Origin of the sequence: Microbispora rosea, from assembly GCF_044460045.1 — a bacterium.
Lineage (GTDB): Bacteria > Actinomycetota > Actinomycetes > Streptosporangiales > Streptosporangiaceae > Microbispora > Microbispora rosea.
Genome location: NZ_JBITJO010000006.1, coordinates 1 through 57671, shown reverse-complemented (window position 1 = coordinate 57671; position 57671 = coordinate 1). Strand labels below are relative to the sequence as shown.

The 57671-nt window shown below is 72.7% G+C and carries 51 protein-coding genes (1 of these 51 running past the window's edge); 37 read left to right on the top strand and 14 right to left on the bottom strand.

Annotation, left to right across the window (positions count from 1 at the left end):
• From ACIBK1_RS25105 to coaE, 6 genes are all read left to right on the top strand, one after another.
• On the top strand, positions 1-726 hold the 3' portion of the coding sequence (locus tag ACIBK1_RS25105) for a polysaccharide deacetylase family protein (RefSeq protein WP_030510005.1). It extends 324 nt beyond the left edge of the window; only the last 726 of its 1050 coding nucleotides appear in the window; its start codon lies beyond the left edge, outside the window; its stop codon occupies positions 724-726.
• 204 nt (positions 727-930) lie between these two features.
• Positions 931-2397, top strand: a complete 1467-nt coding sequence (rpsA, locus tag ACIBK1_RS25100; RefSeq protein ID WP_030510006.1) for a 30S ribosomal protein S1 — start codon at positions 931-933, stop codon at positions 2395-2397.
• Positions 2398-2537: 140 nt separating this feature from the next.
• Positions 2538-3548 (top strand): RNA polymerase subunit sigma-70, encoded by a 1011-nt coding sequence (locus tag ACIBK1_RS25095; RefSeq protein ID WP_396738094.1) that lies wholly within the window; start codon positions 2538-2540, stop codon positions 3546-3548.
• Positions 3549-3614: 66 nt separating this feature from the next.
• Complete coding sequence (locus tag ACIBK1_RS25090) at positions 3615-4238, top strand: dihydrofolate reductase family protein (RefSeq protein ID WP_396738091.1); 624 nt, start codon at positions 3615-3617, stop codon at positions 4236-4238.
• A 50-nt stretch (positions 4239-4288) separates the two neighbouring features.
• Entirely contained in the window at positions 4289-4756 is a 468-nt protein-coding gene (locus ACIBK1_RS25085; protein ID WP_396738088.1) for a GNAT family N-acetyltransferase, read from the top strand.
• Between the two features lie 10 nt (positions 4757-4766).
• Positions 4767-5372 (top strand): dephospho-CoA kinase, encoded by a 606-nt coding sequence (gene coaE / locus ACIBK1_RS25080; protein ID WP_030510010.1) that lies wholly within the window; start codon positions 4767-4769, stop codon positions 5370-5372.
• A 72-nt stretch (positions 5373-5444) separates the two neighbouring features.
• Here the strand turns inward: coaE and ACIBK1_RS25075 are convergent, their stop codons facing one another.
• Positions 5445-6614: an aromatic ring-hydroxylating oxygenase subunit alpha gene (locus ACIBK1_RS25075; protein WP_396738084.1), complete on the bottom strand. Its 1170-nt coding sequence runs from the start codon at positions 6612-6614 to the stop codon at positions 5445-5447.
• A gap of 31 nt (positions 6615-6645) precedes the next feature.
• Positions 6646-7275 carry a TetR/AcrR family transcriptional regulator gene (locus tag ACIBK1_RS25070; protein WP_231514035.1) on the bottom strand — a complete coding sequence of 210 codons (630 nt, stop codon included), beginning with the start codon at positions 7273-7275 and terminating at the stop codon, positions 6646-6648.
• A gap of 139 nt (positions 7276-7414) precedes the next feature.
• Between ACIBK1_RS25070 and ACIBK1_RS25065 the strand changes: the two genes are divergently transcribed.
• Both ACIBK1_RS25065 and ACIBK1_RS25060 read left to right on the top strand, forming a co-directional pair.
• Positions 7415-8251 carry an alpha/beta fold hydrolase gene (locus ACIBK1_RS25065; protein ID WP_396738081.1) on the top strand — a complete coding sequence of 279 codons (837 nt, stop codon included), beginning with the start codon at positions 7415-7417 and terminating at the stop codon, positions 8249-8251.
• On the top strand, positions 8244-8804 hold the full coding sequence (locus tag ACIBK1_RS25060; protein ID WP_030510014.1) for a TetR/AcrR family transcriptional regulator: 561 nt from the start codon (positions 8244-8246) through the stop codon (positions 8802-8804). Before ACIBK1_RS25065 ends, ACIBK1_RS25060 begins: the two co-directional genes overlap by 8 nt.
• A gap of 103 nt (positions 8805-8907) precedes the next feature.
• Here ACIBK1_RS25060 and ACIBK1_RS25055 read toward each other — a convergent pair whose 3' ends face one another.
• Complete coding sequence (locus ACIBK1_RS25055) at positions 8908-14700, bottom strand: WD40 domain-containing protein (RefSeq protein ID WP_396738078.1); 5793 nt, start codon at positions 14698-14700, stop codon at positions 8908-8910.
• 77 nt (positions 14701-14777) lie between these two features.
• Between ACIBK1_RS25055 and ACIBK1_RS25050 the strand changes: the two genes are divergently transcribed.
• Positions 14778-15968 carry an ArsB/NhaD family transporter gene (locus ACIBK1_RS25050; protein WP_396738075.1) on the top strand — a complete coding sequence of 397 codons (1191 nt, stop codon included), beginning with the start codon at positions 14778-14780 and terminating at the stop codon, positions 15966-15968.
• A 66-nt stretch (positions 15969-16034) separates the two neighbouring features.
• Here the strand turns inward: ACIBK1_RS25050 and ACIBK1_RS25045 are convergent, their stop codons facing one another.
• Complete coding sequence (locus ACIBK1_RS25045) at positions 16035-16436, bottom strand: winged helix-turn-helix transcriptional regulator (RefSeq protein ID WP_396738072.1); 402 nt, start codon at positions 16434-16436, stop codon at positions 16035-16037.
• Between the two features lie 109 nt (positions 16437-16545).
• On the opposite strand from ACIBK1_RS25045, the gene ACIBK1_RS25040 reads away from it, so the two are divergent.
• The 6 genes from ACIBK1_RS25040 to ACIBK1_RS25015 all read left to right on the top strand — a co-directional run bounded on the left by ACIBK1_RS25040 (position 16546) and on the right by ACIBK1_RS25015 (position 21983).
• On the top strand, positions 16546-17391 hold the full coding sequence (locus ACIBK1_RS25040) for an NAD(P)H-binding protein (protein ID WP_396738069.1): 846 nt from the start codon (positions 16546-16548) through the stop codon (positions 17389-17391).
• Positions 17392-17520: 129 nt separating this feature from the next.
• Positions 17521-18132 carry a biotin transporter BioY gene (locus ACIBK1_RS25035; RefSeq protein ID WP_231514037.1) on the top strand — a complete coding sequence of 204 codons (612 nt, stop codon included), beginning with the start codon at positions 17521-17523 and terminating at the stop codon, positions 18130-18132.
• A gap of 7 nt (positions 18133-18139) precedes the next feature.
• Positions 18140-19546 (top strand): AMP-binding protein, encoded by a 1407-nt coding sequence (locus ACIBK1_RS25030; protein ID WP_396738066.1) that lies wholly within the window; start codon positions 18140-18142, stop codon positions 19544-19546.
• A gap of 14 nt (positions 19547-19560) precedes the next feature.
• Positions 19561-20706 carry a thiolase family protein gene (locus tag ACIBK1_RS25025; protein WP_396738063.1) on the top strand — a complete coding sequence of 382 codons (1146 nt, stop codon included), beginning with the start codon at positions 19561-19563 and terminating at the stop codon, positions 20704-20706.
• Positions 20707-21381 carry an energy-coupling factor ABC transporter ATP-binding protein gene (locus ACIBK1_RS25020; protein WP_030510022.1) on the top strand — a complete coding sequence of 225 codons (675 nt, stop codon included), beginning with the start codon at positions 20707-20709 and terminating at the stop codon, positions 21379-21381.
• The gene (locus ACIBK1_RS25015; RefSeq protein WP_030510023.1) at positions 21378-21983 is read left to right on the top strand and encodes an energy-coupling factor transporter transmembrane component T family protein; all 606 of its coding nucleotides are present in this window, start codon (positions 21378-21380) and stop codon (positions 21981-21983) included. Before ACIBK1_RS25020 ends, ACIBK1_RS25015 begins: the two co-directional genes overlap by 4 nt.
• Before the next feature lie 17 nt (positions 21984-22000).
• Here ACIBK1_RS25015 and ACIBK1_RS25010 read toward each other — a convergent pair whose 3' ends face one another.
• From ACIBK1_RS25010 to ACIBK1_RS25000, 3 genes are read right to left on the bottom strand one after another with little or no spacing between them, the layout of a single operon-like run.
• Positions 22001-22843: an inositol monophosphatase family protein gene (locus ACIBK1_RS25010; RefSeq protein WP_076432325.1), complete on the bottom strand. Its 843-nt coding sequence runs from the start codon at positions 22841-22843 to the stop codon at positions 22001-22003.
• Entirely contained in the window at positions 22816-23469 is a 654-nt protein-coding gene (locus ACIBK1_RS25005; RefSeq protein ID WP_076432327.1) for a hypothetical protein, read from the bottom strand. Before ACIBK1_RS25005 ends, ACIBK1_RS25010 begins: the two co-directional genes overlap by 28 nt.
• On the bottom strand, positions 23466-24503 hold the full coding sequence (locus ACIBK1_RS25000; RefSeq protein ID WP_363409668.1) for a hypothetical protein: 1038 nt from the start codon (positions 24501-24503) through the stop codon (positions 23466-23468). The genes ACIBK1_RS25005 and ACIBK1_RS25000 overlap by 4 nt, the downstream gene beginning before the upstream one ends.
• A gap of 240 nt (positions 24504-24743) precedes the next feature.
• On the opposite strand from ACIBK1_RS25000, the gene uvrB reads away from it, so the two are divergent.
• From uvrB to ACIBK1_RS24970, 6 genes are all read left to right on the top strand, one after another.
• Positions 24744-26855, top strand: a complete 2112-nt coding sequence (gene uvrB, locus ACIBK1_RS24995) for an excinuclease ABC subunit UvrB (RefSeq protein ID WP_396738057.1) — start codon at positions 24744-24746, stop codon at positions 26853-26855.
• A gap of 392 nt (positions 26856-27247) precedes the next feature.
• Complete coding sequence (locus tag ACIBK1_RS24990) at positions 27248-27787, top strand: hypothetical protein (RefSeq protein ID WP_357321529.1); 540 nt, start codon at positions 27248-27250, stop codon at positions 27785-27787.
• A gap of 287 nt (positions 27788-28074) precedes the next feature.
• Positions 28075-28551: an RrF2 family transcriptional regulator gene (locus tag ACIBK1_RS24985; RefSeq protein WP_231514039.1), complete on the top strand. Its 477-nt coding sequence runs from the start codon at positions 28075-28077 to the stop codon at positions 28549-28551.
• A 7-nt stretch (positions 28552-28558) separates the two neighbouring features.
• Positions 28559-29896 carry a sensor histidine kinase gene (locus ACIBK1_RS24980; protein WP_156081050.1) on the top strand — a complete coding sequence of 446 codons (1338 nt, stop codon included), beginning with the start codon at positions 28559-28561 and terminating at the stop codon, positions 29894-29896.
• Positions 29897-30045: 149 nt separating this feature from the next.
• The gene (locus tag ACIBK1_RS24975; protein ID WP_396738055.1) at positions 30046-30633 is read left to right on the top strand and encodes a hypothetical protein; all 588 of its coding nucleotides are present in this window, start codon (positions 30046-30048) and stop codon (positions 30631-30633) included.
• Positions 30634-30803: 170 nt separating this feature from the next.
• A complete protein-coding gene (locus ACIBK1_RS24970) occupies positions 30804-31409 on the top strand; it encodes a DUF4126 domain-containing protein (RefSeq protein ID WP_396738053.1) in 606 nt (201 codons plus the stop codon).
• Between the two features lie 47 nt (positions 31410-31456).
• On the opposite strand, the gene ACIBK1_RS24965 is transcribed toward ACIBK1_RS24970, so the two are convergent.
• Both ACIBK1_RS24965 and ACIBK1_RS24960 read right to left on the bottom strand, forming a co-directional pair.
• On the bottom strand, positions 31457-32035 hold the full coding sequence (locus tag ACIBK1_RS24965; protein WP_396738051.1) for a Uma2 family endonuclease: 579 nt from the start codon (positions 32033-32035) through the stop codon (positions 31457-31459).
• 103 nt (positions 32036-32138) lie between these two features.
• Positions 32139-32834, bottom strand: a complete 696-nt coding sequence (locus ACIBK1_RS24960) for an acyltransferase (RefSeq protein WP_081903784.1) — start codon at positions 32832-32834, stop codon at positions 32139-32141.
• 156 nt (positions 32835-32990) lie between these two features.
• On the opposite strand from ACIBK1_RS24960, the gene ACIBK1_RS24955 reads away from it, so the two are divergent.
• The 9 genes from ACIBK1_RS24955 to ACIBK1_RS24915 all read left to right on the top strand — a co-directional run bounded on the left by ACIBK1_RS24955 (position 32991) and on the right by ACIBK1_RS24915 (position 42776).
• The gene (locus ACIBK1_RS24955; RefSeq protein WP_030510035.1) at positions 32991-34661 is read left to right on the top strand and encodes a CTP synthase; all 1671 of its coding nucleotides are present in this window, start codon (positions 32991-32993) and stop codon (positions 34659-34661) included.
• Positions 34658-35323, top strand: a complete 666-nt coding sequence (locus ACIBK1_RS24950) for an NUDIX hydrolase (RefSeq protein WP_363415418.1) — start codon at positions 34658-34660, stop codon at positions 35321-35323. The genes ACIBK1_RS24955 and ACIBK1_RS24950 overlap by 4 nt, the downstream gene beginning before the upstream one ends.
• Positions 35324-35358: 35 nt before the next feature.
• A complete protein-coding gene (locus ACIBK1_RS24945) occupies positions 35359-36294 on the top strand; it encodes a site-specific tyrosine recombinase XerD (protein ID WP_231514040.1) in 936 nt (311 codons plus the stop codon).
• A 98-nt stretch (positions 36295-36392) separates the two neighbouring features.
• On the top strand, positions 36393-37280 hold the full coding sequence (locus tag ACIBK1_RS24940; RefSeq protein ID WP_030510038.1) for a ParA family protein: 888 nt from the start codon (positions 36393-36395) through the stop codon (positions 37278-37280).
• Between the two features lie 28 nt (positions 37281-37308).
• Positions 37309-38184 carry a segregation and condensation protein A gene (locus tag ACIBK1_RS24935; protein ID WP_076432345.1) on the top strand — a complete coding sequence of 292 codons (876 nt, stop codon included), beginning with the start codon at positions 37309-37311 and terminating at the stop codon, positions 38182-38184.
• 106 nt (positions 38185-38290) lie between these two features.
• A complete protein-coding gene (gene scpB / locus ACIBK1_RS24930; RefSeq protein WP_396738048.1) occupies positions 38291-38986 on the top strand; it encodes an SMC-Scp complex subunit ScpB in 696 nt (231 codons plus the stop codon).
• Complete coding sequence (locus ACIBK1_RS24925) at positions 38986-41049, top strand: pseudouridine synthase (protein WP_396738046.1); 2064 nt, start codon at positions 38986-38988, stop codon at positions 41047-41049. Before scpB ends, ACIBK1_RS24925 begins: the two co-directional genes overlap by 1 nt.
• A gap of 113 nt (positions 41050-41162) precedes the next feature.
• Positions 41163-41522 carry a chorismate mutase gene (aroH, locus tag ACIBK1_RS24920; RefSeq protein WP_030510042.1) on the top strand — a complete coding sequence of 120 codons (360 nt, stop codon included), beginning with the start codon at positions 41163-41165 and terminating at the stop codon, positions 41520-41522.
• Between the two features lie 159 nt (positions 41523-41681).
• On the top strand, positions 41682-42776 hold the full coding sequence (locus ACIBK1_RS24915) for a prephenate dehydrogenase (protein WP_030510043.1): 1095 nt from the start codon (positions 41682-41684) through the stop codon (positions 42774-42776).
• Here the strand turns inward: ACIBK1_RS24915 and ACIBK1_RS24910 are convergent.
• The 3 genes from ACIBK1_RS24910 to ACIBK1_RS24900 all read right to left on the bottom strand — a co-directional run bounded on the left by ACIBK1_RS24910 (position 42733) and on the right by ACIBK1_RS24900 (position 47881).
• Positions 42733-44391, bottom strand: a complete 1659-nt coding sequence (locus ACIBK1_RS24910) for an MFS transporter (RefSeq protein ID WP_396738044.1) — start codon at positions 44389-44391, stop codon at positions 42733-42735. The two genes, ACIBK1_RS24915 and ACIBK1_RS24910, sit on opposite strands and share 44 nt — an antisense overlap.
• Positions 44388-45545 (bottom strand): MerR family transcriptional regulator, encoded by a 1158-nt coding sequence (locus tag ACIBK1_RS24905; RefSeq protein ID WP_396738042.1) that lies wholly within the window; start codon positions 45543-45545, stop codon positions 44388-44390. The genes ACIBK1_RS24910 and ACIBK1_RS24905 overlap by 4 nt, the downstream gene beginning before the upstream one ends.
• A 143-nt stretch (positions 45546-45688) precedes the next feature.
• Positions 45689-47881 (bottom strand): MMPL family transporter, encoded by a 2193-nt coding sequence (locus ACIBK1_RS24900; protein ID WP_396738040.1) that lies wholly within the window; start codon positions 47879-47881, stop codon positions 45689-45691.
• Between the two features lie 123 nt (positions 47882-48004).
• Here ACIBK1_RS24900 and ACIBK1_RS24895 point away from each other — a divergent pair, with 123 nt between their 5' ends.
• The 3 genes from ACIBK1_RS24895 (at position 48005) to der (ending at position 51068) form a co-directional block, all read left to right on the top strand.
• Positions 48005-48685, top strand: coding sequence for a MerR family transcriptional regulator (locus ACIBK1_RS24895; RefSeq protein WP_030510047.1), 681 nt, complete (start codon positions 48005-48007; stop codon positions 48683-48685).
• A gap of 155 nt (positions 48686-48840) precedes the next feature.
• Entirely contained in the window at positions 48841-49488 is a 648-nt protein-coding gene (cmk, locus tag ACIBK1_RS24890) for a (d)CMP kinase (protein ID WP_051762085.1), read from the top strand.
• Between the two features lie 161 nt (positions 49489-49649).
• On the top strand, positions 49650-51068 hold the full coding sequence (der, locus tag ACIBK1_RS24885; RefSeq protein ID WP_197042772.1) for a ribosome biogenesis GTPase Der: 1419 nt from the start codon (positions 49650-49652) through the stop codon (positions 51066-51068).
• A gap of 52 nt (positions 51069-51120) precedes the next feature.
• Here der and ACIBK1_RS24880 read toward each other — a convergent pair whose 3' ends face one another.
• A complete protein-coding gene (locus tag ACIBK1_RS24880; protein ID WP_030510050.1) occupies positions 51121-51729 on the bottom strand; it encodes a TetR/AcrR family transcriptional regulator in 609 nt (202 codons plus the stop codon).
• A 79-nt stretch (positions 51730-51808) separates the two neighbouring features.
• Here ACIBK1_RS24880 and ACIBK1_RS24875 point away from each other — a divergent pair, with 79 nt between their 5' ends.
• The 4 genes from ACIBK1_RS24875 to ACIBK1_RS24860 all read left to right on the top strand — a co-directional run bounded on the left by ACIBK1_RS24875 (position 51809) and on the right by ACIBK1_RS24860 (position 55753).
• Positions 51809-53110, top strand: coding sequence for a YbfB/YjiJ family MFS transporter (locus ACIBK1_RS24875; protein WP_396738037.1), 1302 nt, complete (start codon positions 51809-51811; stop codon positions 53108-53110).
• Between the two features lie 8 nt (positions 53111-53118).
• Positions 53119-53796 carry an alpha/beta fold hydrolase gene (locus ACIBK1_RS24870; RefSeq protein WP_396738035.1) on the top strand — a complete coding sequence of 226 codons (678 nt, stop codon included), beginning with the start codon at positions 53119-53121 and terminating at the stop codon, positions 53794-53796.
• A gap of 71 nt (positions 53797-53867) precedes the next feature.
• Positions 53868-55115 carry a sensor histidine kinase gene (locus ACIBK1_RS24865; protein WP_030510053.1) on the top strand — a complete coding sequence of 416 codons (1248 nt, stop codon included), beginning with the start codon at positions 53868-53870 and terminating at the stop codon, positions 55113-55115.
• Positions 55106-55753: a response regulator gene (locus tag ACIBK1_RS24860; protein WP_030510054.1), complete on the top strand. Its 648-nt coding sequence runs from the start codon at positions 55106-55108 to the stop codon at positions 55751-55753. The genes ACIBK1_RS24865 and ACIBK1_RS24860 overlap by 10 nt, the downstream gene beginning before the upstream one ends.
• A 9-nt stretch (positions 55754-55762) precedes the next feature.
• Here ACIBK1_RS24860 and ACIBK1_RS24855 read toward each other — a convergent pair whose 3' ends face one another.
• Positions 55763-57070 carry an MFS transporter gene (locus tag ACIBK1_RS24855; protein ID WP_396738034.1) on the bottom strand — a complete coding sequence of 436 codons (1308 nt, stop codon included), beginning with the start codon at positions 57068-57070 and terminating at the stop codon, positions 55763-55765.
• Positions 57071-57671: the final 601 nt, after the last annotated feature.

Genomic DNA, 57671 nt, shown 5'->3' with positions numbered 1-57671 from the left:
CTGGTGGCAAGGAAGATCGACATCCCGGCCGGGACCCATCCCGTCGTCCTGACCTTCGACGACGGCCACCCCAGCCACTTCGCCGTGGACCAGAACGGCATGCCGAAGAACGACACGGCCGTGGGCATCATCTTCGAGGTCGCGGCGAAGTATCCGAACTTCCGGCCCACCGCCACCTTCTGGGTCGGCCGCGACCCCTTCGGGCTGCGTGACCGGGAGCGGCAGAAGCAGGCGGTGAAGTGGCTGCTCGACCACGGCTTCGAGGTGGCCAACCACACCTACTCCCATCCCGATCTCCGCCGGCTCTCGGACAAGAAGGTCGGCGAGCAGATCGTCCGGCAGGAGCGGCTGCTGAAGAAGATCGGCGTGCCGGCCTCCACGACCTTCGCGCTGCCGTACGGGTCGCTGCCGAGGAAGCTGAGCAGGGCGCACGACGGCACCTGGGACGGAACCCGCTACCACTTCGACGCCGTCTTCCTGGCCGGGGCGCAGCCGACCGTTTCGCCGTACGCGAAAAGCTTCCCGCGATACGCGATCCCGAGGATCCAGTCCAACGGAAAACACGGCGAATGCCGGCGCTGGTGCACGACCTACTGGCTCGACTGGCTCGACAAACACCCAGGAGAGCGTTATACGTCGGATGGGGATCCGGCCCGCGTGTCGGTGCCGCGTAAACTCCGGGCAACGCTCTCGCCTGCCCGGGCGAAGTCGGTGATCACTTACTAGGCGTCCGTCTGGTTGCCTCGGATTGACCCAGCTCGCTCCGTCTCATATGCTGATCGCTGCGCTGTGGGCTCGCGCGCGTCACGGACGGAGCGGGCTCGCGCTCGGTCATCTGGTGGCTCCTGGAAATCAGCATCCGGTGAACGAAAAACGGCCCGCCGCGCTTCTGTCACAACGACATCTGTCCGGTTCGGAGCAATTCCACACATGACGAGCAGCACTGAGGCCACCTCGAGCACCCCGCAGGTAGCGGTCAACGACATCGGTTCCGAGGAGGCCTTCCTCGCCGCGATCGACGAGACCATCAAGTACTTCAACGACGGAGACATCGTTGAAGGCACCGTTGTCAAGGTCGATCGAGACGAGGTCTTGCTCGACATTGGCTACAAGACCGAGGGCGTTATCCCGTCGCGCGAGCTCTCGATCAAGCACGATGTCGACCCGGCCGAGGTCGTCGAGGTCGGAGAGCACGTCGAGGCCCTGGTTCTCCAGAAGGAGGACAAGGAAGGCCGCCTCATCCTGTCCAAGAAGCGCGCCCAGTACGAGCGCGCGTGGGGCACGATCGAGAAGATCAAGGACGAGGACGGCATCGTCACCGGCACGGTCATCGAGGTCGTCAAGGGTGGCCTGATCCTCGACATCGGTCTGCGCGGCTTCCTCCCCGCCTCCCTGGTGGAGATGCGCCGCGTCCGCGACCTGCAGCCGTACGTCGGGCGCGAGCTCGAGGCCAAGATCATCGAGCTGGACAAGAACCGCAACAACGTGGTCCTGTCCCGCCGTGCCTGGCTGGAGCAGACGCAGTCCGAGGTTCGCCAGACGTTCCTCAACACCCTCCAGAAGGGCCAGGTCCGCAAGGGCGTCGTTTCCTCGATCGTCAACTTCGGTGCGTTCGTGGACCTCGGCGGCGTCGACGGCCTGGTGCACGTGTCCGAGCTGTCTTGGAAGCACATCGACCACCCGTCCGAGGTCGTCGAGGTGGGCCAGGAGGTCACGGTCGAGGTTCTCGACGTCGACATGGAGCGCGAGCGGGTCTCGCTGTCGCTCAAGGCGACGCAGGAGGACCCGTGGCAGCAGTTCGCCCGGACCCACCAGATCGGTCAGGTCGTTCCCGGCCGCGTCACCAAGCTGGTGCCGTTCGGTGCGTTCGTCCGGGTCGAGGAGGGCATCGAGGGCCTGGTCCACATCTCCGAGCTGGCCGAGCGCCACGTGGAGATCCCGGAGCAGGTCGTGCAGGTCGGCGACGAGATCTTCGTGAAGATCATCGACATCGACCTGGACCGCCGCCGCATCTCGCTGTCCCTCAAGCAGGCCAACGAGGGTGTCGGTGCCGAGGTCGAGTTCGACCCCACGCTGTACGGCATGGCGGCGACCTACGACGACCAGGGCAACTACATCTACCCCGAGGGCTTCGACTCCGAGACCGGCGAGTGGCTCGAGGGCTTCGACAAGCAGCGTGAGGAGTGGGAGCGGCAGTACGCCGAGGCCCAGGCCCGCTTCGAGGCGCACCGCTCGCAGATCGAGAAGGCCCGCCAGGAGGAGGCGGCGGCCAGCGAGGCCGCTCCGTCGACCTACACCGGCGAGACCAGCACGCAGTCGGCCGGCGGCGGTGGCGCCCTCGCCTCCGACGAGGCGCTCGCCGCGCTGCGCGAGAAGCTGGCGGGCGGCCAGAGCTGACACCCGGTCTCCTGACCGGAGGTCACGGCCACGTCCTCCACAGCACCACGGAAGGCCCCGCTTCGGCGGGGCCTTCCGCCGTTTCGGCCGGTCCTTCCCGTGCGGGGGACATCCCGCCCCGGTGGCGGCATGATGGGTCCGTGATCGAACGCGCCGCATCACCGCAGGAGCCGCCGGGAGACGAGGCGGAGTTCCGGCAAGTCGTGGAGCGGCATCGCAGGGAGATCTACGCCCACTGCTACCGGATGCTCGGCTCGGTCCAGGACGCCGAGGACGCGCTCCAGGAGTCGCTTCTCGCGGCGTGGCGTGGACTGGACGGCTTCGAGGTCCGCAGCTCGCTGCGGACCTGGCTCTTCCGCGTCGCCACCAACGTCTGCCTGCGGCTGTCGTCGCGGCGGCCCCGCCGGATGCTGTCGTCCGACCACGGCCCCGCCCGCTCCGGCACCCGCGACCTCGGGGAGCCGGTGACCGGGCCCGTGTGGCTCGAGCCGTGGCCCGACGACCTGACCGCGGACGACGAGCCCGACCCGGCGGCGGCGTACCTGCGGCGGGAGAGCGTCGAGCTCGCCTTCGTCGCCGCGCTGCACCACCTGCCGGGCACACAGCGGGCCGTGCTGATCCTGCGCGAGGTGCTGGGGTTCACGGCGGCGGAGACCGCCGAGATCCTCGGCACCACGTCCGCGTCGGTGAACAGCGCGTTGCAGCGCGCCCGCGTGGTCGTACGGGAGCGGCTGCCCGGGCGCTCCCAGCAGGCCGAGCTGGCCACCGTGGGCGCGGACGGACGCCGCGCGCTGGTGAACGCGTTCATGACGGCATGGGAGCGGGCCGACGTCCCCGCGCTGCTCGACCTGCTGTCCGAGGACGCCCGCTTCACCATGCCGCCGCTGCCTGCCTGGTTCGACGGCCGCGAGGACGTCGGCCGGTTCCTGACCGAGCGGGTGTTCGCCACGCCGTGGCGGCTGCTGCCCGTCGCGGCGAACGGGCAGCCCGCGTTCGCCTGTTACCAGTACGACGGGGAACGGTTCCGCCTGGGCGCGGTCAACGTGCTGAGCCTGCGGGACGGCCGGGTCTCGTGGATCGCCGGCTTCGTCGACCCCGAAGTGACCCGCCGTTTCCCCGTCCCCGCGGAAATTTCTCCGCAGGACCGATGAATCGGGCGCGGCCGGTGTCTCTGATCGGGTGACGGTTCTCACCATCCGACCCGAAGGACGCACACCATGCGCAAGCTGATCGTTTCCTCCGTCATGTCGCTCGACGGGTACGTCGAGGGGCCGGGCCGCGACGTCATGGCCCTGCCGATGGACGACTTCTTCGACGCGCACAACCTCGAACGGCAGCGGGCGGCCGACACGCTGCTGCTCGGCGCCACGACGTACACGGGCTTGAAGGCGTACTGGCCGGCGGTGGCCGCCGATCCCGCCCTGTCCCCGGCGGTGGCGAACAACGCCGGCCTGGCCGACCTGCACCGGGAGATCGGCCGGCGGAACAACGAGATGCGAAAGGTCGTGGTGTCCGACTCGCTGACGGAGGAGGACACGGCGCCGTGGACCGGCACCACGACCATCGTGCGGCGGGCCGACGCGCACAAGGCCGTCGCGGAGCTCAAGAGCCGGCCAGGCGGGGACATCCTGATCTTCGGCAGCCGGACGCTCTGGAACGACCTGCTGGCCGCCGGGCTCGTCGACGAACTGCACCTCATGGTCGGCGCCGCCGTCCTGGGCGGAGGCACCGCGGCCTTCGGCGGCGGGCCGGTGCCGCCGCTGCGGCTCCTGGAGACCCGGCGCAGGGACGACTCGGACAACGTGATCCTGCGATACGCGGTGGCCGGCCGCGGCGAGTGACGCCCGGAGGCCCGCCCGGCGGAGGCGGGTGTGCCGATAGGGTGGCCCTCGTGGTGGAGATCGCGAGGGCCCTGCCCGCGGACGCGGGGGAGATCCTCACCCTGCAGCGGGCCGCGTACGTGACCGAGGCACAGCTCTACGGCGACCCGTTCATCGCGCCGCTCGTCGAGTCGCTCGACCAGGTGCGTACGGTGATCGAGACGGCGGTCGTGCTGAAGGCGACGGACGGCGGGCGGGTGGTCGGGGCGGTCCGGGGCAAGACGTCCGGCTCGACCTGCCTGGTGGGCCGGCTTGTGGTCGCGCCCGACCGGCAGGGGCAGGGCATCGGCAGCGCGCTGCTGGCCGCGATGCACGAGGCCGTGCCGGGGGCGGCGGCGTTCGACCTGTTCACCGGGCACCTGTCGGAGGGGAACCTGCGGCTCTACCGCCGCCTCGGCTACCGGGAGACCCAGCGGGAGCGGGTGCAGGATCACCTGACCCTGGTCCACCTGCGCCGGGAGCCCCAGCCCGCCCGATAGGCTGCGGCACGTGCTGAGAGTTGGGCTCACGGGCGGCATAGGTTCGGGCAAGAGCGAGGTGTCGCGCCGGCTCGCGGCCCGCGGCGCCGTCGTCGTCGACGCGGACAAGATCGCCAGAGAGGTCGTGGAGCCGGGCACCCCCGGGCTCGCGGAGATCGTCGAGGCGTTCGGCGAGGACATACTCCGCCCCGACGGCACGCTCGACCGGGAACGGCTCGGCGCGATCGTCTTCGCCGACGCCGAGAAGCTGAAGGTCCTCAACGGGATCGTCCACCCGAAGGTGGGCGAGCGCAGCGAGCGACTCCAGCGGGAGGCCCCGGACGACGCGGTCGTGGTCTACGACGTGCCGCTGCTGGCCGAGAACAACCTGGCCCCGCTGTACGACGTGGTGATCGTGGTGGACACCCCGGACGAGGTGCGGCTGGAGCGTCTGCTGCGGTTTCGCGGCATGCCGGAGGCGGACGCCCGCGCCCGGATCGCCGCGCAGGCCTCCCGCGAGGACCGGCTGCGGATCGCCGACATCGTGATCCGCAACGAGGGTTCGCTGGACGACCTGGAGGCCCAGGTCGACAAGATCTGGCAGGACCTGAGCGAGCGGCTCGCCCCGAGCGCCTGACCGGGCCGCCATACCGGGAAGCCGCACGGACGTCCGACGCCGCGAATCTACAACGTAAAGCCGCGCGCCTGGTCAGGAAGCGGCGAGGCCGCGCTCGGGTGCGACGCCTTCCACCCACGACCGGTAGGCGTCGAGGACGAGGCCGTGGAAGTGATGCACGCCGTGCTCGGACAGCCCGGAGCCGGACGGGTCGTAGACGATGCGGCCCTGGTCGAAGGCCGGGGTGTTCATGCCCCGCTGGACGCTCTCCACGATGGAGATGTCCTGCTGCTGCAGCACCTCGTCGATGTACCGCACCGCCTCCACCTCGGCGTCCGTCAGGTCGGCCGTCTCGAAGTAGAAGTCCCAGGTCTCCAGGGTGCGGTCGGGACCGGCCGGAATGACCTGCAAGACCATGAAGTTGCCGCGGCCGGGGTAGCGCAGCAGGCAGGTGTTGGGCCACAGCCACCACACCGCGTGCTGCGTGACCGACGCGCCCGCGACGTCGTACGCGGCGTTCTCCTGCGTGCCGGCCTCGGCGAAGTGGCTCGACCAGATGCCGTGGGTCTTCACCTCGTAGGTGTCCATGTCGACGAGGTCGACGAACTCCTTGTGGGCGATGTGGCAGTGGTAGCACTCCAGGAAGTTGTCGATGACGTTCTTCCAGTTGGACGCGATGTCGTAGGTCAGCCGCTTCGCGTGGGTCAGCCCGGCCACGTCGGGGGCCCACGTGGCGATGTCGGCCGCCAGATCTCCGGCCTGCTCGGCCAGGGGCGCGGCGCCCGGGTCCAGGTTCACGTAGACGAAGCCGCCGAACTCCTCCACCCGCACCTGGTCGAGGCAGATCTCGTTCTTGTCGAAGGTCTCCATCTTGTCGGCGCGGCGGGCCGCCTTCAGCTGCCCGTCCAGGCCGTAGGTCCACGCGTGGTAGGGGCAGACGATGTTGCGCGTGGTGCCGGACCCCGTGAGCAGCTCATGGGCGCGGTGCTTGCAGACGTTGTAGAACGCGCGCAGCGATCCGTCGCGATCGCGCACGATCGCGATCGGCATGCCGGCCACGGTGGCCGACACGTAGCTGCCGGGGGACGCGAGCTTCTCCACATGGCAGATCCACTGCCAGGTGCGGGCGAAGATCGCCCGGATGTCGACGCCGAGCCACCGCGGGTCGGTGTACGTCTCGGCCCGCAGCGACATCGATCGTGCGGGGTCCTCGTGGAATCCGGTGCCGACGCGGCGTACGTCGTTCATCGTGACTGAAGCCATGGCGGGAGCATACGAGCGTCTGAACGATCGTTCAATATATTCCTGGACGTTCGTTCAAAGCGGCCGGTCGGCCGGCGAGTGCGATCTCCTCGCAGCGGGCGACGTTCCTGCTGATCGAGGCGTGGTCGAGCCCCAGCAGGGCCGTGAGCCACAGGCCGTTCTGGATGACGTCGATGTCGGCGGCCCGCCTGCCGCACTCGTCGTCCGGCAACTCGGGGCGGGCCGCATGGATGAGGGCGGCGAGCCCGGCGCGGTAGCGTTTCTGGGCCTCCGTGTTGATGCGCTCGTAGTCCTCGTGAGCCTGGGCGAGCGCCCAGAGCTGAAGCCGCAGGGACAGGTACTCCGTCGTCAGGAACTCGGGGTCGGCCACCCGCTTCAGCGCGGCGCGCAGCCGCTCCTCCGGTTCCAGCGCGAGGTCCGGCTCGACCAGTGCGATGTCCTGCTCCTCGATGCGGCGCAGGGCCGCTCGGATCAGGCTCGTCTTGTCCTCGTAGTGGTAGTTCACCAGTCCCAGCGAGACCCCGGCCTCGCGTGCGACGGCGCGCATGCTGACCCCGGAGATGCCCTGCAGGGACAGCAGCCGGAGCGCCGCCTCGAGGATCCGCGCCTGCCGGTCGACTTTCTCGTCGGCGTCCATCGCGCGCACGGGCCTCGGGCTCACCTCCACAACCTTAGCGGCGGCAGGAAGGCCGCGTGAGTGGCCGTTCCTCGCGGTTGAGACGCCGGGGCCCGCCCCGGCCTTGACGGATTCGGCTAATAGCATTAGCCTTTGAGCTATGAACATAAGCCTGGAGGATGGCGTGACCGAGTTTCTGACGATCGGCGACGGCGAGATCGCGTACGACGTGACGGGGGAGGGGCCGCTGGTCGTGATGGTCCCCGGCATGGGCGACAGCCGCCGCGCCTACCGTTTCCTCGTCCCGGCGCTGACGGCCGCCGGATATCGCGTGGCGACCATGGACCTGCGCGGGCACGGAGAGTCGAGCCTCGGCTGGGACTCCTACACCCGCACCGACACCGCGAACGACATCGTCGCCCTGATCGAGCACCTGGGCGGCCCGGCCGTCGTCGTCGGGCACTCGTTCGCCGGGGGAGCGGCCACCATCGCGGCGGCGCGGCGGCCCGAGCTGGTCGGCGCCCTCGTGGAGGTCGGCCCCTTCACGCGGGCGCAGAAGCCCGACCTGGGCGCGCTGCTGAGCAACGGCCGCTACCGCAAGGGCATGACGCGGCTCATGGGCGTGGCGCTGCTGCGCAGCATCGGGCTGTGGAAGAGCTATCTCGACCACGCCTACCCCGGCGTCAAGCCCGCCGACTGGGCGGACTACCTGGCCGCTCTGGAGAGCGACCTGCGCAGGCCGGGCCGGATGGCCGTGGTGAGCGCGATGGGCGCGTCCGCGCCCACGGACGCCGGCGCCCACCTCGGCGGCATCCGCTGCTCCGCCCTGGTCGTCATGGGCACCCATGACCCCGACTGGGCCCACCCCCGGGCCGAGGCGGACGGCATCGTCGCCGGCATGCCGCAGGGGCTCGGCGACGTGGTGATGATCGACGGCGCCGGGCACTACCCGCACGCGCAGCACCCCGACGAGGTCGCCGCCGCGGTGCTCGCGTTCCTCAAGGAGCGCGTCCGTGGCTAGGGCCGCGCTGTCCCCGGACGCCGTCGTCGACCTCGGGTTGCGAATCGTGGACGAGGAGGGCCCCGAGGCGCTCACCCTGTCCGCGGTCGCCGGGCGGGCGGGCGTCGCCACGCCCTCCCTCTACAAGCACGTACGCAACCTCGCCGAGCTGCGCGTCCTGGTGTCAGGGCGGGTGATGGGCGAGCTGGCGGAGGTCGCGAGCGAGGCGGTGCTCGGCCGGTCCGGCGACGAGGCGCTGCGGGCGCTGATGGACGGCTGGCGCTCCTACGCCGCCCGGCATCCACACCGCTACTCCGCGATGATCCAGTCGCCGCGGCCCGAGACGGCCGAGACGGGAGACCGGCTGGTCGGCATCATTCTCGCCGCGCTGCGGGCGTACGGGCTGGAGGGCCAGGCCGCGATCCACGCCGTCCGCTGCCTGCGCGCCGCGATGCACGGCTTCGCCCTTCTGGAGGCGGCGGGCGCGTTCCAGCTCGCCGAGGACCTCGACGAGAGCTACTCCCTGCTGGCCCGCATGGTCGTGTCCGGGCTGCGCGCCGCGGGCGAGCGCTGAACCTCCCATGGTCGTGTCCGGGCTGCGCGCCGCGGGCGAGCACTGAATCCTCCATGGTCGTGTCCGGGCTGCGCGCCGCCCGCGAGCGCCGGGCCCTCCGCCGTCAGAACGGCTCGTCGAGGGCCAGCCGCCTGACCTCGGGCAGGTATTCGTCCAGCTCACCGGGCTCGAACCGGCACATGCCGATCACGTACCAGAACTGGCCCGTCACGTCGCCCTCCAGCTTGTACAGCCCGCCGGGCGAGAACGCGGCCCATCCCTCGGGCAGACTGAGCAGGGTGGCGCGGCGTTCGCGCCGGGGAACGTCCCACAGGATCACCACGCCGTCGTCGCCGGCGCTGGCGAGCAGGTCCCCGGAGGGGTGGAACGCGACCGACCAGATCCGGCGGCCGTGACCGGCGAGGGTGCCGACGCGCGCGCCGGAGGCCGGGTCCCACAGGTGGACGGCGAGGTCGTCCCCGGCGGTGGCCAGCAGGTCGCCCGACGGGCTGAAGGCGGCCGTCCACAACCGCCCGCCTCCGGCGAGCACGTGCAGGCACTCGCCGGAGGCGACCTCCCACAGGCGGGCCGTGCCGTCGTTGCTCGCGCTCGCGAGCAGCTCTCCAGACGGGGAGAAGGCCACCGCGTACACCCGGTCGTCGTGGCCGCTCAGCGTCGCCGCCCACTGGCCGGTCGACGCGTCCCACAGCCGCACGTTGCGGTCGTCGCAGCCCGTGGCCACGACCCTGCCGTCGGGGCTGAAGCCGATCGACCTGACCCGGCCCCGGTGCCCGGCGAGGTTGGCGACCTGCCGCCCTGAGGGGCGATACCACAGCCGCACGCTGTCGTCGTCGTTCGCGGTGGCCAGCAGCTGCCCGTCGGGGCTGAACGCCTCGGCCCACACATGGTCGGTCTCGACGTTGAGCTCCCGCTCGTACGTGCCCGCCACCGGGTTCCACAGGTAGACGCCGCCGTCGTTGCTCGCGGTCGCCAGCAGCGGACCGGCCGGGCTGAAGACGGCGGAGACCAGCCGGTCGGCCGCCCCGGTGAGCGAACGCAGGCGGCGGCCCGTGGCCGGATCCCACAGCCGTACGTAACCGTCGTTGCCGCAGGCCGCGAGCATGCCGCCGTCGGCGGAGAAGCGGACCGAGGTGATGCGGCGGCCGTGGCCGCGCAGCGTCTGGACGCACTGCCCCGTGTGCGGGTCCCACAGGCGGGCGGTGCCGTCGTTGCTGCAGGTCGCGAGCTGCCGGCCGTCGGGGCGGAACGCGAACGGCCACACCGAGCCCCGGTGCCCGGTCAGCTCGGCCCGCGCCTGCCCGGTGCGGTGGTCCCAGATCCGGATGACCCCGTCGCTGTCGCCGGTCGCCAGCAGCTCGCCGGTGGGGTCGAACAGGACCTGGTAGACCGCGCCGCGGTGCCCGGGCAGGCTGCCCGCGGCCTCGCCCGTGACCGGGTCCCACAGCCGCACGGCTCCCTCCGTGTCGCCGGAGGCGAGCAGCCGGCCCTCCGGATGGAAGGCGAGGGAGTAGAGCCGGCCGGGATGGCCGGTCATCTCGTGCAACGCGGCGCCGGTGCGGGGGTCCCAGAGGCGCAGCACGCCTTGGCCGTCCCCGGCTGCCAGGCGGGTGCCGTCGGGGCTGAGGACCAGGCGGTAGACCGCTCCGCTGTGGCCGTGCAGGTGGTGGCGCACCCGCCCGGTGGCGAGGTCCCACACGCGGATCGCCCCGGCGCTGTCGCCGGTCACCAGCAGCCCCGGCAGGAACACGGCCGTGTAGATCGGGGCGGTGTGGCCCGGTAGCTCCCACACGAGCTCACCGGACGCCCAGACCCGCATGATCCCGTCCGCGCCGCCGGCCGCGATCAGGTCGCCGGAGGTCACCACGGGCCACACGCCCTCGGGATGGCCGCGCAGGACCTGCGACGGCTCTCCGGTGGCCGGGTCCCACACCCGGACGGTCCCGTCGCTCGCGCCGGTCACGAGCCCGGTCTCGCCGTAGGCGACGTTGTAGACGCGGCCCCGGTGGCCCTGCAGGGTGCGCAGGGCGGACCCGGTGACGCTGTCGCAGACCAGGACGCCGCCGTCCTCCCCGCCGAGGGCGAGCACGCCCCCACCGGGCTCGTAGGCGACCGGTTCGGGCAGGCGGCTGCTGTCGAAGCGATAGCCGTACGGCACGCCGACGACGGCGGGGGCCAGCTCGGCGCCGACCCGGCCGTCGTCCGTCCCGGGGACGCCGGGCGCCACGGCCGCGCCGCGCAGCTCCGGAGCTCCCCGGGGGACGCCGGTGACGTCGATGAGCGCGGCCCGGTCCCAGCGGCTGCCCTCGACGGCGACGTCCCGCAGGTCGGCGCGGGCGAACCGGGCCCGGGTGAGGTCGGCGCCGCGCAGGTCGGCGCCCACCAGCACGGCCTCGTCCAGGCGCGCCCCCGCGAGCCGGGCGTCCCTGAGCACGGCGTGGGACAGGTCGGCCCCGACGAGCCGCGTGTCGGTCAGGTCGGCGCCGGTGAGGTCCACCCCCTGCAACTCGCGGTAGGACAGGTCCTCGCCGCTGAGCCGGGCTCCGCGCAGGTCGGTCCTGGCCGAGGTGCGCAGCCGGGTGGTCACCTTGATGGCGTTGGCCCGCGCGACGTCGCCCGCGACGGGGGAGGCGAGCGTGCGGGCCGCCCAGGCCTGCAGCCGCGAGGCGTCGGCCAGGTCGCACAGGAAGTCGACGGCGAGCGCCGACAACGGCCGCAGGCCGAGCCCCGGCGCGTGGCCGGCGTCGAGCGATCCCGCGAGGTGCCGGGCCACCAGCCACTCCACGACCGAGGCGTGGATGAAGCCGAACAACCCCTCGTCCGTGCGGACCAGCAGGCTGCCGGCTCCGACGGCGTGCGCGGCCTGCTCGGGCGTCAGCCGCGAGGCGCCCTGCCCTGCCGCGGCGCCCTGCCCTCCCGCGACTCCGGCGCCGTCCGCGTCGGCCGCGCCCGCGGGCTCCGCCTGTCCGGAAGCGACACGCGGCCCCTCCGGCACGCGGCTCTGCGCGTCGGCGGCCAGACCGGTGAGCGTGTCGGCGACCTCGGCCAGCTCCGCCGGCCGCAGGTAGGTCTCGCCGGTCTCCCACAGCCGCAGCGCGAGCGTGGTCGCGGCCCGCCGCAGCTCCTCGCGGGTCAGCCCGCCGGGGGCCCCGGCCACGCCGCGCACGCGCTCCTCCTCGAAGGCCAGCCACGTGTCGAGGATCTCCTGGTAGAGACCGGCGGCGCTGATCGCCTCCCCGGCCTGGGCGACGGCGCGCAGCCGTTCGGCGGGCAGGTCGGCGATGAAGCTGAGCATGCGGGGGTTGTGCGCCAGGCCGAGCAGGTCGCCGATGCCCGTGAGCAGGGCCATGCGCTCGTCGGCCGCCTGCCGCGAGCCGTACCGGTTGACCAGGTAGGCGCGGATCTGCTCCTCGGTGAACTCCTCGATGCTGAGCACCCGCCGGTTCGGCAGCAGGCCGACCTTCTCCCCGAGGGCGGTCATCACCTGGCTGCGCGACTTGAAGTGCTGGGTGCGCCCGGCCACGAGGATCTTCGCCTTGTCCTCCGCCGCGCGCAGCAGGGTGTCGAGGTGGTCGGCCGCCCGCTCGTACGTCACGCGGGTGACCAGTTCGTCGAAGCCGTCGAACAGCAGCACGATGCGGCCCTGGCGCAGCATGTAGTTGAACGCCTTGAGGTCGATCAGCTCCTCGCCGTGGTTGGCGAGGTGCGCCGCGACCAGCCCGGCGACCGAGTGCGCCTTGTCGAGGGCGCGCAGCTCGATCAGGATCGGCGTGAGGTGCGGCAGCTCGGCGGGGATGCGCCTCGCCACCTCGCGCAGCGAGAACGTCTTGCCGCGGCCGAAGTCGCCGAGCACGAGCACGAACCGCCCGTGGTCGGCCGCGAGCAGCCGCATCAGCTCGTCGGTCAGGTCGTCGCGCACCTCGCCGCCGGTCCGGTCGAGCTCCCTGAACCGCTGCGGCACGTACAGCTCGGGCGGGTAGCGGCGGTCGCCGCGCAGCCTGACCGTCTGCCCGGCCACGTAGGACGACAGGTCGAGCAGGCCCTGGAACTCGGTGAAGCTGCGCAGCCGCAGGCCGCGCCGCAGCGCGTCGTCGCGTAACGCCCGCGACGGCTGCGGCCCCTGGTAGACCAGCTCGGCGGCGTGCTCCAGCCCCGCCGCGTGAACGTGACCGAGGAACGTCTCGACCCGGTCCTGGTCCAGCTCCCCGGCGTGCGCGCCGATCAGGACCTGGCGGACGAACCCGTCCTCGGGGTGGGTGACGAGCAGGCGCGGCGGGTCGCCCGCGACGCGGCGGATCTTGGCCCGCTCGAAGCGGGTCTCGCAGACCTCGGCGATCCGGTCCAGCAGCAGGTCGGCCGGGCCCGCGGGCTCCTCCGGCTCCTGCGCCGACGGCGCGGGAGCCGCCGGGGCGGGGGTCTGCGGCCGCCAGCCGCGCCAGCCGTACGGCAGGACCTCGGGGTCGCCCAGCTCCGGCCGGTCCCTGGTCCACCGGCGCAGCCCCTGCGGGGTGAGCTGGAGGATCTGGTGACGGCCCGGGGCGAGCGCGGGCACGCACGGCAGCCCCTCCAGCTCCCAGACCTCCTCAGGGCCGCCGCGCCGGGCGTCCCGCCCGTGGACGAGCAGGTCGAGCCGGGAGCCGAGCAGCCGTTCCAGGGTGGCGGCGTCGCGCAGGCCGGGGCGCGGGGGATGGGCGACGACGCCGATCCGCAGCCATCCCTCGAACGGCCGCAGCCGCTCGGCGAACCACGCCGCCTGGGCCTCGCCGACGAAGCCGTAGTCGTCCTCCTCACGGTGGCTCATCGCGATCGTGGAGTTGATCCCGGCGACGACCGTGCGCAGCTCGGGCAGTTCGAACAGCGTCCACGGCTGGGCGCTGTCGAAGGCCGGGCCGTCGAGGCCCTGGTAGAGCTCGCCGAAGAGCGTGGAGAAGTGCCGCCACTTGGGCCAGTAGGGCGGCTGCGGGCGCACGTCGTCGGCCTCGCAGGTCGCGAAGTAGGCCCGGCAGGCCGCCTTGGTGACGTCGCGCGGCCCGGGGACGACCACCAGCCGTCCGGGTTCCAGCCCCAGCAGCACGCGCAGCCCGGTGAGGAACGCGAGGGCCTGCTCGCATTCGCGGATGCTGCCCGACTCGGTGAGGTCGCCGGTCACCATCAGGAGGTCGGGCCTGGGCACCCCGGCGTCGGCGAGACGGGTCAGGTCGGCCCACACGCTCGCCTGCAGCTCGCCCGCGTCGAGCGGCTCGTCCGCCTCGGCCAGGCCGCGCCCGAACCGGGGCCCGGCGACGTGCAGCACGGTCACCGCGGAGGCGCCGCCCGCGCGCTCGGCCGTGGGGAACGCCGGCTCGGCCGCCGGGGCGCGCCGGGCCCGGGGCACCCGTACGGCGGGCGGCGCGGGGTCGGCCGGCGGATGGAGGGCACGCGCGCCGGGCCCCGCGGGGAACCGGGGCGGCTCGTCCGGCTTGGCCCGGCCGGCCAGCGCCTGCCTGATCCGCGTCAGCAGCAGCCGCCGCGCCTCGTCGGGGTCGGCCACGCCGAGGAGGTCCACCCAGGTGATCGTGGACAGCAGGCCGTCGAGCGGGCAGTCCTCCAGCCGGACCGTCACGAGCTTGTTGGACGGGTTGTCGGGATCGGCGCGCAGCGCCGCCTGCCATTCGAGCCTGCCGTACCGCGAACCCAGGTAGTTGCGGGTGAGCACGGCGACGACCAGGTCGGCCTCGCTGACCCCGCGGTCCATGAAGTCGATGAAGTTGGTGCCCGGCACGAAGTCCCACGCCTGCAGCATCGTGCGATAGCCGGCCGCTTCGAGCTGCCAGGCGATCCACGTCGCCCACCGCTCGTCGGCGGGGGAGTAGCTGACGAAGATCTCGGTCCGCGCGTCCCCCCGCCCCGTGTGCGTCATGGAGCCCAGTATTCACGCTGCCGCCGACGCTTTGGAGGGGTTCGATCATCCTCGGGCCGCCGATATAGGGTGTGCGCGTGGCGACCGGGCTGCGGCGACTGAGCGTTCTCGACTGGATCAGATTCGGGCTGCTCGCGGTGGGCCTGGTCTTCGTGGCCACCGGCCTGCTGCCGGCCGAGGAGGCCAGGGACAGCATCGAACGCATCGCCCCGCTGCTGCTGTTCCTCGGCGCGGTGATCGTGCTGGCGGAGCTGACCAAGGAGGCGCAGGTCTTCGACGTCATCGCGACCCGCATCGCGATCGTCGGCAGGGGGAGCTACGCCGTTCTCTTCCTGTTCTGCACGGCCTTCGCCTCGCTGGTCACGATCGTCTTGAACCTGGACACCACGGCCGTCCTGCTGACGCCGGTCATGCTGGCCCTGGCGCCGCGCGCGAAGATCGCGCCGCTGCCGCTCGTCATGACCACGGTCTGGCTGGCCAACACCGCGAGCCTGCTGCTGCCGGTCTCCAACCTCACCAACCTGCTCGCCATGAACCGGGTCGCGCTGACCACGCAGGAGTTCGCCGCGCGGATGTGGGCGCCCCAGGCCGCGTCGATCGCGGTGACGATGGCGTTCCTGTGGGCGTTCTACTGGCGGCGCGGCGAGCGGGGCGAGGACCGCTACGTGCCGCCGCCTCCGGTGCCGGTGGCCGACCGGGTGCTGTTCGGCGTCGCGGGGGTGGCGTGCCTGCTGTTCATCGCCGCGATCCTGGCGGGCGTGGAGATCGGCGTCGCGGCTCTCGTCGCGGCGGTCGCGGTGGTCGCCGCCTTCGCCTGGCGCGACCGGGCGAAGCTCGTGTGGAGCCTGATCCCCTGGCGGCTGCTGGTCTTCGTCACCGGGCTGTTCCTCGTGGTCCCGACGCTCAGCCGCCTCGGTCTGGCCGACGTGATGCGCGCGCTCGTCGGCGTCGGCGGCGACGGAGACGGCGCCTATCGTGCGGCGGCCGCCGGAGCCGCGCTGTCCAACGTGCTCAACAACCTCCCGGCGTACGTCGCGGGCGAGCAGGTGATCCCCGCGGCCAACCACACGCAGCTGCTGTCGCTGCTCGTGGGCACCAACCTGGGCCCGGTGATCACGCCCTGGGGCTCGCTCGCGACGCTGCTGTGGTTCGAGTGGTGCCGGCGGGGGGACGTGCGGGTGCCGCTGGCCAAGTTCGTCGCCACCGGCGCGGGCCTCGCCGTGACCGGCCTCGCCGCGACGGTGACCGTCCTGATCCTCACCGCCTGATTCTCACCGCCTGGTCCGCACGCCCGAGCCGCCGCCCCGAGGGCCGCCCCGGCGCTCGCGGACGGTTCAGCCGCGGGGCGCCCCCGCGTCGTCGTAGCGTCGCCGCGCCCGTTCGACGTGGTCGAGGTTGGTGGCGGCCCACTCGGCGATCTGGGCGAAGACCGGGGAGAGGGTGCGGCCGAGCTCGCTGATCTCGTATTCGACGCGCGGCGGCACCTCCGGATGGTAGGTGCGGACCACCAGGCCGTCGCGCTCCAGCTGGCGCAGGCGCTGGGTGAGCACCTTGGGGGTGATGTTCTCGATGCGCCGCTCCAGCTCGACGAACCGCTGGCGGCCGAAGGCGTGGAGCGACCAGAGGATGGGCGAGGTCCACCGGCTGAACACGATGTCGACGACCGGGGAGATCGGGCAGGCCAGTTCGGGGTCGGCCGTGCGGTCGGCCGCCGGCGGGGTCGTCTCGGTCGCCACGGGTTGCACCCCTCTGAGGTAGTCACTTTCCTCTAGGTACCTACTATACGGAGGCTGTTAGCGTCGCCGTCATCGCGAGAGACCACTGGGAAAGACGCGGGAGTCGATCATGTTTGTGGTGACGGGTGCGACCGGGAACGTCGGTCGGTCGCTGGTGCGGGCCATGGCGGAGGCCGGGGAGCGGGTGACGGCGGTGTCGAGGGGCACAGCCCCGGTCAACCTGCCGAGGGGGACCGGACACGTACGGGCCGACCTGGCCGCGCCGGAGACCCTGCGGCCCGCTTTCGACGGCGCCGAGGCCCTGTTCCTGCACGACGGCGGCACGGGCGGCGTCGGGCTCGACCCGAGAGCCATCCTGGACGTGGCCAGGGCCGCCGGGATCCGGCGGGTGGTGCTGCTCTCCTCGCAGGGCGTGGTGACCAGGCCGGAGTCGGAGTCCCACGGAGGCGTCATGCGGGCGGTCGAGGAGGCGGTGCGCGAGTCGGGCCTGGCCTGGACGATCCTGCGGCCCGGCGTCTTCGCGTCCAACGCCTACGCCTGGGCGGAGTCGGTACGCGCCGAGCGGACGGTCGCCGCGCCGTTCGGCGACGTCGGGATCCCGGTGATCGATCCTGCGGACATCGCGGAGGTCGCGGCCGTGGCTCTGCGCAAGGACGAACACGCGGGCCGTGCCTACGTGTTGAACGGACCGGCGGCTGTCACGCCCCGGCAGCAGGCCGAGGCGATCGGGGCGGCCCTCGGTGAGCCGGTGCGGTTCGTGGAGCTGACCCGGGCCGAGGCGCGGGCGCGGATGGCGCCGTTCATGCCGGAGGCGTCCGTGGAGACCTCGCTGGCCGTCCTCGGTGAGCCAAGCGCCGCGGAACTGCGGCTCAGCCCGGACGTCGAGCACGTGCTGGGCCGCGCGCCCCGCCACTTCGCCGAGTGGGCCCGCCGCAACGCCGAAGCCTTCCGGTAACTGCGACGTCGCCTCCGGCGTTCTGGTCACCGGGCGGCCGGCGGCTATGGGCGCCGGTGAGAACGACACGGCGGAATGTTGTGGGAATCCTCATTCGCCGTACGGAGGGTCTTGGTATGGGATCGATCCGTGACAGATGAACAGAGTCCGCATCGGCGGCGCTTCCCCGCGGCGGACATCGCCAGAGTGAGCGTCTTCGCCGCGCTGATCGCCGTGCTCGGCATGCCGGGCGCGCTGAACATCTTCGGCGACGCGGTGCCGATCACGTTGCAGACGCTCGGCGTCATGCTCGCCGGGGCGATCCTCGGCACGTGGCGGTCCGCCCTCGCCGTCGTGGTCCTGCTCGTGCTGGTCGCCGCCGGGCTCCCCCTGCTCGCCGGTGGACGCGGCGGGCTCGGCGTCTTCACCGGGCCCTCGGCCGGCTTCCTGATCGGCTGGCTTCCCGGTGCGGCCGTGACCGGATGGATCGTCGAACGCGGCGGGCGCACGCCGTCCACGGTGCGGCTGGTGATCGCCTGCCTGACCGGCGGCGTCGGCGTGGTCTACCTGTGCGGCATCCCCGTGCAGGCCTTGGTCACCGGGCTGTCCCTGGGCAAGACGGCGCTGCTCAGCGCCGCCTTCCTGCCCGGCGACCTGGCCAAGGCGGTGCTGGCGTCGATCGTGGCGCGGGGCACCCAGCGGGCCTACCCCGACGCGGTCCCCGCGGTGCACAGCGAGCGGCTGCGCGCAGGCGGGCGGTGACGCGCCCGTGCCGGTAGCCGCCCAGGTCATGCGGCACGCCTCTGTCCGCCCCGGCCGGATCGCGGTGTCCGGTCCGGAAGGCGACCTCACCTACGCCGAACTCGCGGACCGGGCCGGCCGCGCCGCCCGCGCCCTCGCCGACGAGGGCATCGGGCGCGGCGCGCTCGTCGCGGTCGCCCAGGCCGACCCGGTGGCCCTGCTCGTCGCCGTGCTCGCCGCCGACCTCGTGGGAGCCACGCCGCTGCTGTGCGACCACGCCTGGAGCGAGGAACGGCGGGCGCAGGTCATGGCCGCGGTGCCGGTCGCCGCCCGTTTCGACGACCCGCTGCCGGAGGCGGACGGCCCGGCCGTGGAGCACCGTCCCGCGCCGGACGACCTCACCTGGGCCTGCTTCAGCTCCGGCAGCACCGGCAGGCCCCGCGCCGTGGTGCGCGGCCGGGCCTCGTGGACCGCGTCGTTCGCCCACCTGGACGCGCTGACCGGGATCGGCCCTGACGACGTCGTGCTGATCCCCGGCCCGCTGGTCTCCTCCCTGTACGGCTTCGCCGCCGTGCACACGCTGGCGGCGGGCGCGACGGCCGTGGTCCCCGGCCGATGGTCGCCCGGCGGGCTGGCCGAGCCGCTGCGGCGGGCCACCGCGGTCCACGTGGTGCCCCACCGCCTGCCGGCCGTGCTTGACGCCCTGGGCACGGCCGGAGGCCCGCTGCGTACGGCAGTGGTCGGCGGGGCCGCCCTCGACGTCGCCGCCAGGACCCGGGCGGCGGCGGCCGGAGTGCGTGTGGTGTCCTATTACGGCGCCACCGAGCTGTCGTTCGTCGCCGTGGACGCCGACGGCGCCGGGCTGCGGCCGTTCCCCGGGGTGGAGATCGACGTCAGGGTGCCGCCCGGACAGGTTCTGGGCGAGGTGTGGGTGCGCTCCCCGTGGCTCTGCGACGGTTACCTGGCCGGTGCGACCGGCCCCCTGCGGCAGGACAACGGCTGGATGACCGTCGGCGACCTGGCGGAGCCGCACCGGCCCGGTGAGGTCCTGCGGCTGCGCGGCCGGGGCGACGGCGCGATCCAGACCGGCGGCGCCACGGTGGTGCCGGAGGACGTCGAGGAGGTGCTGAGGAAGGTGCCGGGAGTGGACGACGTGGTCGTGGTCGGCACGCCGCACCCCTACCTGGGCGCCGTGGTCACCGCGGTCGTCGAGGGGGCCGTCGAGGGGGCCGTCGAGGGGGGCGCCGCGGGCGGCGGCGCGTCGAGGGCCGCGCTGGAGGCGGCGGCGCGGGCCGAACTCGACCCGGCGCAGCGGCCCCGGCGCTGGTACGCCGCCGCGTCCCTGCCCCGGACCCCTGCGGGCAAGCCGGCCCGCGGGCTCCTCGCCACCAGGCTGGCCGCGGGTGACGACCCCGGCCTGAGGCGGCTCACCTGACATGGACGAGTGACATGGACGAGCACACCGTCGTCGTGGCGGCCCGCCGCACGCCCATCGGCACCGCCGGGCACGCGTTCCGGAGCCTGACGGCCGAGCGGCTCGCCGCGCCCGTCATCGAGGCGGTCGCCCGCGACGTGGCGCATCTCGGCGTTCCGGTCGACGACGTGGTGATGGGCAACTGCACGGGACCCGGGGGCAACCTCGCCCGGGTCTGCGCGCTGGCCGCGGGGATGGGTCACGAGGTGCCCGGCGTCACCGTCGACCGGCAGTGCGGCAGCGGGCTCGCCGCGATCCTGCTGGCCGCCCAGGCGGTGCGCTGTGGCGATGCGGATCTGGTCGTCGCCGGGGGCGTCGAGAGCGCCTCCACCGCGCCGCTGCGGGTTCGCCGGCGGGAGGGCGAGCCGGACGTGCCGTACGAGCGGGCGCCGTTCGCCCCCGAGGGGCACCCCGACCCGGACATGGGCCCGGCCGCCGAGGCGCTCGCCGCCGCGCGCGGCGTCACCAGGGAACGCCAGGACGCCTACGCCTGCCGGAGCCACGCCCTGGCGCTGGCCGCCCGGGAGGCCGGGCGCTTCGCCCGTGAGATCGTCCCCGTCGGCGGCCGTACGGACGACCAGCGCCCGCGCGTGCTGCGGCCGCGGTCGCTGGCCCGGCTGCCCGCCGCGTTCGTGCCGGGGGGTACCGTGACGGCCGGCAACTCCTCTCCGGTGAGCGACGGCGCCGCGGCCGTCGCGGTCGTGCCCGAGCGGCTGCGTGCCGCGGCCGGCCTGCCCGGCCTGCGGCTGCTGGCGGGCGCCGTCGCCGGCTGCGACCCCGCGCTGCCCGGGTGGGGGCCGGTGCCCGCCGTACGGCGGGTGCTGCGGCGGACCGGCACGGACCTGGAGAGGGTGGCGGCGGTGGAGATCGTGGAGGCGTTCGCGGCGCAGGTGCTCGCGGTCACCGACGCGCTCGGCCTCGATCCCCTCGATGCGGACTCCGAGCGCGTGTGCGCCGACGGCGGCGCGCTCGCCCTCGGCCACCCCTGGGGCGCGAGCGGCGCCGTGGTGGTGACCCGGCTGTTCAGCCGGCTCCTAGGGGCGCCGCAGGGGACGCTGGGCCTGGCGGCGGTGGCGGTCGGCGGCGGTCTCGGGATCGCCGCCCTGTTCGAGGTGGTGTGAGTGATCCGGCTGGAGGACGTCCATGTGCGACTCGGGCAGCGCGAGGTGCTGCGCGGCGTCACGGCCTCGCTGACCGAGCGCCGCGTGGGTGTGGTCGGGGCCAACGGCTCGGGCAAGAGCACGCTCGCCCGTCTCGTCAACGGCCTGGTCCTGCCGTCGTCGGGCACCGTGACGGTGTCCGGGCTCGACACCCGCCGCCACGCGGCCCGCATCAGGCGCGGCGTGGGGTTCGTGTTCACCGACCCGGACGCGCAGATCGTGATGCCCACGGTGGCCGAGGACGTGGCCTTCTCGCTGCGCCGCAAAAGGCTGACCCGCGAGGAGGTCGAGCGCCGGGTGCGGGAGATCCTGGAGAGGTACGGTCTGGGCGAGCACGCCGACCACCCCGCGCATCACCTGTCAGGCGGACAGAAGCAGCTGCTCGCCCTCTGCTCGGTCCTGGTGCTCGAACCGGAGATCCTGGTCATGGACGAGCCGACCACGCTGCTCGACCTGCGCCACTCCCGGCAGGTCGCCGCGCTACTGCGGACGCTTCCGCAACAGGTGGTCGTGGTGACCCACGACCTCCCGCTGCTGGAGGACTTCGACCGCGTGCTCGTGATCGACGAGGGGCGGATCGTCGCCGACGCCGAGCCCGCCGCCGCGATCGGCCACTACAGGAAGACGATGGCGTGAGCGGGCTCACCGGCGCCTACGTGCCCGGCGACTCGCTCCTGCACCGGCTGCCCGCCGGGGCCAAGCTCGCCGGGCTCGCCGTGTCCTGCACGGCGCTCCTGCTGCTGCGCGCGCCCGCGGCGCTGGCGGGCGCGGCGGCCGCCGTCGTGCTGCTGTACGCCGTCTCCGGGGTCGGGCCCGCCGCGGCCTGGGCGCAGGTGCGGCCCGTCCGCTGGTTCGCCGTGGCCCTGTTCGGCGTGCAGCTGGTGTTCGCGGACCTGTCCACGGCGGCGTCCTCGACGCTCCGGGTCGTGCTCGCCGTCGCCCTGGCCGGTCTGGTCACCCTCACGACGCGCACCGGCGCCCTCATGGCCACTCTGGAGCGCTGGCTCGCCCCCGCCAGGTTCGCCGGGCTCGATCCGTTCCGTCTGTCGCTGCTGCTGTCCCTCACGCTGCGGAGCGTGCCGGTGATCGCGGATCTGGTCACCCGGGTGCGGGAGGCCCAGCGCGCCAGAGGGGTCGAACGGAGCCCGCGCGCCTTCGCCGTCCCGCTGGTGGTGGGCGCCCTGCGGCACGCCGACGCGCTGGGCGAGGCGCTCGCCGCGCGCGGTCTCGACGACTGACCCGGGTCTGCGGAGAGTCAGAGCGGCGGCAGGGCGGGCGCCAGGCGGCGGGCCTCGGCGACCAGGTCGAGCAGGTCCCCGACCAGGGCGGGCGGCCCGGCCACGAAGCTGCGATCCTCGGGCGGGCCCTCGGCGGACGCCTCGAAAGGCCCGCCGTCGAGCCCCAGGATCTCCACGCCGGCCTCCTGCGCGATCAGGGCCCCGGCGGGCAGGTCGAGTCCCTCGGCGCGGTAGCCGATCATGCCGTCGATGTCGCCCCGCGCGAGCATGGCCCAGCACAGCAGCGGCGCCCAGAGTTGGAGCACCCGCCGGGCGCGGGCGTCCATCGTCATCTTCAGCGCCCGCGCCGCCGGGTCCAGGCGGGAGACCCCGTGGCCCTGTGTCCAGGCCAGCACCGGCCCGTGCCGGAGGTCGCGCCGCGGCGGCCCGGTCAGCGGCCCCGCCGGCCCGCGGGCCCCGGCGCCGCTGACCGCCGACCAGGTGCGGCCGGAGAGCGGCTCGTGGACCACCCCGAGCACCGGGCGGCCGTCCGCGCACAGCGCCAGGCCCACGACGTAGGCGGGGAGGCCGATGGCCACGTTGTTCGTGCCGTCGAGCGGATCGACCAGCCAGGTCCATCCGCCGTCCGGGCGGTCACCGCGGTGGACGCCCGACTCCTCGGCCACGATCCGGTGGGAGGGGAACTCGGCCCTGATGCGGTCGAGGATCAGCTTCTCGCAGGCCAGGTCGAGGTCGGTCACGACGTCGCCCGACCCGCCCTTGTCGTGGACGGCGACCGCTCCCGGCGCGCTCTCGCGCAGCACGGACCCGGCGGCCAGGGCGGCCTCGACGGCTACCCGCCTGGCGTGTTCGAGGTCCACAGGCTCCTCCTGGCCAGCTCGGCGGCACGTGCGGTCTCGGCGTCGTCGAGGCGTTCCCGCCTGACGTGATGGAGGGGGGTGGCGATCGGCCCGAGCGACAGGTCGTTCAGCCCCGGACGGCCACGGCCGAGCGCCACGGTGGCGGCCTCGCCGTCCTCGGGAATGACGCTGCTGTGGAAGGCCCCCGCGGCGAGCGTGTAGGTGTCCCCGGCGGCGAACAGCTCGGCGCGTCCCGGGGCGTACGCCACGGTCCTCGGGGTGGGGCGGATCACGTCGCCCGACGGGGTGCTGACGACCTCGAAGACGCGGTGGGTGGGTGACCCGGTGGTGTCGGTCACCACGGCGTGGACGTTGCGCACCTGGCCGTACAGGACGTGGCTGACCAGGTCCCAGCTGTGGCAGTGGACCTGGGAGGTGGTGCTGCGGGCGCGCCGGGCGGCGGCGGTCCACAGGTGCACGCACGCCCCGAGGTCTCCCTCGCGGACCAGCGGCAGGCAGAGGAATCCCAGCGGATGCCGCACCCCCCGCACGCCTGAGCCGCCCGCCGAGATCTCGCCGAGCACGCGCAGGGCCCACTCGCGGGCGCCTCCGCCGTCGAGCACGTCGAGAACGTCCCCGTATCTCATGGCGCGTACGGATCCTTGGCGCGCAGCGCCTTGCGGGTGACCTCGACCACGTCGCGGTCGGTGAACGACTTGGGCAGGGGGAGGTCGACGCGGTCGAACAGCCTGCGGACCTCCTCGACGGTCGGCTCGTCGCTCAGCGGCACCGACCGGTAGCGGTCGATCGCCACGCGGCGGGCCTGCTCGAAGCTCGTGCGCAGCTCGGTGCCGCAGCTCTCATAGAAGAACGAGCCGCTGAAGGCGATGATGGCCCGGTTGGGGTCCTCGGACGTCATGATCAGGGCGCGGCCCGACATGTCCCAGCGGAAGGTCGTCATGACCGGCGAGAGCCCCACCGCGATGTCGAGCAGGCCGTACCGCTGGCGATACCAGAACGCGGCCAGGACGCTCGCGTACGACTCCTTCCTGGCCCGGTCGGTCGTCCACAGCTCACCGGTGCCGTCCGGGCGGTCCGACAGCGACCTGCGGTAGTGCGCGTAGCTCTCGCACACCGCCGCGTCCGTCGGGTCGATGATCTCCAGGCGGACCGTGAGGTGCCGCTTCTCGCGCCGGGCGGCGGCCACGCACTCGGGCAGCGTGACGGCGCGCATGTAGGTGCCGGTGCCGCCCTTGAACGTCCAGCGGTCGGTGCCCCTGCGGGCGTCCGCGTGCGCCTGCGCGATCTCGTGCTGGCTGCCCAGGATGCGGATGACCGTCATGTCCTCCAGGGCCCGGCGGGTGCCCGCGACCAGGTCCTCCAGCTCGTCGAGGCGGTCCAGGCGTTCGGGCAGCCGCGCGAGGACGCCGGAGGTCGCGTGCATGGCCTCCTCGACGGGCTCCTGCCGGACCCGGTCGCGCAGCAGCGCGGTCGCGACGAGGGCCAGGACGACCAGAGTGGTGCCGCTGACGAGCTGCGTCTTCACCTCGTCGGGGATCACTCGATCGGGCAGCACGCCGAGGACACCCACCGCCACGGCCAGCACGAGGGCGATGGCCCCGTCGACGTTCTTGGCCGCCCACGCGAGCGACTGGCCGACGGCACTCCGCAACCCCGCCATAGGTCAGCCCCGCCATCCCGTCAGTGTCGGCCCCGACTCGAATCGTAACGACAGGGTCATGGTCCGGCAAAGGGTTCGCCCGACGGGGTGCGGCGGTCCGCGGGCGGGGGCCGGGGCGGGCATCGGGGCCGGAATTGTCGGTCGCCGCGCGTAGGTTATGGAGGTGAACCGGAGCGGGCGTGAGTGCCTCTGTGCGGCCGCCCGCGCCGGTGGACGGGGCGATTGAGGAGCTGAGCGGCGATGACATCCATGATGGACCTGAACCGGAAGGTCGCGCCCTTCCAGGTCGTCACCGACATGACGCCGTCCGGCGACCAGCCGGCGGCGATCGAGGCGCTGGAGCGCCGGGTCAGGGCGGGTGAGAAGGACACGGTCCTGCTCGGCGCGACCGGCACCGGCAAGACCGCGACGGTGGCGTGGCTCATCGAGCGGGTGCAACGCCCGACGCTGGTCATGCAGCCGAACAAGACGCTCGCCGCCCAGTTCGCCAACGAGCTGCGCGAGATGCTGCCGAACAACGCCGTCGAATACTTCGTGTCGTACTACGACTACTACCAGCCCGAGGCGTACGTCCCGCAGAGCGACACCTACATCGAGAAGGACTCCTCGATCAACGAGGAGGTCGAGCGGCTGCGCCACTCGGCGACCTGGTCGCTGGTGTCGCGCCGCGACGTGGTGGTGGTCGCCTCCGTCTCCTGCATCTACGGCCTGGGCACGCCGCAGGAGTACGTCGACCGGATGGTCGGGCTCAAGGTCGGCCAGCAGATCGAGCGCGACCAGCTGCTGCGGCGGCTCGTCGACATGCAGTACACGCGCAACGACCTGGCCTTCACCCGGGGCACCTTCCGGGTGCGCGGCGACACGGTCGAGGTCATCCCGGTCTACCAGGAGCTGGCCGTCCGCATCGAGATGTTCGGCGACGAGATCGAGAAGCTGGCGACGCTGCACCCGCTGACCGGCGAGGTCGTCGGCGAGGACGACGAGCTGCACATCTTCCCCGCCTCCCACTACGTGGCCGGTCCCGAGCGGATGGAGCGGGCCATCGCCGGCATCGAGGCGGAGCTCGTCGAGCGGCTCGCCGACCTGGAGCGGCAGGGCAAGCTGCTGGAGGCCCAGCGGCTGCGCATGCGCACCACCTACGACATCGAGATGATGCGCCAGGTCGGCACCTGCGCCGGGATCGAGAACTACTCGCGGCACATCGACGGCCGTGAGGCGGGCACCGCGCCGCACACGCTGCTCGACTTCTTCCCCGACGACTTCCTGCTCGTGCTGGACGAGTCGCACCAGACCGTCCCCCAGATCGGCGCGATGTACGAGGGCGACGCCTCGCGCAAGCGGACGCTGGTCGACCACGGGTTCCGCCTGCCGTCGGCGATGGACAACCGCCCGCTCAAGTGGGAGGAGTTCCTGGGGCGCATCGGCCAGACCGTCTACCTGTCCGCCACGCCGGGGTCGTACGAACTGGGCCGGAGCAAGGGCGAGGTCGTGGAGCAGGTCATCCGCCCCACCGGCCTGATCGATCCCGAGGTGATCATCAAGCCCACCAAGGGCCAGATCGACGACCTCATGGAGGAGATCCGGGCAAGGGCGGAGCGGGACGAGCGGGTCCTGGTCACCACGCTGACCAAGAAGATGGCCGAGGACCTCACCGACTACCTGCTCGACAACGGCATCCGGGTCCGCTACCTGCACAGCGAGGTCGACACGCTGCGCCGCATCGAGCTGCTGCGCGAGCTGCGCATGGGCGAGTTCGACGTGCTGGTCGGCATCAACCTGCTGCGTGAGGGCCTCGACCTGCCCGAGGTGTCGCTGGTGTCGATCCTCGACGCCGACAAGGAGGGCTTCCTGCGCTCGGAGACCTCGCTCATCCAGACGATCGGCCGCGCGGCCCGCAACGTGTCCGGCCAGGTCCACATGTACGCCGACAAGATCACGCCGAGCATGGAGCGGGCGATCGAGGAGACCAACCGGCGCCGGGGCAAGCAGATCGCCTACAACGAGGCGCACGGCATCGACCCGCAGCCGCTGCGCAAGAAGATCGCCGACATCCTGGACAGCCTCGTGCGCGAGGACGCCGACACCGCACAGCTTCTCGGCGGCGCCGGGCGCCAGCAGTCTCGCGGCAAGGCGCCGGTGCCGGGCCTCGCGTCCCGTGGCGCGGGCCAGCACGCGAAGGCGATCGCGGGGGAGATGCCGCGCGCCCAGCTGGAGTCGCTGATCGAGTCGCTGACCGAGCAGATGCACAACGCCGCCGCCGACCTGCAGTTCGAGGTCGCGGCCCGGCTGCGCGACGAGATCAAGGAGCTCAAGCGGGAGGTCCGCGACATGCGCGAGGCCGGTGTGAAGTAACGGCGCGGCGACCCCGCGATCACCGGCCCGGTGACCCCATCTCAGTCGGGCCGCACGACCACGCCGTAGTCGCCCGGGCCCCTCGGCTCGGGCGGCATCGCCTCATGCCCGCCCTTGCGGCCGAATTTCTGCTTCGGCGAATTCTGGTGAATTATGCTCTAGAGCCACTGGTAGGCGAAGTGTGAAAACCCGGCCGAATTCTCGGTGTTCTCACCGCGTCGAAAACGGAGCCGGTCGCGTGGAAATGAGCGGGTGCGGCTCCGAACGCGATTGACCTGGTGTGTTGCAGGGAAGGCATTCGTCGGCGTGTGGATGAACGTCCGCACATCATGGGGGCCGCTTGTTCGAGCGGATCCCACCGGGCGAATCCGTCTGTGGCAATCGGGGAAATGATGCGTTCGACGACAATCGCGTCCAGCTATTACGTCCGCCTCGTGCTCAGTGCCGGGTCGGTGACCGCGCTCCTCGCCGGTTGCGGCGAGATTCCGGCGCGGTCGTTCGCCGCGGTGCCGATGAGCCGGCCGGTCGCGTTCGCTCCGCTCTCGCCGAGCCCGTCCGCGACGCCCGTACCGTCGCCCTCGCTCAGCCCGTCGGCGACGCCGGGCGACTTCGCCGGGTGCCGGGACGGCGATTGCGAGGTGCGGGTGCGCGAGGGGGACCGCATCTCGATCGACCCGAGTCTGGGCGTCGACCAGATCACTGTCGTGGGCCTGCGGGGAGACGCCGTCAGGCTCTCCTTCACCGGTACCTCGACGGTCGTCGACGGCGAGAACATCACCATCAGCCGGACCTGCGACAACGACCGCTGCCGGGTCAGGGGAGCGGTGACGATCAGCACGAGCAGGCCGGGCCGCATCGGCGACGTCGCCCTGCGGCTCGCGCAGGTCGCGGGTGACACCGCCGTGCTGGTGCTCGAGCCTGCCACTCGGTAAGGCGACCGGCCCCCCGCTCCGGCCCGCTCTCCGGCCCGCTCTCCGGCAACGAGGGCCGGCCGGAGCCGACGTGCTGCTCGACGCCCGGGGTGCCGAGATGGATCTCCGCGTGGCGGTGGGGCCGGCCCGGTCGCTCGTGATCACAGTTTCGCCCGGCGGCCCAGAAGCCCTTGCCCGGTCCACTCCACCCGGCCCGATCGGTCCCGTGCGCGGCGGACGCACCACTTCTGACCAGGCACAACGGCTCCCGATCATAATCCTGGATGTGTAGTATCCAGATTATGCGGATGAGTGAAGGCGTCGAGTGGGCGATGCACTGTTGCCTGACGCTGGCATGGCTCGGCAACGAGGTGCCGGTTTCGACGGCGAAGCTCGCCGCCGGGTTCGAGTTGCCGCCCGCGTACCTCAACAAGCAACTCCAGGCACTGGCCAAGGCGGGGATCATGACGTCCACTCCGGGGGCGAGGGGCGGGTTCCGGCTGGCGCGGCCCCTCGAGGAGATCACGGTCATGGAGGTCGTGACGGCGATCGACGGACCTGCCGAGGCGTTCCAGTGCACGGAGATCCGACGGCGCGGGGCCGGGGCGGCGAGGCCGGAGTGGCAGTTCCGCGCCCCGTGCGCAGTTACGACCGCGATGCGCAAGGCCGAGATGGCGTGGCGGCGAGTGCTGGCCGCGCAGACTCTGGCCGATGTGCAGGCCGCGGCGAACCGTCGCGCGCCCCAGGCGGGCGAGGTGATCCGGCGTTGGTACGAGCAGAACTGATCGTCCCGTGACGGAAACCATCGCCGGAACCAGGGAGGGAAAACCGGATGTGAACCCGCACTCCATAAAAGCCCGCTCCACGATCGCCGCGGCAGCGCTCCTGCTGCTGGCTCTGGTCGTGGGGGGCGTCGGCCTCGATCTGGCGATCCGCTACAGGATCCAGAACGACGTCTTCTTCTCCGCCGAGCAGATCGCCGCACGATGGAGCGCGGCGGCGCGCAACGGCGCCGTGCCGAATCCGATCCCCGCCCCCACCGACATCACCCTCGTCCAGCTCGTGGACGCCCGCGGCAGGGTCGTCGACTCCAGCCCTCAGGCCGCGGGCATGCCGCCGCTCAGCACGCTGCGGCCTCCAGCAGACGATCGCCTGCAAAAGCGCATGGAGTGCTCCGCGGGGGACCGGTGCGTCATGCTCATGGCCAATCGGGTCACCCCCGCGCCCGACTCGCCGGTCGTCTACGCGGGCACGGCCGAGCCGCCCCTCCTGGCCACGCACAATCTGGAGTACGCCATCGCGGCGGGCGGCGTCCTGATCCTGATTTCGGTGGCCTGGATGACGTGGGCGGCGATGAGCCGGACCCTGCGCTCGGTCGAGCGGGAGCGCCAGTTCGCCTCCACCACCTCACATGAGCTCAGGACGCCGATCGCGGGCCTGCGGGCGCGATTGGAGGAGGCTCTCCTCTATCCCGACGACGTCGACCCACGTGACACCATCCAGGGAGCCTTGCGGGCCACCGGCCGCCTCGAGGCGATCGTCGACGACCTGTTGGTGCTGACCCGGCTGCGCGGCGCCGACACGGCGGCACCGGAGCTGATAGAGCTCGGCGCGCTGGTGACGGAGGAGGTGTCGGCCCTGGCCCCCGGGGTGCCGGTGCGCGTCGAGGCGGCCGGCGACGTGCAAGTCCGCGGCTCGCGGATCCGGCTGGCCCGAGTGGTCGGCAACCTCCTGAGCAACGCGCAGCGGCACGCGGTCAGCGCCGTCACGGTGACGGTCGACTCCGTCGGCGGCCAGGCTGTCGTGACGGTCACCGACGACGGGGCGGGCATTCCTCCGGCGGACCGCGAGCGGGTCTTCGAACTTTTCGTTCGCCTGGACGAGGGGCGTCGCCTGGATTCCGGCGGCAGCGGCCTCGGCCTCGCCATCTCTCGCGACATCGCCCGCGCCCACAACGGCTCCCTGCGAATCGAGGACTCGCCGGTAGGCGCCCGTTTCGTGCTGATGCTGCCGCTGGCGGGGACGGCGGGAGCTCTGGCGGAGTGGCCCACCACGCCCGGGAAGACCGCCGCCAAGCCCAGGAAAAACGTCTGGTTCGCGCGCCGGCCCTCCGCCAGAATCGGCCCATGAGCAAGGCGACCGCGTCGGGTGACGGCCGGGAGCGGAGGTCTGCCCTTCTCCGCGGGTGACGTCGCCATGCGGGTCAGCGCTCACAAGGTCCCCGGCGACGACCGGCCGGTGTGCCGGACGCGCGGGGGCGTCCCCCCCGGGAGGTGATCATGCGATCCACGGTGGGCGGGCCGCCGCGGCGGTGCCCGTCCTGTGGCGGCTGGGAGTACGGCGGCGCCCCCGTTTGCCGGCGATGCGCGGAGCTGGTCGACGCCATCGTGGAAGAGGGCTGGCGGGACTTCCTTCTGCGCGAGTTCGGCGACCGTGTCACGCCCACCGACGAGCGGACGATCGCCGAGATGGTGGCCGACGAGCCGGACCGGCATGACTGGCGCGTGGTCGATGCCGCGCTCGACCGCCTGACCTGCGACCAGTGCGGCGGCCCGCTGGGACGCAGGGCGGGGTGCCCGCGCTGCGACGTGGCACACGGAATGCGTTGCGTCGCCAGGGAGACCGACCGTCCCGGAGTGCCACCGGGCAACGAGCACGCGATCCGGGTGAACGTCTCGGTGGTGCGGCGTCCCGAGGGCATCTCCGCCTCCGAGATGCTCGCCAGGCGCCTGCTCCTGCCCGCCATGCTGGCCGGTTTCCTCCCTACGACAGAGCAGGCGCAGCGCCTGGGCGCGCTGGTGAAGCGCGGCGCCCGCGCGGAGGACGTCGCCGCGGCGATCGACGAACTCGCCGCCGCGCCGGGCTGACGCGCCTCGGGACCGCGCCGCCTCGCCCGCAGCGCGAGCAGCGTGGCAGGACCGGCGGCCACTCTCATGCTCGCGGGTGTCGCGAGCCCGATTCGCGGTAGTAGCCGGGGACACGACGCCGGGGCCGTCCGTTGATGGAAAGGCGGGATCGTCCCGCGGAGGAGGTGCTGATGTTCGCGGCGCTCACCGGGCTCGGACTGTCGACCGCGGCCGGGCTCAACGCGTACATCCCGTTGCTGCTCGTCGGCGTGCTCGCGCGGCTCACCGACACCGTGCGCCTGCCGGCCGAGTACGCCTGGCTGTCCGACACCTGGGTTCTCGCGATCGTCGCCGTGCTGCTGGTCGCCGAGTTCGTCCTCGACAAGGTGCCGGTGGTCGACCACGTCAACGACATGATCCAGACGGCGGTGCGGCCCGCGTCGGGCGGGGTGGTCTTCAGCGCCACGGCGGCCGCGGCGCAGGTCGACAATTCGGCCTGGATGGCCGAGCATCCGGCCGTCGGCTGGCTGCTGGGGATCGCGGTCGCCCTCGCCGTGCACGTGATCAAGGCCTCGGCGCGGCCGGTGGTGAACGCCACCACGGCGGGCGTGGGCGCGCCGGTCGTCAGCACGGTCGAGGACGTGGGTTCGCTCGGCATGAGCCTGATCGCGATCTTCCTGCCCGTCCTGGTGGTGGCGGCGCTGGCCGTGCTGGCGTTCGTGGCCTGGCGGCTCATCCGCAGGGTGCGGCGTTACCGGGCGGCCCGTCGCGCCCGCGCGGCCGCCCCGCCAGGCTGACCCGCCGGTCGCCGCCCTCTCCCGCGGCCGGCGCTCTTCAGCCCGGATCAGTCGAGGAAGCGGCTCAGGTCCAGGTCGATGTCCACCTCGAAGCCGACGTAGGTCGTGAGGCGCTTGCGGTGGATGCCCGTCGGCACGTACGCCTTGACGCTCGGCTCCAGCTCGAACGTGTACGCGACCGCCTGCTCGTCCTCAGGCTCGATCCGCCAGAGGTATTTGATGCCGGCATTGGAATACTTGATCGGCTTCGTCACCCTGTCCCTGTCCGCCGATTCGGGCGACACCACCTCGACGACGAGATGGACGTTCTCCGGCTTGAAGGACGTCGTCTTGAGGTCGGGCAGCGCGCTGCGATCGACGATCATGAGGTCGGGTTCCGGCCGCTGCCGCAGACCCAGGGTGACACTCATCTCGCGCACGACGCAGAGGCCCGGGGGAGGCGAGAGCTCTCTCTCCAAGAGCCTCAGCACGAACATGTGGAACGCGGTCTGGGGGGACATCATGATGAGGGACCCATCGATCAGCTCGACGTGTGCGGGGGCGTCGGGGGGAAGATGGTCGAGCATGTCGGCGGTCCATCCGCCCGGCGGACCGGGATAGAACCACTCGGGGAAAGCCGCGGTCATCCGCTCCCTCCTCTCCCTAGGGTGATTACTCGACATGACAATCCTGCCACGAACGGTAGTCGTGGACGACTCGTTCGAAGCTCGGGCGGGCGCCGGCGTCCGGCTAGGCCGTACGTGACTCGTGCTCGGGCCGGGCGCGGGGGTCGGTGGGCAGGGGAGAGGTGAGGCGGGCGGCCGAGGGGCTGTGCCAGCCGAGGTCGGGGGAGTGCCGCCGGACGACCTTGGCGGGGACCCCGGCGATGACCGAGTGGTCGGGGAACTCTCCGCGTACGACGGCGCCGCCGGCGACCACCGACTGGCGGCCGACGCGCGTCCCCGGCAGGATGATCGCCCCGGTGCCGATCCACGAGCCCGAGCCGATGGAGACGGGCTTGTTGCGCGGCCACTGCCGCCCGATGGGCGTCTCGGGATCGTCGTACACGTGGTTCTGATCGGTGATGTAGACGTAGGGGCCGGTGAAGACGTCGTCGCCGATGTCGATGGACTGGTGGCCGACGATGTGGCTGCCCCTGCCGATCGAGCAGCCCCGGCCGATCCGTACGACCGTGCCGGGCCCGAGGTCCACGCCGGGGCCCATGCCCGCCGAGATCGACACCCGCTCCCCGACGAGCGTGTGCGGGCCGATCTCGATCCACTGTTCGCCGAAGATGGCGCCCTGGGGGAAGGACAGGCACACTCCCTCGCCCATGCTGCGGAACCGGTAGCCGCCCGGGGCGGCCGGGCTGATCGCCGCGGCCTCCCGCACGTAGGTCCACCCCCGGTGGACCAGACGGCCGACGGCGCGCTTCACGAACGACATAACGCGACAAGTTACCGTTAGGTCGGCTTGTCCGCTATGGCGGGTTAGTGCACGTGGCAAGCCCAATGTTGCCGGACGTTTGATATTCTGAGAGCCCGTGGGCATCGCGGCGTCCAATCCGGACGGCCGGATCGACATCGACCACGGGAGCTCTTCTTGCGCAGCGCCGCACAAACCAAGCATCTGTTCGTCACCGGCGGCGTCGCCTCCAGTCTCGGCAAGGGACTCACGGCCTCCAGCCTCGGCCGCCTCCTCAAGCTTCGCGGCCTCCGCGTCACCATGCAGAAGCTCGACCCCTACCTGAACGTCGACCCCGGCACGATGAACCCCTTCCAGCACGGCGAGGTGTTCGTCACCGACGACGGGGCCGAGACGGACCTCGACATCGGCCACTACGAGCGCTTCCTCGACACGGAGCTGCACGGCTCCGCCAACGTCACCACCGGCCAGGTCTACTCGAACGTGATCGCCAAGGAGCGGCGCGGCGAGTACCTGGGCGACACCGTCCAGGTCATCCCGCACATCACCAACGAGATCAAGGACCGCATCCGCGGTATGGCGGGCCCGGACGTCGACGTGGTCATCACCGAGGTCGGCGGCACGGTCGGCGACATCGAGTCGCTGCCGTTCCTGGAGGCCGTCCGGCAGGTACGCCACGAGGTCGGCCGCGACAACGTCTTCTTCCTGCACGTCTCCCTGCTGCCGTACATCGGCCCGAGCGGGGAGCTGAAGACCAAGCCCACGCAGCACTCGGTCGCCGCGCTGCGCAGCATCGGCATCCAGCCCGACGCGATCGTCTGCCGCTCGGACCGGCCGATCACGACCTCGCTCAAGCGCAAGATCAGCCTGATGTGCGACGTGGACGAGGACGCCGTGGTCTCCGCCGTCGACGCCGCCTCGATCTACGACATCCCGAAGGTCCTGCACGCCGAGGGACTCGACGCGTACGTGGTGCGCCGGCTCGGCCTGCCGTTCCGCGACGTGGAGTGGACCGAGTGGGACCAGCTCCTGCGGCGGGTCCACCGGCCCGCCAAGGAGGTCACGATCGCGCTGGTCGGCAAGTACATCGACCTGCCGGACGCGTACCTGTCGGTCACCGAGGCGCTGCGCGCGGGTGGCTTCGCCAACGACGCGCGCGTCAACATCCGCTGGGTCAAGAGCGACGACTGCGAGACCCCCGAGGGCGCGGCCCGCGAGCTGGACGGCGTCGACGGCGTGCTGATCCCCGGCGGCTTCGGCGTGCGCGGCATCGAGGGCAAGGTCGGCGCCGTACGGCACGCGCGTGAGCAGCGCGTCCCGCTGCTCGGCATCTGCCTCGGCATGCAGTGCATCGTCATCGACGCGGCCCGCAACCTGGCCGGGATCGAGGACGCCGACAGCACCGAGTTCGACTCCGAGACCGTCAACCCGGTCATCTCCACGATGGCCGACCAGAAGGACGTCGTCGCCGGTGAGCGTGACATGGGCGGCACCATGCGGCTCGGCCTCTACCCGGCCAAGCTCGTGGACGGCTCGCTGGCCCGCCGCCTGTACGGCAAGGCCAAGGTGGAGGAGCGCCACCGGCACCGCTACGAGGTGAACAACTCCTACCGGGAGCGGCTGGAGAAGGTCGGCATGGTGTTCTCCGGCCTGTCGCCCGACGGCCGCCTCGTCGAGTACGCCGAGCTCGCCACCGACCAGCACCCGTTCTTCATCGGCACCCAGGCCCACCCGGAGTTCCGTTCCCGCCCGACCCGGTCGCACCCCCTGTTCAAGGGGCTGGTCGGGGCCGCCCTGGAGTACGCGGGCCGGCGCGAGAACGTGGCGAAGGCGGGGCGGGCCAAGTGACGGCGGAGAACACGGCGGAGAGCGCCGCGGAGAACACGGCGGAGAGCACCGTGAACGTCGAGGACATCGAAGAGCACTGGAACGTCGTCGCCTCCGCCGAGCGCTTCGCGGGGCGGATCATCAGCGTGCGCACCGACACGGTGGAGATGCCGGGCGGGGTGACCGCCGACCGCGACTACGTCGTCCACCCCGGCTCGGTCGCGGTGCTCGCCCTCGACGACGAGGACCGGGTGCTGCTGATCCGCCAGTATCGGCATCCGGCGCGGCGCCTGCTGTGGGAGCTGCCGGCCGGCATCCGCGACGTGCCGGGCGAGCCGCTGGTCGAGTGCGCGGCGCGCGAGCTCGCCGAGGAGGCCGCCTACCGGGCGCGTACGTGGCACACGCTGGTCGACCTGCGTACCTCCCCGGGCATGTCGGACGAGCGAATCCGGGTCTTCCTGGCCCGCGATGTGGAGCCGATCCCCGACGAGGAGAACACGTACGTGCGCCACCACGAGGAGACCGACATGCCGGCGGTCTGGATTCCGCTGGGCGCGGCGGTCGACAAGGCCCTGAGCGGAATGATCCACAATTCTCCTGCGGTCGCCGGTATCCTCGCCGCATACGCTGCTTCCGCCGACGGGTTCAAGGGCCTTCGTCCCGCCGACGCGCCGGAGGCATGATCCCGTAGGGAGACGTCCTGAGCGAGCCCGAGGCGGTGCTGTCCAGCTACCTCGCCCACCTGGCGGTGGAGCGGGGGCTGTCTGCCAACACGCTCGCCTCCTACCGGCGTGACCTGCGCCGATACGTCGAGCATCTCCGGGCGCGTGGGCTCGAGACGTTCGCGCAGGTCGCCGAGTCGGATGTCGTCGCCTTCCTCGCCGCGCTGCGGGAGGGCGACGAGGACCACCCGGCGCTGGTGGCCAGCTCGGCCGCCCGCGCCGTGTCGGCCGTACGCGGGCTGCACCGCTTCGCCCTGCGTGAGGGCGTGGCCGGCCACGACCCCGCGCACGAGGTGCGCCCGCCGCGCCAGCTCCGGCGGCTCCCGAAGGCGATCACCGTCGCGGAGGTCGAGCGGCTGATCGCGGCCTGCGGCCCGGAGGACTCGCCCCTGGCCCTGCGCAACCGCGCGCTGCTGGAGGTCCTGTACGGCACGGGCGCCCGGATCTCGGAGGCCGTCGGACTGGCGGTGGACGACGTGCCCACGGGATCGGCTCACGAGGACTATGACCACGACGGGGACCAGGACCAGGTGCGGCTGCGCGGCAAGGGCGGGCGGGCCAGGATCGTGCCGCTCGGCCGCTTCGCCCGCCAGGCGCTCGACGCGTACCTGGTCAGGGCCAGGCCCCGGCTGGCGGCGCACGGCCGGGGGACGCCCGCGCTGTTCCTCAACGCGCGGGGCGGGCGGCTCACGCGGCAGGGCGCCTGGGAGGTGCTGCAGGCGGCGGCGGAACGAGCCGGACTTTCCGGTGTATCACCGCACATGTTGCGCCATTCGTTCGCAACCCACCTCCTGGACGGGGGCGCCGACGTTAGGGTTGTGCAGGAGTTGCTCGGCCACGCCTCGGTGACCACCACGCAGGTGTACACCCTTGTGACGGTCGACAAGCTCCGGGAGGTCTACGCGGCGGCGCATCCCCGTGCGTTGCATTAGAAGGCCCATCTCGGCGGCCTTTGGCGCGCCGCCTTGCCGACCACGTGCCTACCCTTTAGATTCGATCAGGTTCTAAGGCCGTCAGGGAGGACCAACAGGTGACTGCGACCACAGAGGGGACGTGGGTGGGGGCTCCCGGTGCGATCGGGCCTACCGGCCGTCCCCGTCCGGTGTTCCCCGAGCCGACCCCGCCGGAGTCGCACGGACCCGCGCGCATCGTCGCGATGGTCAACCAGAAGGGCGGCGTCGGCAAGACGACGACCACGATCAACCTGGGCGCCGCGCTCGCCGAGGTCGGCCAGCGGGTGCTGCTCGTCGACTTCGATCCGCAGGGCGCGCTGTCGGTCGGTCTCGGCATCGACCCCCGGCCGCTCGAGGCGACGGTCTACGACCTCATCATGGAGGAGCCCGACGTCACGGTCGAGGACGTGCTGATCGACACCACCGTCGAGGGCATGCAGCTCCTGCCGAGCAACATCTTCCTGTCGGGCGCGGAGATCCGGCTCGTCAACGAGGTCGCGCGGGAATACGCCCTGCAGCGGGCGCTGGAGCCCCTGCTGCCGCACTACGACATCTGCCTGATCGACTGCCAGCCGTCCCTCGGCCTGCTGACGGTCAACGCGCTGACCTGTGCGCACAGCGTGATGATCCCGCTGGAGTGCGAGTTCTTCGCGCTGCGCGGCGTGGCGCTGCTGATGGAGTCGATCGGCAAGGTCCAGGAGCGGCTCAACAAGAACCTGGAGATCGACGGCCTGCTCGCCACCATGTACGACCCCCGTACGCTGCACGCCCGCGAGGTGCTGCAGACGATCATGCAGGGCTTCGGCGACAAGGTGTTCCACACCGTCATCAACCGGACGGTGCGTTTCCCAGACGCCACCCTGGCGGGGGAGCCGATCACGCAGTTCGACCCCGGCTCGATGGGCGCCACCGCCTACCGCGAGCTGGCCCGCGAGCTGCTGGCCAGGTGGCCCGCCCGCATCTGAGCCCGCCGGGCCGCGACGGTAGGGGACAATGGCAGGTGTGACGACCGGCCAGGAGACCGACCAGGGAAGCGAGGAGAGCGCCCCGAGCGGCTTCCAGGTGCACCTGGACGTCTTCGAGGGGCCGTTCGACCTGCTGCTCGGTTTGATCTCCAAGCACAAGCTGGACATCACCGAGGTGTCCCTGCACAAGGTCACCGACGAGTTCATCGCGTACATCCGGTCGCGGGGCCCGGAGTGGGACCTCGATCAGACGAGCCACTTCCTGCTCGTCGCGGCGACCCTCCTCGACCTCAAGGCGGCCCGGCTGCTGCCCACCGGAGAGGTGGAGGACGAGGAGGACCTCGCGCTGCTGGAGGCCCGCGACCTGCTGTTCGCGCGGCTGCTGCAGTATCGGGCGTACAAGGAGGTCGCGAAGATCTTCGCCGGCCGGATGGCGGAGGAGGCGCTGCGCTTCCCGCGCGCCGTCCCGATGGAGAAGCGCTTCGCCGACCTGCTGCCGGAACTCGTGCTCGGCATCGGGCCCGAGCAGCTCGCGAAGATCGCAGCGCGGGCCTTCACTCCCAAGGCCCCGCCGTCGGTGTCGGTCTCGCACATCTACCAACCGCTGGCCAGCGTCAGGGAGCAAGCCGCTATTCTTGTCGAGCGGCTGAGGCGGCTGCGCACGGCGACCTTCCGGGCGCTGACCGCCGACTGCGCGGGGACGTTCGAGATCGTCGCCCGCTTCCTGGCCGTCCTTGAGCTGTTCAGGGAGGCCGCGGTCTCCTTCGAACAGGTCGAACCGCTCGGTGACCTGTACGTCACCTGGACGGGAACCGCCGACGGCGACGTCACGGTCGGTGACGACTACGACGAGGGCCGGCGCGAGGAACGGCCCGCCGAGGCGGCGGCCGCAGGGGACGAGTGAGGCCGGCCATCCGGCCACGTCGACCGAGGACGCCAAACCGGGGACGCCGAACCGAGCACGCCGGACGGCTTGGCGGATGTATGACCCGCACGACGAGCGAGGAGCGATGGAAGCGAGCGACACCCCCCGTGCCGGCGACGACCTCTCCGGCTCCGCCGGCGTTGTGACGGGGCAGGACGGCGGCGTGCTCGCGTCATCCGGCCTCGGTTCGCCGGAGCCGGCCTCCGCTGCCCGGGAGCCCGAGGCGGAGCCACCCGTGCTGGGGCTCACGCTCACCACCGCCCTCGAAGCGATCCTGATGGTGGTGGACGAACCGGTCGCCGAGGTGACCCTCGCGCAGGTGCTCGAACGTCCGACGGTGGAGATCGCCGCCGCCCTCCGCGCGCTGTCGGAGGAATACACGGCCGCCGGACGGGGTTTCGACCTTCGAGAGGTGGCCGGAGGCTGGCGCTTCTACACCAGGGCGGAATGCGCCGCGCTGGTGGAGAGGTTCGTCAGGGACGGCCAGCAGGCGCGGCTGACGCAGGCCGCGCTGGAGACCCTCGCCGTGGTCGCCTACCGGCAGCCGGTCAGCCGGGCCCGGGTGGCGGCGGTGCGCGGCGTGAGCAGCGACGGCGTCATGCGGACGCTGGTCGCACGTGGCCTCGTGGAAGAGGCCGGAACCGACCCGGAGAGCCAGGCAGTGCTCTACCGGACGACGAGTTACTTCCTGGAGAGACTGGGGCTGCGGAGCCTCGACGAGCTTCCCGAACTCGCCCCGTTCCTCCCGGACGACGTGGAAATTCTTGAGGAGCAGAAGTAGTGGACAACAGGCGTGGCACCCCGTCCGGTGAGGGACGCGGTCGGAGCCGGAGCACCGGTCAGCAGGGCGCGAGCCCGCGTGGATCCCGTGGCGGATCCGGCGGCGGCTTCCGCCCCCAGGGCGACCGGCGCGGCGGTTCCCGCGTCCCTGGTTCCGGGTCCGGGTACGGTTTCGACTCCAGGTCCGGATCGAGGTCGGACTCCCGGTCCGACAGGCCGGACTCCAGGCGGTATCGCGACGAGGACGCCCCGCGCGGCGACCGGTACGGCGACCGCCGCACAGGCGACGCCCGTGACGACCGGTTCCGCGGCCGTTCCGGTGACACCGGCCGTTACGGTGACACAGGTCGCCGCGACGCGCGCTCCGGCGGCGAGCGGTATCGCGACGACGCGCGGGCTCCGTTCCGCGCCGAGCGGGGCGGCTCTCGCGGCGGGTACGGCAAGCCCGAGGGCGGCCGTGACGGTGGCCGCGGGTTCGACCGTGAGGGCGGCCGCGGGTTCAACCGTGACGGCGGTCGCGGCTTCGATCGCGACGGCGGCCGTGGCGGCGCACGTGACTTCGACCGTGATCGCGGCGCGGGCCGGGAGCGCGGTGGCAGGGACACCTTCTCCGCCGACCGTCCCCCGTTCCGCACGGAGGGGGCCGGTTCGCGCGGCCGGTACGGCAGGCCGGAGGGCGGCCGGGACCGGTCGCGTGACCGCGACGGCGGTTACGAGTCGACTCGTGAGCCGAGGCGTACGTCCTTCCGTGACGAGGACCGTGGCGACCGCCGGACGTGGAGCGGACGCGGCGACCGTGAGGCATGGAGCGGACGCGGCGGCACGGATGCGCGGAGCGAGCGCGGCGACAGGGATGCGCGCGGCGGACATGGCGACCGTGACGCGCGGAGCGGACGTGGTGAGCGTCAGCCCTGGAGCGGACGCGGCGGCACGGATGCGCGGAGCGGACGCGGCGGCACGGATGCGCGGAGCGGACGCGGCGGCACGGATGCGCGGAGCGGACGCGGCGACAGCGATGGGCGCGGCGGACGTGGCGAGCGGGATGCTCGGAGCGGGCGGCCCGAACGCGGCGGTGACTTCCGCGCGGCGCGCGGCGGCGGCAGGGGCCGTACGGGCCGTGACGAGGTGCAGACGATCGGCCGCCTGGGCGGCGGGCGCGGCCGGCCCGGCGGCGGAGCCGGCGCGGGCTCGCGCGGCGCGGGGCGGCCCTCGGGAGGCTTCAAGAGCCCCGGTGCGAGCGGCCCGGTGAGCAACCCGTTCAAGACGTCCCGCCAGCCGCTGCGCGACCCGGACTTCTACGACGAGGACTACACCGACGAGCGCGACACCACGGAGGTGCCGGACGGGGAGCGGCTGCAGAAGGTCCTCGCCCAGGCGGGGGTGGCCAGCCGGCGCGCCTGCGAGGAGATGATCGGCGACGGCCGGGTGACGGTGGACGGGCAGACGGTGCGCCGTTTCGGCGCCCGCGTCGATCCCGCCAAGCAGGTCATCCACGTCGACGGCAAGCGCATCCCGACGTCCTCGGAGACCGTCTACTACGCGCTCAACAAGCCGATCGGCGTGGTGAGCACGATGGACGACCCCGATGGCAGGCCGTGCCTGAACGATTACGTGCAGGACCTCGCGCCCCGGCTGTTCCACGTGGGGCGTCTCGACACCGAGACCGAGGGACTGCTGCTGCTGACGAACGACGGCGAGCTCGCCCACCGGCTGACCCACCCGAGCTACGGGGTGCAGAAGAAGTACTGGGCCAAGGTGCCCGGCCCGATCCCGCGCGACCTGCACAAGGTGCTGCGCAAGGGCGTGGAGCTGGAGGACGGCCTGGCCAAGGTGGACGAGTTCCGGGTGGTGCAGGAGCACGGCCAGCAGGCGCTGGTCGAGGTCGTCCTGCACGAGGGCCGCAAGCACATCGTCCGGCGCATGCTGGAGGTGGTCGGGCACCGGGTGATCGACCTGGCCCGCATCGAGTTCGGCCCGGTCAAGCTCGGCCGGCTCAAGCCGGGGACCATCCGGACGCTCACCGTGCAGGAGATCGGTGAGCTGTACGCGGCGGTCGGCCTGTAGCCTTTCCGCGCGGCGGGCGAAAGCCGCAAGCCGGGCAGAATTGGCTTAAGCACGTAAATGGGCCGGGCTCGTCTCCGCAGGAGACCGGTCCGGCCCAGCGAGAGGGGAACGACATGGTGCGGGCGATTCGCGGAGCCATCCAGGTCGACGGCAACGATCGTGACGCGATCCTCGCCGGGACGACCGAGCTGGTGACCGAGGTGATGGGGCGCAACCACCTCACGACCGACGACGTCATCAGCGTGATCTTCACGTGCACGCCCGACCTCACCGCCGAGTTCCCCGCGCTGGCCGCGCGCAAGCTCGGGTTCCACGACGTGCCCCTCATCTGCGCGACGGAGATCAACGTGCCGGGCGCGCTTCCGCACGTGGTGCGGCTGATGGCCCACGTGCAGACCGATCGCCCCCGGCAGGAGATCCAGCACGTGTACCTGCGCGGCGCCGTGGCGCTGCGCGTGGACATCGCCCAGTGAGCATTGCCCATAGGCGTCGCCCGTCGGGCATCTCCCGGTAGACGTCACCCGGCAGGACCACGCCGGCATGGCGGGAGCCGGCGGACCAACCCACAATCCACCCACGAGACATCCGTCGCGGGACAGCGCACCTGAGCCGGCGATGGCAGGAAGAACACGATGACTCCCATCGAGGACGCCGAGATCGGCAGTGTGGTCGTTGTCGGGACGGGCCTCATCGGCACGTCGATCGCACTGGCGCTGCGGCAGCGGGACGTGCGGGTCTTCCTGGCCGACCGGGACGCGGGAGCCGTACGGCTCGCGCGGGAGCTGGGTGCGGGGGAGGACTGGACCGGCGAGCAGCGGGTGGATCTCGCGGTCGTCGCCGTGCCGCCCCAGTTCGTCGCGCAGCAACTGCTCGACCTGCAAAAGCGCGACAGCGCCCGCTTCTACACCGACGTGGCGAGCGTGAAGGCGCTCCCGCTGGCTCAGGCCGCCCAGCTTGGCTGCGATCTGACGACCTACGTCGCGGGGCATCCGCTGGCGGGCCGCGAGCGGTCCGGCCCGGCGGCGGCCCGCGCCGACCTGTTCCTCGGCCGTCCCTGGGCGTACTGCCCGACGGACGAGGCGTCCCCGCGGGCGGTTGACGCGGTGGAGCGGCTGATCTCGCTGTGCGGCGGCAACGCCGTGCGGCTGGACGCGACCGAGCACGATCGCGCCGTCGCGGTCGTCTCGCACGCCCCGCACGTGACGGCCGCCGCGGTGGCGGCCCGGCTGGCGGAGGCGTCGGAGACGGCCCTCGGGCTGTCGGGGCAGGGCGTGCGCGACGTGACCCGCATCGCCGCCAGCGACCCCGCGCTGTGGACCGGCATCCTCGAGGGCAACGCGCTGCCCGTCGCCGAGGTGCTGGAGGCGCTCGTGGCCGACCTGAGCGCCGCCGCCGGCTCGCTGCGCGCGCTGGCGGGCGACGGCGCGGCCATGGGGCAGGTCACCGACCTCCTGTCGCGCGGTGTGCGGGGGACCGGCAGGATCCCCGGCAAGCACGGCGGCCCGGCGCGCACGTACGCGGTGGTCCAGGTGCTCATCGGCGACCGTCCGGGCGAGCTGGCCCGCCTGGTCCAGGCCGCGGGCGAGACGGGCGTCAACATCGAGGACATCCGCCTGGAGCACGCCACCGGGTTGGAGCTCGGCGCGGCCGAGCTGTACGTCCGGCCGGAGGCGGCGGAGACGCTCACCGAAGGCCTGCGCGAGCGCGGCTGGCAGGTGCCGAGCTGACCCGGTCTCCCGAGGGGGCCGGTGACGTCCGGGCGACCACCGGCTCCGACTCCGGCTCCGGTCCTGGTTCTGGTTCTGGTTCTGGTTCTGGAGCGGGAGCGGGGGCCGGGGCGGGAGCGATGTAGCGGCGCAGGTCGGGGATCGCCCAGGTGATCGCCCCCACGGTGACCACGGTGAGCAGCCCGCCCGCGCAGATGACGAGGCGTGGGCCGTACAGCACGCCGCCGGCGGCGGCGTCGTGCAGGTGCGCGCTGGTGAGGTCGTGTAAGTGCGCGCCGGTGAGGTCGTGTAAGTGCGCGCTGGCGGAAGCGTGCAGCAGGTTCGCGATCTGCGGCCCTCCGACGAGCACGACGGTGAGCGCGCCCTGTACGCGCCCGCGTACGGCGTCGTCGGTGCGCGCCTGCGTGATCGTGGTGCGGAAGGCGCTCAGCACGCAGTTGACCGCGCCGCCGAGCGCGAGCGCCGCCAGCGCGATCCACAGCTCGGAGGCCAGGCCGACGAGCACGACGGCGATTCCCCAGGCGACGGCGGCGCCCGCCACCAGGGCGCCATGGCGTCGAGCACGGGTGAACGTGCCCGACAGCAGCCCGGCCACGACGACCCCGGCGGGGTAGGCCGCGTAGAGCAGTCCCGTCTCCGGGCCGCCCCCGGCCGTGCCGCCGAAGACGTCACGGGCCAGCTCGGGGAACAGCGCCGACGGCATGCCGAAGACCATGGCCGCGAGGTCCACGGCCAGCACCGCCACGAGCAGCCTGTCGGCCGCCAGGTAGCGGAACCCGGCAAGCATCCGGCCGGCCGCCGAGGAGCCCCAACCGGCCGCCGAGGAGCCCCGACCGCCGCCCCTCGCGCCCGCTGTTCCCCCCGCGCCCGCTGTTCCCCCCGCGCCCGCCGTTCCCCCCGCGCCCGCGGTGCCCGCCGCGTTCGCCGCGTCCTGCGTGCCCGCCGCAGGAGGCGGCGGCAGCGGCGGCAGCGGCGGCAACATGGCGACGGCCCACACCACGGCGAGCAGAGTGACGGCGTCGAACAGGTACAGCGTGCCGAGCCCCACGACCGGGACCAGCACACCGGCGAGCATCGGCCCCAGGACCGACCCGCCGTAGCGGACCAGCGAGCTGAGGCTGTTGGCCGCGGGCAGCAGCTCGGCCGGGACGAGCCGGGGCACGGTGGTCCCCGTCGTCGTCAGCACCGTCCCGTACGTCAGCCCCTGGAAGGCCACCGCCACCAGCAGGACGGGAACGGAGCGGCCGCCCAGGACCGCCTGGAGCCACAGGGCCGCGTACGTCAGCGCCAGGCCGAGATCGGCGGCCAGCAGCATCGTCCGGCGGTCCATCACGTCGGCGCGGGCGCCGCTCCACACCGCCGCCGCGATCAGCGCGGCGAACGACACCCCCGCGGCGGCTCCCACGGCCCCCGACGAGCCGGTGACCGTGAACAACTGCGTCGGCACCGCGACCACGCTGAAGGACCCGCCCACGGCACAGATCACCGAGGCGGCCCACATCCGGCGGAACGCCGGGATGGCCAGCGGCCGCCAGTCGACGGTGAAGGCCCGGACGGAGGCCGGTCTGAGGGAACGGGGGGCAGAGCGGGGCTGCCGCACCGTCGTGGCGCTCATCGCGCGGCCCCGGTCTCGCCGGCGGCCATGGGATCCTCGGAATCCGCCGCCGCGTCCGCCGCCACCGAATCCGCCGGAGTGCCGGCTATCACGTCCGCGACCACACAGGCCACGTTGTCGGGGGCTCCGGCGGCGTACGCCAGGTCGATCAGCTCGTCGACGACCTGCTGCGGACCGCCGGGGCCGGCGAGCGTCTCACGCAGGACGCGGGCCGGCACGACAGCCGGCAGCCCGTCCGTGCAGAGCAGGTAACGGTCGCCGGCGACGGCCTCGCGCATCGACAGGTCGGGCAGGCAGGACCCCGCGCCGGTCAGCGCGCGGACGAGAAGCGAGCGCCTCGGGTGGGAGACGGCCTCCTCCGGGGTGAGCCGGCCCTCGTCGATCAACGACTGGACGTACGAGTGGTCGTGGGTGATCTGGAACAGCCCTCCGCCGCGGAACAGGTACGCCCGGCTGTCGCCGATGTGCACCAGTGCCGGTCGCGACCCGGTCCACACGAGCGCGGTCAGCGTGGTGACCGCCTCTCCCGAGGGCGTCGAGGCGGCGATGTCCCGGATCGCCCGCTCGGCGTCGCCGACGGCGTCGGCGATCACGCCGAGCAGGTCCTCGGCGGGCGCCGGCAGGGTCTGCAGGCGCTTGAGCGCGCCGACGGCCGCCGCGCTCGCGCGGTCGCCGCCCGGGCCGCGCATCCCGTCGGCCACCGCCAGCAACCGCTCGCCGGCGTACGCGATGTCCTCGTTGCTCGTCCGCACCGGCCCCGGCTCCGACCGGGCGGCGTAACGGATCCCCAGCATCGTCGTGGCGTCCTCCACGGTGCTGCCCCTTCCCGACAGGTGGTCGACGAGGAAGGAGGCGAGCCGGCCCCGGGACCGGGTCTCGGCGGTGACCTGCCGCCAATAGGCGGCCACCTCCTCGGCCGCGTCCTGCGCGGGCAGGTCGCACACCCGCCGGATGCGCGCCAGCGGCATGCCGAGCCGCCGCAGCCGGGCGATCAGGCGGGCCCGCTCCAGCTGGGCCGGGTCGTAGTAGCGGTAACCCGACTCGCCGTCCACCGCGGCAGGCCGTAGCAGCCCGGCCTCGTCGTAGAGCCGCAACGCCTTGGGCGACAGCCTGGCGGCCCGTGCGAACGTCCCGATGGTCAGCAGCTCCCGCACCGCTCCTCCTCGTCCCGGCCTCCGTGGCCGGTGCCGATGATGCTGGGGCTTCACCCAGGGGCAAGGTCAACACGCCGGGGAAGCCGCACGGGATGCGCAGGGGCCCGGGACGAGGGCGGCGCCGGTGGGCGGTTGGCCCGTTCTCAGAGGCGGGTGACCGCCTCCCTCGGGGACGGCGCCGCGGGAGGGTGCTCCGGCAGGCCGTGCCGCCGCCACCATCGGGCGAGGGGCCGGGGCGCCCACCACGCCCGTTCGCCGAGCAGCCGCATCGTGGCCGGCACCAGCAGGCCGCGCACGATCGTCGCGTCCACCGCGACCGCGATCACCAGTCCGACGCCGATCATCTTCATGAGCGTCACGCTGCTGAAGGCGAAGCCCGCGACGGACACGGCGACGAGGAGGGCGGCGCTGGTGACGACCCCGGCCGTCCGGGCCAGCCCGCGCGCCATCGCCTCCGCGGGATCGGCCCCGCGCTCGCGCTCCTCGCGTACGCGCGACAGGAGGAACATCTCGTAGTCCATCGCCAGCCCGAAGGCGATCGCGACGATCAGCACGGGGAAGTTCACGTCGACGGCCCCGACGGGCTCGAAGCCGAGCAGCCCGGCCAGCCGGCCGTCCTGGAAGATCAGCTTGACGGCGCCGAAGGACGCCGACAACGACAACAGGTTCAGCAGCACCGACTTGATCGGCAGGATCACCGAGCCGAACGCCAGGAACATCAGAGCGACCGACACAACGGCCACGAACAGCGCCATCCACGGCAGGCGGGAGACGACCATGTCCACGATGTCCACCCGTGAGGCGGGCATCCCCGTGAACGACGCGACGGCCCCGGCCGGAGACGGCACGGCCCGCAGGTCCTCGACCATCCGCACGGCCTCGCGAGACATCGGGTCCATCGCGTAGCCGAGGGTGATCCTGGCGAGAGGTCCGGTGGTCCCTGTGACGGACGCGCCCTCCACGCCGGACACGGCGTCCAGGCGGGCGGCGTAGCCGTCGAGCGCCGCCCGGCTCAGGGCGTGTGGCGCCTCGACGACGGCCGTCACCACCTTGGCGGGGTCGGCGGTGAAGCGCTCGGCCAGCTCCCGGGTCACGGCGCGCGCGTCGGCGCCGGAGGGCAGCACCCAGTCGCCGGGCCTGGCCCAGTTCACGCCGAGGAACGGCAGGCCCAGTGCCATGAGCACCGCGACGACGGCGAGCGCGCTCGCGCGGGGCCGTCGCATGACGGCGTGGGCCAGGCGGTACCACCGCTCGCCGGAGGCGGCGGGCCGGGCGCGGCCGTCCGGGTGTCCGGATCCGTTCCGGCCGGCCCGCCGGCCGAGCGCCTTCTCACCGGCCCGGCGTCCCATGGCCGCCAGCAGCGCGGGCAGCACGGTGAGGGAGGTCAGCACGGCCAGGACGACCGTGGCGGCGCCCGCGTACGCCATCGACTGCAGGAACCGCGAGGGGAACACCGCGAGGCCCGCGAACGACAGCGCCACGACCGCGCCGGAGAACGCGATCGTGCGGCCCGCCGTGGCCGTTGTGCGCTCCACCGCCGTCTCGACGGACCCGCCCCTGCCGAGCTCCTCCCTGAACCGGGTGACCGCGAGCAGCGCGTAGTCGATCGCCAGACCGAGGCCGAGCACCGTGACGACCTGGATGGCGAACGTCGAGACGTCGGCGACCAGCGTGACCAGGCGCAGCACCGCCATCGTGCCGAGCGCGGCGACCACGCCGACGACCAGGGGAAGCGCCGCCGCCAGGAGGCTGCGGAAGACCACCGCCAGCAGGACCAGCAGGATCGGAACCGAGATCGCCTCGGCCAGACCGATGTCACGCGCGATCGTGCTGTTGACCTGGTCGGTCATCGCCGTGACGCCGCCGAACCGTACGGTCAGGCCCCGGACCTCGAACCTGTCCCGGATGCCGCGCAGAGCCCGTACGCGCTCCTGGTCGTCGGAGGAGCGGAACTGCACGGTGACGTACGTCGCGTGCCGGTCGTGCGACACGAAGCCGGGTGCGCCGGTCGACCAGTGCGACTCCAGCCGTGCGACGTCCTCGCGGGGGACCGCGTCGAGGGCCCGGCGTACGGGCCCGGCGAAGGCGGGGTCGTCCACGGTGAGGTGGTCGCTTTCGTACAGCACGACGACGTCGGCCGTGTGCCGGCCCAGCGGTCCGGCGAGCAGGCGGTCGGCGTGCGCGGACGGGCTGCCCGGGTCGTCGAAGCCCGCGCCGCCGCCGAGGCGGCCGAAGACGCCGGCGCCCCACACGCCCGCGACCACGGTGAACAGCAGTGCGCCCAGCAGGATCAGGCGACGGTGACGGACCGCGGAGCGGCCCAGAGCGCCGAACATGGCTCCCCTTCCGATAGTGGAGAGTGTCACTATCTATAAATAATCGATAGTGACGCTATCCATATCTGCGGGCGCGGGCAAGCCCCGGGCCTATCCTGGGAGAGTGCGGCAAGGGAGAGGGACATGCGGATCGCGGAGCTGAGCAGGCGGACCGGGGTCCCGATCCCCACGATCAAGTACTACATGCGGGAGGGCTTGGTCCCGCAGGGAGAGCGGACCGGCCCCAACCAGGCGCGCTACGGCGAGGAGCACGTGAGGCGGCTGCGGCTCGCCCGGGCGCTGGTCGAGGTCGGCGGGCTGCCGGTGGCCTCGGCCCGCGAGGCGCTCGCTCTGATCTTCTCCTCCGGCATCTCGGAGTTCGACGTGCTCGGCAAGGCGCAGTACGCGCTGACCCCGCCCAGGGAACGCGCGGGCGACGACGCCGGGGACGACGCCGGGGACGAGGCCGTCGCGCAGGTCGACGAGCTGATCGCGCGACGGGGCTGGCAGGTCAAGCCGGGTAATCCGGCCAGGCGGACGCTGGCGGACGCGCTGGCGACCCTGCGCCGCCTCGGCGAGGACGACTACCTGGACCTGCTGGAGACCTACGCCGAGACCGCCGAGCACCTGGCGGACATGGAGGTGCGGGCGATCAGCCGGCGGGGCGACCTGCACGCCATGGCCGAGGCGATCGTGATCTGGACCACTCTCGGCGATCCCGTGCTCGCCTCCCTGCGCCGCCTGGCCCAGGAGGCGCAGGCGACCCGGCTCCTCGGCGGGACCGCCGGGAAGACCGCCGAGGAGGCCGCGGAGGAGACCGCCTGACGGCCGTCTCGCGGGCGGCTGCCGGCGAACGTGATCCGATCGCGGGGGAGGTCCCGTCCCGTCGCCGATGCATGCTTTCCGGCGGTATCCCGGTAGCCTCGGGGACGACGATTCGAAGGGGAGAAGGAGAGCCGGTGTCGGGTCTGGTCGTCGCCATGGACGGTCCCTCGGGATCGGGCAAGTCGAGTGCCTCACGAGGCGTCGCGCGGGCGCTGGGCCTGCGATACCTCGACACGGGCGCCATGTACCGCGCGGTCACCTGGTGGATGCTCCAGCGGGGCGTGAATCTGGAGGACGCCGCCGCGATCGCCGCGAGGTCCGCCGAGCCCGTGCTGGTGATGAGCACCGACCCCGACGCGCCGGGCGTCACCGTGGACGGCGTCGACGTCAACGGGCCGATCCGCGGCCCCGAGGTGACCGGCGCTGTGTCGGCCGTCAGCGCGGTCCCCGAGGTGCGCCACCGGCTGGTGACCCTGCAGCGGGAGATCATCGCCGAGTCCCTGCCCGGTGGCGGGATCGTGGTCGAGGGCCGCGACATCGGCACCGTGGTCGCGCCGGACGCGCCCGTCAAGATCTACCTCACCGCGGACGCCGAGGCCCGCGCCCTGCGCCGTACGGCGGAGCTGGACGGCACGACGGTGGAGGCGCAGAAATCCGCGATGGCCCGGCGCGACGCGCTCGACTCGACGCGAAAGGCCGATCCGCTGGCGAAGGCCGCGGACGCGGTGGAACTGGACACGACGCCGCTGGACCTGGACGAGGTGATCGCCGAGGTGCTCCGGCTCGTCAAGGAGCGGGCCTGACGCCCGCCCGCCCCGCCTGACCCCCTCCCGCGCCGCGTCCGCCGCGCCGGGGGTGGGCCACGCGGTGCGTCGTACGAACGGAGCCCGGCCCCGGAAGCGGTCCGCCGGGAGGCCTCACGGGAGGCCGGGGAGAACGGGAAGAGCAGCCGATGAGGCAGGGTATGGACGTGACGGGGGAGTACGACGAGGACGAGGGCGGCTGGATCGAGGCCGAGCTCGCCGAGCTTTCCGGTGAGGAGACGGAGCGGGAGCCCGACGCGGGCCCGCTGCCGGTCGTCGCCGTGGTGGGGCGCCCCAACGTCGGCAAGTCGACACTGGTCAACCGCGTCATCGGCCGTCGTGAGGCGGTCGTGGAGGACGTGCCAGGCGTGACCCGCGACCGGGTCACCTACGAGGCGACCTGGCGGGGCCGGCGGTTCACGCTGGTCGACACCGGCGGGTGGGACCCGGACGCGACCGGCATGGCGCTGCGCATCGCCGAGCAGGCGCAGATCGCGGCCGAGCTGGCCGACGTGATCCTGTTCGTGGTGGACGCGAGCGTCGGGGTCACCGACTCCGACGAGGCCGTCGGCGCGGTCCTGCGCCGTTCGGGCAAGCCGGTCGTGCTGGCCGCCAACAAGGTCGACAACCAGCAGATGGAGCTGGAGGCGAGCGGGCTGTGGTCGCTCGGCCTGGGCGAGCCGCATCCCGTCTCGGCCCTGCACGGCCGCGCCAGCGGCGACCTGCTCGACGTGGTGCTCGACGCGCTGCCCGAGACGCCGCCGCAGACGTTCGGCGAGCGGCGCGGCCCGCGCCGAATCGCCCTGCTGGGCAAGCCCAACGTGGGCAAGTCGTCGCTGCTCAACAAGCTCGCCGGGGAGGAGCGGGTGCTCGTCGATCCGATGGCCGGCACCACCCGCGACCCGGTCGACGAACTGGTCGAGCTGGCCGGCACGACGTACCGGTTCATCGACACGGCCGGCATCCGGCGGCGCGACCGCGAGCTGAAGGGCGCCGACTTCTACGCGGCGATGCGCACGCGGGCCGCGCTGGAGCGGGCGGAGGTCGCGGTCGTGCTGATCGACGCCTCCGAGGTGCTGACCGAGCAGGACCTGCGGATCATCGGCCTGGTCATCGAGTCGGGCCGGGCGATGGTGGTCGCGTTCAACAAGTGGGACATGGTCGACGAGGACCGGCGCTACTACCTGGAGAAGGAGATCGACCGGCAGCTCGTCCGCACGCCCTGGGCGCTGCGGGTGAACATCTCCGCGAAGACGGGCCGCCACGTCGAGAAGCTGGCTCCTGCCATCGAGCGGGCCCTGGACTCGTGGGGCACGCGGGTGCCGACGGCCCGGCTCAACCAGTTCTTGACCGAGCTGCTGCAGGCCACCCCGCCGCCGGTGCGAGGCGGCCGGCAGCCGAAGATCCTGTTCGCCACCCAGGCGTCCACGGAACCGCCGAAGTTCGTGCTGTTCACCTCGGCGTTCCTGGAGGAGACCTACCGCCGATTCCTCGAGCGCCGCATCCGTGAGGAGTTCGGCTTCGCGGGCTCTCCGATCGAGGTGACGATGAAGATCCGCGAGAAGCGCAAGAAGAAGTAACCCCCGGGCCGGTCCGGGGCCCCAGCCGTCGCCGCCTCGGTCGCCCGCCGCCTCAGTCGTCGCTGCCTCGGCCGCCGCTCCCGGCGGCGGCCGACAGCAGGGCGAGCGCCGCCTGGCGGGCCTGCTCGCCCGTGCCGGCCGCGCCGTGGTGCGCGGCGACGACGGTGGCGCCCTCCACCAGCATGAGCAACTGACGCGCCAGGAGGGGCGGGTCGGCGGCTCCGGCGCGCTCGGCGACGCCGGTCAGCAGATCCAGATAGCGGCCGAGGTGGCGCGCGGTGACGGCGCGCACGGCCTCGATGTGGTGCTGGGCCGCCGCGTTCACCATCGCGCAGCCGCGGAAGACCGGGTCCTCATACCACTCGCCCAGCGTGTCGAACACCGCGGCGAGCTGGTCGCGAGGGTCGTCCCCGGCCGCTGCGACGGCCTCGGCCAGCCAGCGGCTCACCCGTTCGCTGCGGGCCTGGAGCATGGCCTCCACGAGCCCGTCCTTCGTGCCGAAGTGCCGATAGAGCGTCTCCTTCGACACCCCGATGAGGGCGCACAGCTCGGCGACGCCGATGCCGTCGAGCCCGCGTTCGTACAGCACGGGGGTGGCCGCCTTCAGTATGGCGGCGCGCGTGCGCTCCGGGTCGATCGTCGAGCCCTTGGGAACCGGCATACCCAGATGGTACCGACCGGTTCGATCCACTGCTACGCTCCGAGATCGTACCGATCGGTTCGATCTTTGGGAGTCCCCCATGTCCGACCTCATCGCCGTCGGCCCGCCGGCCCGCAGGCAGACGCGGCAGGCGGCGCGGCTGGCTCTCGGCACGGCGTCGGCCCTCGGGCTGGCGCGCTTCGCGTACGGGCTGCTCCTGCCGGCGATGCGGGACGAGCTGCACTGGTCCCTGGCCCAAGCCGGGGCGGTGAGCACCGCCAACGGGCTGGGCTACCTGCTCGGCGCGCTGGTGACCGCGGCCGCCGTACGCCGCCTGGGCACGGCGGCCACCTTCCGGTGGGGCATGGTCCTCACCGCACTGGCGCTGGCGGTCACGGCGGCGAGCGACGCCTATCCGGTGCTGCTCGCGGCGCGAGCCGCGGCCGGAGCGGCGGGTGCGGCGGTGTTCGTCACCGGCGGCGTCATCGCGTCGCGCCTCGCCGCCCGCGCGGCCTCCGGAGCGCCCATCACCGTGTATTTCGCGGGCACCGGGCTGGGCATCCTGGTCGGCGGCGTCGGCATCCCGCCGCTGGGCGGCCATCTCCATCTGGCCTGGGCAGGTCTAGGGGTGGCCGCCGGACTGGCGGCGTTGCTGAGCTGGACCGCCGCCCGGGCGGGGGAGGAGCTGCAGGCGGACCAGAAGGCGCAGCCGGGGAAGGGGCCGCGGTCCGGGGAGGAGGTCCAGGCGGGGGAGGAGGCGCGGTTCAGGGAGGCGCGAGCCGCCACCGCCGGGCGCGTCCACGTGCGGCCGCTGTGGGGGATCGCGCTGGCCTACCTGCTGTTCGCCGCCGGTTACATCACCTACATCACCTTCCTGTCCGCCTACCTGGCCGACCGGCACGCGCCGCTCGGGCAGGTGATGCTCACCTGGACGGCGCTCGGCCTGGCCGTGGTGGCGGCGCCCGCGCTGTGGAGCCGTCCGACTGCCGCATGGCCCGGCACCCGGGCCCTGGCCGTGCTGCTCGGCCTCCTGAGCGGTGGCGCGGCGCTGGCGATGGCGGCGCCCGCGCCGCCGGTCGTCCTCGCCTCCGCGATCGTCTACGGGGCGACCTTCATGGGCGTGCCCGCCGCCGTCACCGCGCTCATCAAGGCGTACACCCCGCCCGCCGACTGGACGGCCACCCTGGCGGCGTTCACCACGATCTTCGCGGCCGGGCAGACCGCTGGGCCGTGGCTCGCCGGGCTCGTCGCCGACCACACCTCGACCGCCGCCGCCCTGGCCTGGACCGCGATCCTGTGCGCCGCCGCGGCCCTGATCGCGGCGTGCGCGACTCCCTCCCGCCGGGCCGGAGCGGGTCCGGCCGAGAAGACACCCGACGCGGAAGCGTCCACGCGACAGTGAGGCCCACCATGACCACGTTCGTCCTGATCCCCGGCATGTGCCACGGAGGCTGGTGTTTCCACGAGCTGTGCGAGGGGCTGCGCCGCCTCGGGCACCGGGCCGTGCCGCTGACGTTGACCGGCCTCGCCGAACGCGCCCACCTGCTGGACGGCGCGGTGAACCTCGACACGCACATCCGGGACGTGACCGGGGTGCTGGAGGCCGAGGACGTCCGGGGCGCTGTGCTGGTCGGTCACAGCTACGGGGGGATGGTGATCACCGGGGTCGCCGACCGCCTGCCCGGCCGGGTCGCCGGTCTGGTCTACCTGGACGCCGTCGTGCCGGCGGACGGCGACTCCTGCTGGAGCCTGGTCTCCGACCGGGAGCGGCAGTGGTACGCGGACGTGGTGGAGACCGGTTACGCGACACGGCCGCTGCCGTTCTTCGACTCCCGGGCCACCCCCCACCCGATCGCCTCATTGCTCCAGCCGCTCCGGATCACCGGCGACCCGGCGCGCATCGGGCGCCGCATCTACGTGTACGCGGCGGGCTGGGAAGGAGCGTCCCCCTTCACCCCGACGTACGAGCGGCTGCGCGAGGACCCCGCGTGGACGACGTACGCGCTGGACGGCGGGCACAACCTCATGCGCGACGTCCCGGAGGACCTGCTGAAGATCCTGGCCGAGGCGGCCGAGTCGCGAGGGTAGGGAAAGCCCTACCCCCGGGACTGCCGTCCGCCGGATCGATCCGCGGCGGGCGAGTCAATAGCGTTGGGGACATGCGCCGACTCCTCTCCCGCCTCGGCGGCGACACGATCTATATCCTCGTCGGGTTCCCCCTCGCGATCATCACGTTCTGCCTCACCGTGGCCGGCCTGTCGGCCGGCACCGGCCTGCTGGTGGTCTGGCTGGGTGTGCCCGTCCTCGCTCTCACCCTCCTCATCGCCCGGGGCATGGGTGACGTCGAACGGCTCCGCATGCGCGCGGTGCTGGGCAGGGACGTGCCCCGGCCGCGCTATCCCACGTCGCCGCCCGGGGCGGGCGTGTTCCGGAAGACCGTCACCCCGCTCGCCGGAGGCCAGCCCTGGCTCGACGTGCTGCACGCGCTGCTGGCCTTCCCCGTCGCGATCGTGGCGTTCTGCGTGACCGTCACCTGGTGGGCCGTGACGCTCACCGGGCTGACCTACCCGCTGTACGGCTGGATCCTGTCGAACATCCCGGACAACCACGGGCTTCCCGAACTGCTCGGGCTCGGCCGGGGCTACGTCGTCGACAGCGTCTTCTATCTGCTCCTGGGCGTGGTGTTCGCGCTCACGCTCTATCCCGTCGTCCGTTCCTGCGCGCTGATCAAGGCGTCCCTGGGCCGGGCGCTGCTGACCGGCGTCGCCGAGCTGCAGGAGCGCATCGACGACCTCACCGAGGGCCGCCACGCCGCCGCCCACGCGGAGGCGGACGCCCTGCGCCGTCTGGAGCGCGACATCCACGACGGACCCCAGCAGCGCCTGGTCCACCTGGCCATGGAGCTGTCGCGGGCCCAGCGGGAGCTGCAGAAGGACGCCACGGCCGCGCACGAGACGATCGGCAAGGCCATCAGTGCCACCCGGGAGACCCTGGACGAGCTGCGCGCGCTGTCGCGCGGCATCGCCCCGCCGATCCTGGCCGACCGCGGACTCGCCCCGGCGCTCGCGGCCCTGGCGGGCCGCTGCACGGTGCCCGTGGAGCTGGACGTCCAGACGGCCGAGCGGTTTCCCGCGCTCATCGAGAACACGGTCTACTTCGTGACCGCCGAGTCGCTCACGAACGTGGCCAAGCACAGCAGGGCGACGTCCTGCTCGGTCGGGCTGACCAGGATCGGTGACACGCTCATCCTCACGATCGGGGATGATGGGGTCGGCGGCGCACACGTCGCCAAGGGACACGGCCTGTCCGGCCTGGCCGACCGGCTGCGGGCGGTCGACGGCGAGCTGTCGGTGCGGTCGCCGGCGGGCGGGCCGACACTGATCACGGCGGAGGTTCCGTGCGCGTAGTGGTGGCCGACGACGCCGTCCTCATCCGGGAGGGGCTCGTCCGCCTGCTGGAGGAGTTCGGCTGCGAGGTCGTCGCGACCGCGGGCACGGGGGAGGACCTGGTCGAGGCCGTCGCCGCCCACCGGCCCGACGTGTCGGTGGTCGACGTGCGGATGCCGCCGACGTTTACCGACGAGGGCCTGCGCGCCGCCGTCGAGGCGCGGGAGAAGGTGCCCGGCGCTCCCGTGCTGATCCTGTCGCAGTACGTCGAGGTGTCGTACGCCGACGACCTGCTGGCCGACGCCCGCGGGGCGGTCGGCTACCTGTTGAAGGACCGCGTGGTCGACGTCGAGGAGTTCATGGACGGCCTGCGCCGGGTCGCCGCCGGGGGGACGGTCTTCGACCCCCAGGTCGTCGCCCAGTTAATGGTGCGGCGGCGGCGCGACGACCCGCTGGCCTCGCTGACACCGCGCGAGCGCGAGGTCCTGTCACTGATGGCCGAGGGCAGGTCGAACCCCGCGATCGCCCGCCGCCTCGTCGTCACCGAGGGCGCGGTGGAAAAGCACATCCGCGGCATCTTCACCAAGCTCGGCCTGCACGCCGAGGACGGCGACCAGCACCGCCGCGTCCTCGCCGTGCTGGCCTACCTCCGCTCCTGACCGCACGCGTCAGGCCGGGGTGGTCGCCGTCGCCCGCGTCGCGCGTACCGAGCGCAGGACGACGAACACGCAGGCCGTCCCGACCACGCCGGCTCCGCCGATCACCGCGTACGGGGGAACCAGCGCGGCGACGGCGCCGCCCGCGGCCACGCCGAGCCCCTGGAGGGTCATGAGCCCGGCGCCCAGCAGGGACATGGCGCCGCCCCGCATCGTCGCGGGCACCGCTTGCACGAACCACTGGTCCATGCCGAGCGTGTAGGCGGCGCACAGCCCTGTGACCAGCAGGAGCGCGATCGCGAGCGACAACGGCGGGTGGACGGCGAACGCGGCCATCGGCAGCATCGACCCCGCTGCCAGCGGGAGTGCGATCCGCTCGCGGGCGGCCGCCCCGAGCAGGGTGCCGGCCAGCACCTCGCCCACCGCGGTTCCCGCGGGCATCGCGGCCATGAAGAGCCCGAACCCCACCGAGCCCGCGCCCGCGGCGTCCGCGAAAGGCGCGGCGGTTCCTTCGGCCATGATGAAGAACATCGGCGGGATCCACCACATGAGCAGCAGCGCGCGGACCCGGGGGGCGCCGAGCAACCGCCGGGTGGTGGCGAGCGAAGCCCGCATCATCGCCTCGCCCCCCGACGTCCGGGCCGGGCGGGCGCGGGTGCCCAGACGCAGGAGCAGCGCGGAACCGAGAAAGGTGCCGACGGTCACGTAAAGCGCGGTGCGAGGTGACAGCCACACCAGGGCCAACCCGCCGAGTCCGTAGCCGACGATCTGCGATCCCTGCGAGGCCATGCGCACGAGCGAGCGGCCCAGGACGTACAGGTCGTCCGGCAGGATGTCGGCCAGGCTCGCCGCCCGGGTGCCGGTGAACAACGGCGACATCATCGAGACGGCGAAGCGGAGGACGAACAGCATCGCGAGCGGAGTCACCGGAACGGTCATCGACGCCACGCAGCAGGCCGAGAGCAGGTCGCAGGCCGCCAGCACCCGGCGGGCGGGGTATCGGTCGGCGACGCCGGAGAGCAGGATCCCGCTGAGGGCGTAGGGCAGGAAGCCGAGGGCGAAGACGAGCGCCGTCAGCGGTGCCGAACCGGTCCGCCGGAATACCAGCACGGCCAGCGAGGCGTCGGCGAAGACGCCGCCCAGCATGGAAAGAACATGGGCCGCGAAAATCGCCCGGAACTCTTTGACCGCGAACACGCTGCCGTATCCGGCTGTGACGCGTGCTGGGCTTCGCAGGGCCGCTGAGCCGTTCTGTGAGCCGTCCTGCGATTCGGCCTGTGATTCGGCCTGGGTTTCGGCGGTGGAGGAGGGTTCTGCCATGCGGAGATTCGCTTTTCCCTGTCATAACGGGCACAGCAGGCGCCTGCGGGCGCTGAAACCGGGTCCGGGGGCGGCACGACTGTAGAGGCGTTCCGCCCCCGGACCCGGCATGACGATCTCATGCCCGGATCGGACTGAGATCAACTTCTTGGGTCACGCGTCCAGCTCGGGAAACCAGCCCTTGACGATCGAGGTCATGGAAATTCACCTCCCTGCAGGTAGGAAGCCTTGTGCGGCGAGGGTGGCCGCGGGGGGCGTCCACGGACGATCCCGGGCGCGACGCCACCCTCGATTAACCTGAACAATTGTGTTCGAGTTTTACTCTAGCACTAACTCGTACATCGATGTTCGATTTAGTGGAGTGTGACGAGGGTCATAGCGGGCTGCGGTGGCCATCGGCCGGTCGAGTCGCGCGGCGTGTTCGCGGCGTCGGCTTGTGCGGCCCGGGGGCGGGCCGGTGACGGCGGTGGTTACGGGGCGGGTGTGGGTACGGCCGTGCCGGGCGTGGTGAGGGCGGCGAGCAGCGTCGCGGAGATGACCCGTGGGGCGTCGCCGGCGTCCAGTCTGCCGGCGGCGGTGTCCTCCGCCGCGGCGTGCATCA

Coding starts and splice junctions, on each gene's coding strand:
- rpsA (WP_030510006.1), top strand. CDS start 931: ATGACGAGCAGCACTGAGGCCACCTCGAGCACCCCGCAGGTAGCGGTC.
- ACIBK1_RS25090 (WP_396738091.1), top strand. CDS start 3,615: ATGCGCAAGCTGATCGTTTCCTCCGTCATGTCGCTCGACGGGTACGTC.
- ACIBK1_RS25075 (WP_396738084.1), bottom strand. CDS start 6,614: ATGGCTTCAGTCACGATGAACGACGTACGCCGCGTCGGCACCGGATTC.
- ACIBK1_RS25055 (WP_396738078.1), bottom strand. CDS start 14,700: ATGACGCACACGGGGCGGGGGGACGCGCGGACCGAGATCTTCGTCAGC.
- ACIBK1_RS25040 (WP_396738069.1), top strand. CDS start 16,546: ATGTTTGTGGTGACGGGTGCGACCGGGAACGTCGGTCGGTCGCTGGTG.
- ACIBK1_RS25025 (WP_396738063.1), top strand. CDS start 19,561: ATGGACGAGCACACCGTCGTCGTGGCGGCCCGCCGCACGCCCATCGGC.
- ACIBK1_RS25005 (WP_076432327.1), bottom strand. CDS start 23,469: ATGAGATACGGGGACGTTCTCGACGTGCTCGACGGCGGAGGCGCCCGC.
- ACIBK1_RS25000 (WP_363409668.1), bottom strand. CDS start 24,503: ATGGCGGGGTTGCGGAGTGCCGTCGGCCAGTCGCTCGCGTGGGCGGCC.
- uvrB (WP_396738057.1), top strand. CDS start 24,744: ATGACATCCATGATGGACCTGAACCGGAAGGTCGCGCCCTTCCAGGTC.
- ACIBK1_RS24990 (WP_357321529.1), top strand. CDS start 27,248: ATGCGTTCGACGACAATCGCGTCCAGCTATTACGTCCGCCTCGTGCTC.
- ACIBK1_RS24985 (WP_231514039.1), top strand. CDS start 28,075: ATGAGTGAAGGCGTCGAGTGGGCGATGCACTGTTGCCTGACGCTGGCA.
- ACIBK1_RS24975 (WP_396738055.1), top strand. CDS start 30,046: ATGCGATCCACGGTGGGCGGGCCGCCGCGGCGGTGCCCGTCCTGTGGC.
- ACIBK1_RS24970 (WP_396738053.1), top strand. CDS start 30,804: ATGTTCGCGGCGCTCACCGGGCTCGGACTGTCGACCGCGGCCGGGCTC.
- ACIBK1_RS24965 (WP_396738051.1), bottom strand. CDS start 32,035: ATGACCGCGGCTTTCCCCGAGTGGTTCTATCCCGGTCCGCCGGGCGGA.
- ACIBK1_RS24960 (WP_081903784.1), bottom strand. CDS start 32,834: ATGTCGTTCGTGAAGCGCGCCGTCGGCCGTCTGGTCCACCGGGGGTGG.
- ACIBK1_RS24935 (WP_076432345.1), top strand. CDS start 37,309: ATGGCAGGTGTGACGACCGGCCAGGAGACCGACCAGGGAAGCGAGGAG.
- scpB (WP_396738048.1), top strand. CDS start 38,291: ATGGAAGCGAGCGACACCCCCCGTGCCGGCGACGACCTCTCCGGCTCC.
- aroH (WP_030510042.1), top strand. CDS start 41,163: ATGGTGCGGGCGATTCGCGGAGCCATCCAGGTCGACGGCAACGATCGT.
- ACIBK1_RS24915 (WP_030510043.1), top strand. CDS start 41,682: ATGACTCCCATCGAGGACGCCGAGATCGGCAGTGTGGTCGTTGTCGGG.
- ACIBK1_RS24910 (WP_396738044.1), bottom strand. CDS start 44,391: ATGAGCGCCACGACGGTGCGGCAGCCCCGCTCTGCCCCCCGTTCCCTC.
- ACIBK1_RS24900 (WP_396738040.1), bottom strand. CDS start 47,881: ATGTTCGGCGCTCTGGGCCGCTCCGCGGTCCGTCACCGTCGCCTGATC.
- ACIBK1_RS24895 (WP_030510047.1), top strand. CDS start 48,005: ATGCGGATCGCGGAGCTGAGCAGGCGGACCGGGGTCCCGATCCCCACG.
- cmk (WP_051762085.1), top strand. CDS start 48,841: ATGGACGGTCCCTCGGGATCGGGCAAGTCGAGTGCCTCACGAGGCGTC.
- der (WP_197042772.1), top strand. CDS start 49,650: ATGGACGTGACGGGGGAGTACGACGAGGACGAGGGCGGCTGGATCGAG.
- ACIBK1_RS24880 (WP_030510050.1), bottom strand. CDS start 51,729: ATGCCGGTTCCCAAGGGCTCGACGATCGACCCGGAGCGCACGCGCGCC.
- ACIBK1_RS24875 (WP_396738037.1), top strand. CDS start 51,809: ATGTCCGACCTCATCGCCGTCGGCCCGCCGGCCCGCAGGCAGACGCGG.
- ACIBK1_RS24870 (WP_396738035.1), top strand. CDS start 53,119: ATGACCACGTTCGTCCTGATCCCCGGCATGTGCCACGGAGGCTGGTGT.
- ACIBK1_RS24865 (WP_030510053.1), top strand. CDS start 53,868: ATGCGCCGACTCCTCTCCCGCCTCGGCGGCGACACGATCTATATCCTC.
- ACIBK1_RS24855 (WP_396738034.1), bottom strand. CDS start 57,070: ATGGCAGAACCCTCCTCCACCGCCGAAACCCAGGCCGAATCACAGGCC.